We start from the raw sequence: 57,671 nt of genomic DNA on the forward strand, positions 1-57,671 counted from the left end.
GCAAGGTTGCGGCAGCCAGCGGCCTACTTTGCGTCGTAGGCCTCGGTGTCCCACCAGTCGAGCTGGGCGATGTTGTCGCGGATGTGCTGGCAGCTCTTGTGGAAGCCCTCGAGCTCGTACTCGGACAGGTCGAGCGTGTAGACCTCCTCGACGCCCTCGGCGCCGATCACGCACGGCAGGGAGGTGAAGATGCCCTCCTCGCCATACTGGCCGGTCATGAGCGTGGAGGCGGAAAGCACGGCGTGCTCGTTGTGCAGCACGGCGGCGCAGACGCGCGCGGCGGAGTTGGCGACGGCGTACTCGGTGCACTGCTTGCCCTGGTAGGTCACATAGCCGCCCTTGCGCGCGAGCTCCTCGATCTCCATGTGGTCGAAGGCGTACCTGTCGGGGTTTTCGGCCTGAAGCTCGTTAAGGCTCTTGCCGGCGATGGTCGCGGACTTAAAGGCGGCCAGCTGGCTAAAGCCGTGCTCGCCGATCATGTAGGCGTCGATGGACTTGGGGCTCACGCCGACCTTCTTGGAGATCTCGGTGCGCAGGCGGGCGGAGTCCAGGCCGCAGCCCGAGCCGATGATCTTCTTGGGATCGTAGCCGGTCAGGTGCCACAGCTCGGTGCACACGACGTCGCAGGGGTTGGAGATGCTCACGAAGATGCCGTCAAAGCCGGCGTCGACGATGCGCTTGGCAAAGGTGCGGGCGGCGTCGGTGGTAAAGAACAGCTCACCGTCGCGGTTGCCGGCGGCCAGCGCGACCTTGCCGGCAGCGTTGACGATGACGTCGCAGCAGGCCAGCTCCTCGTAGTGGTCGTAGCAGTTGACGATCTTGGTGTTGTACGGGACAAACGAAAGGGAGTCGCGCAGGTCCTGGACCTCGGATGTCACCTTGGTCTCGTTGATATCGCACAGGTACAGCTCATCGGCAATGCCCTGCATGAGCAGGCTGTTGGCGACATGTGCTCCTACGTGGCCCTGGCCGACCACACCGATCTTACGCGTCTGGTACATATATGTATCCTTTCGGCCGAGTTTCTCGCGTCGAACCATTGTAGCCTTCTGCCGTCACTTTGCTAGGCTAAAGCGAAGTAGATTTTTGGGACATGCTTTAATCTCTACTTTTGGAGTGATTTGGGCCGCTGGCGACATCGCCGGGCGATGTGCTCGCGCGGATGGGGCCGCTCGTTGTACCATAGCTGCAACTGACTCGTAAGGAGCATCCATGCCCATTCGCATCCCCGACGCCCTCCCTGCCGCCGCGCAGCTCGAGAGCGAGAACATCTTTGTCATGACCGAGTACCGCGCGCTGCACCAGGACATCCGTCCGCTGCGCGTGCTCATCCTCAACCTCATGCCCACCAAGATCGCCACCGAGACGCAGATCATGCGCAAACTCTCCAACACGCCGCTGCAGGTGGAGGTGGACCTGCTGCGCACCAAAACGCACGAGGCCACGCACGTGAGCGCCGGCCACCTGGAGACGTTCTACCGCACGTTCGACGACATCCGCGACATCCACTACGACGGCCTGATTATCACGGGCGCGCCCGTGGAGCAGATGCCGTTCGAGGAGGTCGACTACTGGCCCGAGCTCTGCCAGATCATGGATTGGTCCACCACGCACGTGCACTCCACGCTGCACATTTGTTGGGGCGCGCAGGCGGGGCTCTACCATCATTACGGTATCCAGAAGTACGACCTGCCGGCAAAGGCGAGCGGCGTATTTGAGCATTATCTGGTGAAGCCGCAAAGCCCGCTGGTCCGCGGCTTTGACGACCGCTTCTATGCCGTGCATTCGCGCAACACCGATGTGCGCCGCGAGGACGTGGAGGCCGAGCCGCAGCTTGAAGTCGTGGCCGTGTCCGACGAGGTAGGCCTGTATATCGTCAAGTCGACCGACAGCCGCCGCTTTTTTGTCTTTGGCCATCCCGAGTACGATACCGACACGCTGCGCCTGGAGTACGAGCGCGACGTGAAGCGCGGGCTCAACCCTCAGGTGCCGGCGCATTACTTCCCGGGCGACGATCCCACCGCCGAGCCGCGCAACGTCTGGCGCAGCCAGGCTCAGCTGCTCTACACCAACTGGCTCAACTACTACGTCTACCAGACCACGCCCTACGACCTGGCCCGCGCCGGCGAGGAGCACTAGACTGCGATGGTGCTGCTGTAGCCGTGGCTGATGTGGCGGCGATTAGGCGCTGATGATGTTGGGCAGCGGCAGGTCGTGGGCATCGGTGGGGATGTGGTCGACGTGCTGTTCGTCAAAGGCGATGCCGACGATTTGACATACGGGCGAGAGCATGGGCAGGTAGCGGTCATAGCAGCCGCCGCCGTAGCCTAGGCGCATGCCGGTGCGGTCGAATGCTACGAGCGGCACGACGATCATGTCGAGAGCTTCGGCAGGCACGATAGGGAAGCGGCTGCTGTCGATGTCCGTGGCCGCAAAGGCCCGCGTGGGGTGGGCGATAAACGGAGCCGCGTCCGCGTCGCCGGCAGCAACTGCCCGCATACACATGCGCTGGCCACAAGCTGCGGCGTCTGTTGCCGAGAGCATGCACGGATAGGCCACGCGCCAGCCACGTTTGGCGGCAGCTGCGGCAAACGCGGCTGAGTCGACTTCGGAACCCATCGCGGCATAGACGGCAACGGTGTGCGGCGCCGCGGCATCCAAGCGGCCCAGCAGCTCAACCAGCCGCGCACAGATATCAGCAGACTTCGCCGCCCGCAAGTCCAAATCAAGAGCATCACGCCGAGCAATCACCGCCCGCCGCAACTCAGCCTTGTCCATCCCGGCTTCCTCTCCCAAACCTACCAAAAAGGGACAGGTTTATTTTGGCAGGTTTTATCTGGGCAAATGTCGAAACCACCACAAAGGTGCCTGTCCCCTTTGTGGTGGTTTTGGCCCATGCGTTAACGCTATAACGCCGCGGCGATTGCTTCGGTCACAAACTTATTGAGTGACTCGCCCTTCTTTGCCGCCGCCAGTGCTGCCTGCTTGTGAAGCTCGGAGCCTGTTCTCACATTGAACGAGCCCTTAAAAGCCCGCTCTGGTTCCTTGCCCTTTTCGGCACAAAACTCAAGGTAATCGTCGACGGCGTCGTGGAAGCATTGCTCCACTTCTTCAGCCTTGGAGCCTTCAAATACAATTGCGTCCCTAATGCCGGCGACCATACCTGTTAGTACATGCTGCTCGGCATCGAACTCGACTGGGGCGAAATAGCCCTTGTATGCCAAAACGTTACTCATGACTGCCTCCGACATCCTGCAGAAATCGAACGATGTTTCGAATTGTCCCCGCTGTCAATTCGTCAGATGGATGAGGCGCGTGCATCACGAACATCCTGCCATCTGAGGGCCTGTAGAAGCGAATGCGCGATCCGGATGTCTTGCCTTTGCTGTCCATTTCAAAGCCATATGAGGCCATGACTTTTAAAAAATCGGCATACCGATACGTCGAAGGGCAGCTAAACAGTTGGGCGATGAGTTTATCGGCTCGAGTCATCCCGCCTCACATTCTGCAACTATATTCTAGTTGCAATTTAAGTCCGATGCAAACACTCATAATATAGAACATGTGTACGTATAGAACAAGTGTTCGAATCACCACTGAGAAAGGGGACAGGCACCTTTGTGGTGGTCTGTGCTGTGGAGTGGGCGTCTGCGGCAGTTCGTCTCGATCTGTAACAGTAACTCGGCAAAAATGGGCCTAGCTGTTACAGATCGAGACAAAGAGCCGGCGACATTCGGAAACGTCTCGATCTGTAACATCTGGAGCCGATATTGCCGTCTAGATGTTACAGATTGAGACAAACCGCCGCGGTGGGCTGCGCCGCCCCGCCCAAGCCGCAGAAAAAAGGTAGATTTTCAGGCATGTCCCAAAAATCTACCTTTGCTGTGCGTTAGCCCAGCAGGTCGATGACGTTAAAGCCGGCGTTGCTCTTGGCGATGACGTCTCGGCCGCCAAAGACGCAGGTGGGCGACGCGGCTGCGATGCGCGTCACATCGGCGCCAAGCGAGCGCAGCTCACCGGGTGTGGCCGCAAGCATCTGGGCGCGGCGCTCCTCGCGGGCGTGCGGATCGAGTCCAGCCAGGTAGGTCGTGTTGCGGCGTTTGGTGAGCGCGTACGGCTTCACGGGCGCGTCCATGCCGCTCACGCAGCTCACGATAAAGCCCTCAAAGGCGGCCTCGTCGGGCTCAAAGCTGCCGAGCCATTCGCCCGCGCGCGCCACGCGCTCAATCGAGGGGTCGATTGCCGGGTCGCGGTAGGTGTAGAACGCCGCCTGACGCTCGCCGGCCGCGCGGAATCCGCAGCCGTACGCGCCACCCTTAACGCGGATCTCGTTCCACAGGTAGTCGTAGGAGAGCGCGTTGGCGGCAACCGCCCAGGCGCCCGTCACGTCGAGCCCCAAGCGACGTGGGTCGCACGCGCTTGCCGCAAAGCAGATGTCGCTGGGGATGACAAAAGCCTCGTGGCGGTCGCACGGCGTCGGCACCACGAGCGCGTTGCGGCCGGCATCGGCGCCGTCGCCTGCGCCAAGCCCCAGGTCGCCCGCGGCATCCCAGTACGCGTCAAAGTCCTCATCGCTGCCGGTAAAGCTCGCCATACAGCCGTCGGCCACAAAGATGCGGTCTGCCAGCTCGGCAAGCTTGGCACGCAGGCCGTCCAGGCGCTCGTCAAAGTGCTCGAGCAAATCGCGCAGGAACAGGTAGAAGTCCACGCCCGAGAGCTGTTCGCGCACCACGGCCGAAGGCGAGGTGTAGCTCATCGCGCGGCCGAGTGCCGCCGAGTGTCCGTTGTTGATAAAGCCTTGCTCAAGCCCAATGCGAATCTGCGTGAGCACGTCGCGCACGCGGTCGGCGTCAGCATCGAGCAACAGCGTGCTCGACCACACCTCGCGCGGCAGGCTCGCCAGCGCATCGATCTTCTCGGACAGGGCGCCGGCGCTCACCAGCAGATAAGGGCGCACGCCGTCCACGTCGGGCTGGGTCATGACCTCGGTCGTAAAGCTCAAAAAGCCCAGCTTGCCGGCGAGCAGATTGTCGAGTTCCTCGGCCGAGTGCTCGCTCGTGGGCAGCTGTTTGAGCAGGCGGCAGAGCAGCGTCACATAGGGCAGGTCCTCAAATGCGACGCAGCTCAGGTCGAAATACTGCATGGCGTAGGCCAGGCGGTTGGTGGGGATGCCGTGGCGCAGGCAGGGGATGGGCGCGGTCGTGTCTACGACCAGCGGCGGCTCGGGGCGCGCCTCGCCAATGTCGGACACGCGCAGGCGCGGCAGCGTGGCCTTGTCCTCGGGCGTGTCCTCGGCCTCCTGCGCGGCACGCAGCGCAGCCGTGCGCTCGACCACGTCGGCCAGCTCGGCATCGGTCATGGCGTCGCGCTTGGCTGCCAGCTCGGCAGCTTCGGCGCCCTCCGAACCCTCAGCGGCGTCCACCGGAACCAGCTCGACCAGCGCCATGTGGTCGTTCTCCAGCACGAGCTCGCGCAGAAGGTCCTCAAAGTAGCTGCCTTCCAGCTCGCCGCGCAGCTCCTTGTACACCGGGCCATACTTGAGTGCCAGCGTCGCGGCGTCGTCATCGTAGAGCCACGTGCTCAGCGCGTCGCACGCAATGGCCACGCCGTCGGCGATACCGTAGTCGCGCTGGCGCAGGTCGTATTCGTTGCTGCTGATGATGGCTTCCAGGCGCTCGCGCGGAACGCCGTGCTCACACAGGTCGCGGCAGGCGTCCTGGAACACGCGGCGCAGCTCGCGCGCCACGCCGGGCTGCGCGTTTTGCAGCATGATGAGCTCGTAGGGCTGCAGGCACTCGGCCGCGGTGTAGCTCACCACGTTGCCGCCCAGGCCGGCGGCCAGAATGGCCTTCTTAACCGGTGCTTCGTTGGAGCCCAGCAGTGCCTCGAACAGGATATCCGCCGCGATCGTGCGCTTGCGGTCGAGTGCGCTGCCCAGCACAAGGCCCAGGCCCACCAGGGCGTTCTCGGGCGTGGTGGCCATCTCGACGCGCTTGTACTCGCAGGTCACGGGCGTCTGCACGCCCAGCGGATTGGGTGCCAGCGCGGACGGGTCCTCGCCGGCGGCAACGGCAGCGTCCATGCGGCGGCTCGCAGCGCTCGGCTGCGACAGATAACGCTCGTCCAAAAACGCCAGCGCGCGGTCCACATCTAGGTCGCCGTAGAGCGTTATATAAGAGTTGGAAGGATTGTAGTGGCGCGCGTGCGTATCCAGGAACTGCTCGTAGGTGAGCGCGGGAATCGCGCGCGGATCGCCGCCGCTCTCGTGCGCATAGGCGGTGTCGGGATAGAGCGCGGCGTTGACGGCGTCGTCCAGCACGCTCATGGGGTCGGACAGCGCGCCCTTCATCTCGTTGAACACTACACCGTTATAGCGCAGCGTGCCCTCGCGCAGGCTGGCGGCGCTGCCGTCGCCGCCAGCGCCCTCCGGCAGGTCCAGCTCGTAGTGCCAGCCCTCCTGCTCAAAAATGGTGGGCTTGGTGTAGATCGCCGGGTTGAACACCGCGTCCAGGTACACGTCCATCAGGTTGTACAGGTCCTGCTCGTTGGTGGTGGCAACGGGGTAGATAGTCTTGTCGGGGTAGGTCATGGCGTTGAGGAACGTCTGCATGGAGCTCTTGATCAGGTCCACGAACGGCTCCTTGACGGGGAACTTGGCCGATCCGCACAGCACCGAGTGCTCAAGAATATGGAACACGCCGGTGGAATCGGCCGGCGGCGTCTTAAAGCCAATGGCAAAGGCCTTGTTCTCGTCGTCGCACGCCAGGTACAGCAGGCGAGCGCCCGAAGCGGTGTGGCGCAGCACGTAGGCGTCCGAGTCGAGCTCGGGCACGGTCTCGCAGCGCTCGACGGCAAAGCCGTGGCAGGTGGTGCCGGGTACCAGCAGCGCGGCGGCAGCGGCGCGCGGGTCGGTTGAGGTGGTAGGCATATGCAGTCTCCTTTGACGCCCCAGCGGGGGCGAATCGAGTCGAATCCACGAGAGTATACCCATATGGGACCCTCGACCAATCTGCCGGATGAGCATGGATTTTCGGACACACGAGCGTGGAAATTCGGACGCAAATTGAACGAGAGTGGATTTTCGGACGAAATCGGCCGCCAAAAGCCCAAAAACCGTCCAAATATCCACTCTCGATTCCCGCTCGTCCATCACTCACGTATCTCTCATCTCTCATTCGTCACTAATATGAGAGATAACTGAAAGACGAGAGATAAATATGAGAGATAACTGAGCGGCAAAGAGACAGGCAATCATGGTATTGTCTCAATACTTATTGTTCTACCAGTAAAAACATGTTTAAATGAAACAGATGGCAGAGATCTTATCTTTCATCTCTCACTTATCTCTAATATGAGAGATAGCAGTAAAATGAGAGATAATTACGAGAGATAGCTGAGAGACGAGAGAAATCCATCCGCGGCACACCCGCAGGACCGAGCGAAAGGACATGCAGATGAACGAAAGCGAGCTGGCCGGCCTGCTCGAGTCATTAAAGCGCATGGGCTCGGATGACCTTAGCGTCGAAGTGAAAGAGAGCGCTACGGCGCTTTCCCGCGACGTATGGGAAACGGTCAGCGCTTTCGCAAACACTGCTGGCGGCATTATCGTGCTCGGAGTGAGCGAGCGCGCGGGTTTTGTCCCAGTCGCAAACTTTGAGACCGAGAAAGTGCTCAACCAATTCGTGGCGGGCATGGGCGATGCCGGCGGTCGCGGAAAACTGGCCAATCCGCCCAAATACACTATTGAGCGCGTGGAGCTTCGGGGCACCGTGGTTCTCGTTATCACGATTGAGGAGCTCGACCCGTCGAGCAAGCCATGCTATGTGATAGAGCGCGGCGCCCAGGGCGGCAGCTACAAACGCATCGATGACAAAGATGTTCCGCTCTCGTCGACCGAGGTCCTGTCCTTGTCATCGTATGAACGGACGAGCCCCAGTGATCGCGATGCAGTGCCCGGCGCGGTCGCAGGCGATCTTGACGAGGCCCTGGTCGACCGCACGATAGAGCGTGCTTTCTCACTGACACCCCGTGCGATGCGCGGCGCGCCGGACAAGAAAACGAAACTGGAGCGCCTGAATTTCCTCGACTCCCAGGGCAATGTCACTAAAGCCGGGCTCCTGGCTGCGGGTGCCTATCCTCAGCAGTTCTATCCCAAGCTCTTTATCGATGTGGCGGTCTATGCCGGAACGCAGAAGGGCGCGGCGGGGTCGTTGAGGTTCATGGACCGTACGATCTGCGAGGGAACGTTGGGCGAGATGATTTCGGATGCTGTCGCGGCTGTCGCCAAAAACCTGCGCCGCACCGCGACCGTCCAAGGCATTTCGCGTATCGACTCGCTGGAGATTCCCGAGGAGGTCCTGCGTGAGGCAATCGCCAACGCGGTTATCCACAGGGAATACGGGGATCGGTTCTGTGGGCAATCGATCGCCGTCGACGTATTTGACGATCGTATCGAGGTGGTGAACCCCGGCGGCCTATACGGAGGAAAGACTCGCGAGAACCTGTTTGACGGCAGCTCCCGATGTCGCAATGCGACGCTTGTGAAGCTCATGTCGCTTGTTCCATTGCCCGACGGTGCGGGCTCTCCTGCCGAAGGCAACGGATCGGGCATTCCAATGATGCTCGATGCCATGCGTGCGCACGGTCTGGCCGAGCCATTGTTTTGCCCGGGTTTCGACCGGTTTAAGGTTGTCCTCTACCGAGCGAAGGTTGAGCAAATCGATCATGGCGGGGACTTAATTGTGGCGGCACTCAAGCGCAACGGCGAACTGGGAACACGTGAACTGGCGGAATGCACGGGGCTCACCGTCTCCCAGGTTAGGGTACGCGTCAATGCGCTTATCGCGCAGGGCAAGCTAGAGCCTACGGCCGCGACGACGAGCCGTAACCGCAAGTATCGACTAACAGGGCGTGCAGGGCAGATGCGCTAGCGGCTGCCGCGCCTCACATCCGCGCCATTTCACGCGCTGCACATCGAAACCTGCGGCAAAGCAGTTACAATAGCCCAATGTGCATCGCGCACGACGATGATATCGGCGCCCGCGACTGGGGGAGAAAACATGGCAGAGCAACAGATAACGCCGGGGACCAAGCTTCAGGTGGCATTCGACGTGCCCATGGGCCAAAAAACCGACTTCAACATGCTCGCCACGTACAAAGAGAACCTGGACGAGGCGTACTTCCTTATGAGCGCGCCCATGCTCGCCGGCAAGCCGCTCATCATGGACGAAAACCAAAAGCTGCTGCTGCAGTACAAAGTGGGCGAGGAGACGTTCGTGCTCGCCGGCTATCCCGAGTCGGTCGAGAAAAAAGGCATCCGCACCTACTGGAAAATGCGCAAAGTCGCCGAGCAGCGCACCTTCGTCAGGCGCCGCGACGAGCGTTTTAAGGTCGCCATGCGCCTGACCTACCAGCGCGACAACGCGCTGACCCCTGAGCCCGAGGACGCTATGACCATCGACGTTTCGGCCGGTGGTCTGGCCATCTACCTTAACGATTACCCCGACGTGGGCGAGGCCCTGGCCGTGCAAATGCCCACGATCCGCCTGCAGGGCGAGCGCCACGAGCTGCCCGGGCAGCTGGGCATCGTGTGCTGGGTGCGCCGCGCGCCCAAGGGCAGCCTGTACCGCAACGTCTGCGGCCTGCAGTTCCGCTACGCCGACGACATGGAGCGCGAGCTCGTCAAAGAATATGTCGGCTACATTCGCACCAAATATAAGATCTGATCGCCATGGCTCTGTTCAAGCGTAACGACAACAAAGATCAAGCTGCCGAGGACGTGGCTGAGCGCCAGTCCGAGCCCAAACCCAAACGCAAGCCCAAGCCCAAGCGCGACCTCCGCGGCGTCGTACGCATCGAGGAGCTGGAGCAGGCACTGGCCGACCAGGACCTCGACGACATCGACCCCGACGCGGTCGTGTCCATGTACATGCCCAAGCGCCGCATGGAGCGCATCGGCGCGGCGCTGCTGCGCATGGACAAGCTGCAAAAGGCCCTCGTGGTGCTGGCGCTTGCCTTTGGCGTGTTGTTCGCCCTGTCGTTTATGCAGGAAAACATGGGCAACTTCACCATCAACCTCAACCGCCTGGAGCTGTTCCGCCGCGGCGTGGCCATTGCCGACAACGGCGACTTTAACAACGCCACCGCACGCTTGGCGGCCGACGCCGTGGACAACGGCACCAATATCGCCGCCGAGGACCTACCCGACAACTTGGACGACGTCGACGGCAGCCACAACGGCAAGAACTACGTGGCGTACACCTTCTATATCCGCAACGCCGGCAAGATCGATCTGGGCTACAGCGCCAAGCTCAAGGTGGTCAGCGCCAGCAAGGGCGTGGAGAAGGCGGCGCGCGTGCGGGTGTATCGCAACGGCAAGCCCACCACCTACGCGGCTGCCGCGGCCGACGGCAATCCCGAGCCCAACACCGAGCCGTTTGCGTCCAAAGACGTGGTGACGACCATTAGCCACGCGAACTTCCGCGTGGGCGACGTGGACAAGTACACCGTGGTCATTTGGCTGGACGGCGACGACCCGGAGTGCGTGGACAAGATCATCGGCGGCGCGGTGGAGTTCGGTTTCGATTTCGATTCGTCTGAGACCGACGATTCGAGCCTGTTCGTTAAGTTCGTGCAGGATATTGCCGACACCCTGACCGGCAACGACCCCATTAGCGCGAGCGGCAACGAGGCGCCCGATTACTACAAGGAGCACAACGTGACGTGGAGCAACCGCCGCAACCAAAAGAACTCGCCCGCAGGGGACGGGGACAAGTAGAACGAACAAGCGCCGGGCCGGGATTGAATTCCCGGCCCGGCGCTTTTGCTATACAGAGTCGTTGTCGTTAGAGGTGCCGCCGTTGCCCGCGGCGGCATCCAGCAGGAACAGTCGCAGCGCGAGATTGATCGCGTAGCCCGGTTTGACCTGCGCGGCGTCACCCATGCGTTCGCCCAGGTCGCCACAGTAGGCGTAAACATCGCGGATGAGGTCCGCGCCCGAGAGGGTAAACATGTAGCCCGCGTCCGAAAGCGCGTTGGGTGCTGCGGGCAGTCCCGCGGCCGCACAAAAGCTCGCAAGGTCGGGACCCATGACGGCCTTGTAGTCGATTGCGGCGCCACGGTCCTGAGCGGCCTGCTCCTGCTCGCGGGTGTACGAAAGCGCTGCCGCCAGCACAAAGCTGGGCGTGGGCGCGTTGACGTCGTCGGTGGTGGCGACGAGCTTACCGGCCGCTTGCGTGACCAGCCAGGCGACTTCGCGCTGACAGCGAACGGCCTTGCGCGTCACCGGCTTGATCGATCCGGTAGAAACGCTTCCCTTGGGTTGATTGGCGGCAGGCATGGGCCCTCCCAACAAATAGCCCGTTTAGCAGGCAAAAAATACACGGTCTGCACCAGTATAGCGAGTGGGGAAGAGCTAGGGCGAAGCTCGGCGGAGGGCGTATGCATGCGTTGACATGGCGCTGCGGTCGCAAGCCTTAAGAGGGACTTATGACTGCGCGGGAGAGAGATCAAATAAGGTAAACGATGTTCACATAGCACCACAAATAACCCGAGGTAGACCCATGAATCTGCCGGAATGTAGGCTGTCGAAAACTCATAAGGAAATCGTAAGAATTGTGGTATTCTCAATTCCATGTCTAAAGGATGGGCAAGCAACATCCAACACGAAAGCGCGGGCTCCCCTTCCGGGCTTCTCGAGGGTCATCTGGGATGAATGGGGAAAGAAAGGGGTCCGTATGGATACCAAGGCATTAAAGAAGCAGATGGGCGCTGCCATCGCTATGGTCCTCGTGGCAGCCGTAGCCCTCGGCTCCGCCACCTTCGCATGGTTTGTGAGCAACAACGAGGTTACCGCTAAAACGACGGGCGTGAAGGCGCAGTCCAATACGGCATTCATGAGCATCGAATACAAGAAGACTGCAATCGGCACTACGACGACCAATAACGTTGACTGGACCGATTCTGAGGTTGCTCTTTACCCTGCCGAGGTTCAATCCGATGGCGCCACAGCTCCGGCCCCGAAGTTCGTGACTGCATATGGCACCACGACGACCAATGGCGCCAGGAAAGGTGACTACACCGAAGTTGGCGATGCCGCTAAGGCTGTGACGGATAAATATGCTGTAGGCGAAGCGAATAATTACAGCATCAGCTCTGCTGGCGTCGATCTTAGCGACCTTAAGATTGATAAGATTGATGTTACTACGGGTGCCGATAAGGGCTTGAAGGATGCAATTCGCGTTCTTGTCGTTGGCCCTGATAACTGGCAAGTTTGGGGTCCTGACGGAAAGAAGCTCGAGGGCACTACCGATAAGGCTCTTGCCGCCAAGGTTGCCAAAGATGCCGATACCCATGTGAGCGTGTACGTCTACTACGATGGCAATGATGTCGCCGTGACCACTGCTAATCTGGAAAAGATTCTCGACTCCGTTGGCGTTACGATTCAGTTCAGCGCCACTCAGCCTACGACGGTTTCTGCCGGGGCATAAGCCATATTGAAGCATTTGCTTAATAACGGGGTTCGGCGCAAGGCGCTGCGCCCCGTTAGTCTTATCGACCGAATTGCAACAAGGAAACAACTTCGTATGTCATCGCGCGTGAAGCAACTCAAAAAACAGTTAGCCGTTTCCGCCATTTCGGTGGTCATGGCGTGCGTTGCTTTAGGCTCGGCAACATATGCGTGGTTCGCATTCAATAACACCGTCTTCGCCAGAACGGCAGCCGTGACGGCTATGGCCAATGGCATGACGCTGCAAATTGTTGCGGGCACAACGCCCGACCACGGCAAGGACAACGATACGGTTGCGTTCGATAGTACGACCGCCCATGAAATCAGCCCTTCTTCGACCGATGATGCCAAAACGTGGTTCGTTCCCGCGTCGTGGGGCGATGGAGCCTTGGTTACGTCGTACCAACTCGCCAATGGGCTCGACGCGGCAACGGGCAAATATACCGTAGGCGGCAAGACCTTTTACGCGTATAACGTAAGCACCTATACGGTTTACACCGTGCGTGACACGGGCATTGCCGATGTCTATTTGGACGGTTCGGCCGATGAGGGTGCTATTTCTGTAACCTCGAATGGGCAGCCGCTGAACGATAAGGTTGCGCGCAGCATGCGCATCGGCATCTCGACGGTTGACGCTCAGGGCAACGAGACGTTGAAAGTTGTCTATGCTCCAAGCGAGCCCGCCGGATCGGGCAACGATGCGTACTCGAGGCAGAATGGCATTGCGGGCTGGACGGCGGTTGCCGACGCTTCGAGTACAAAGGTCGCAACGTATAAGCATTTGTTCGGTACGACGTATGTTGATCAAAATGGCGGTAACTGGGCTGCGACAAAAAGCGGCAAAAACTTCGATGCGCCCGTGGAAAATCCAGCGGCGCTTGCCACACATGTTGACTACAATGGCGTAATTTTGAAGGTCTATATTTGGCTCGAGGGCACCGACGCCGATTGCGTTAATACGGCTGCGAGTGCTGTCGATGAGGGTCTTTCCTACGACGTAACCCTGCGAATGGTTGGCACGAATTCGCAATAAAGCTACGGCTTTCGCTAACGGCACGAACATGAAGGTTGCCGTTTGGATAGAAGGCGCCGACAACGATTGCCAGAATATGTCTGGCCTCGACGTTGGCGAAGGAAGCCCGACCTTTGATGTAACGGTTAGCCTGGTCGGCATCGTGCCTGATTCCAAGTAGACTTAAGCCGCCAGCTAAATATGCCTAAAAGGGGCCGCTTCAATCGAAGCGGCCCCTTTTGTGTGGCTGTCTGGTGCAAACACTTTGTCGCATATCGCTCGGGATCGGCGATAATGTGGGGAACTGTTCTTTCTGGAGGTTCCTTATGGACGGCATTGCTTCTAGTGTTCCGCTGATTGCTCAGCCGAGTTATGACCGCGCTTGTAGCCTTGTGCCGTCTGAGTATGTTTTGGCTTGGGAGTGGTTCTTGCGCGAGGAACAGCGTGGCGAGATTTGGGAAAAACTACCTCATAACATTAAAGCTGATAGCCCCCAGTATCCTTATCGCATGACGATTGGCTCTGAGACCTTTTGCGTTTCTCGTCAATCAGGTATTTATTGGCCGGGTCGTGGACGCATCAAGCACCCTGTGGAAAAGACCTTTGCGCTTTCGGTGCATAGCTCTATAAGTGGGAGCTATTCCGATGTTCCCCCGCTCTATCTTGAGGACGGCACGTGGGTGTTCAAGTATTCATTGCAAAGTGCTTCGGTCGAAAGCTGGCGCAACCAGCGCTACAACGAAAAAATGATCAACTGCATGGAGTGTGGCGTTCCCGTTGGCGTGTTCTTTGCAACAAGCGCTGGCTACAAGGTGCTAGGCCTAGCATTCGTTGAACGCTACGAGCCGGAGAACAACTGGTTTGTGTTGCATGGCCCCGTCCATAAGGGTGGACCCGATGCGCGGTTCTTCCCCGATATGAGCTACATGAAGGAGGCTCCGGTCGCGGCGGAGTTTTCTGGCGCTCCGGCGAGCGACGATGAAAAGGTTCGCTACGCGCTGCGTCGTGAACGAATCGGCCAGCAGCGTTTCCGCAATCAGCTCTTTGAGGCCTATACCGGTCGATGTGCCGTCTCGGGTTGCAATGTCGGCGAGGCGCTCGAAGCCGTGCATATCGAGAATTACTCGGGTCCCAAGTCGCAGGTTGTCAGCAATGGCATCCTGCTGCGCCGCGATTTACACGCGCTGTTCGATGCTCATCTGATTTCGTTCGAACTGGTGCGCGGTGACTATCAACTTTGCGGGTCGTACCTTCTGCAGCATACGGACTATGCAGCATTTGCAGGGTCGGCATTGCGCGAGCCGGACGAGCATCGCTTGCGACCCAACGCTCGATTCCTCGAAGCCCACCGCGCCGAGTTCGATTTCTCGGAATCGCGACGTCGGGCGGAAGCTGTTGCTCCGTATTAAGCGGGTGCTGCCTGTCGCAGTCCAATCATGTCGATTGATCGGATCGCATCGCGCCGCATCGAGAGCTGCGCGATCCTGTCATCCTCTCCTCAACAGCTAAAACGGGAAAGGGGAGACCATGGGATGGCGAAGTGATATCGCACGAGGCGTGTACGGAAACCTACCGCGAGCGTTAATGGACCGGAGTCTGTTTCCACTCGTCGAGGCCACCTGCGGCCAAATCTGTCTGTCCTGCCCTCGCTGTGGCGCAGACCTCCCATGCCTAGACATCAGTTTCATCGACACCCGCGACAAACATGCTGTCGACCCGCGGGCTCGAACAGGCCTGCGTCTTCTAGTCTATCCTCAGCAATGCCCAACTTGCGGATGTGCCATTGCCTATGACGATGCGGAGTCATAGCTTCGAAGACTGAATATCTAGTCGGGCAAACCCGGTGATTCGACATTTTCTGCGTTATACCAACAACTCAGCTACCTGCGCATACTCGATTTTCGAGGAATTCCACACTCGATTTCCGAGGATAACTGGACTCGATTTTCGAGTTTTGCCCTACAGGTAAATTCCCTCGCACAGGGTCTTGTGGAACTGGGTGTGGTGGTCGCGTGCCCAGGTGAAGAGCGCCTGGTCGTAGTTGTCGTGACTGTCGGGGATGCCATAGACGCCGGCGACTTCAACGCGCACGAACTCCAGCGCGGGTAGCTTGTTGATGGCCGTGAGCGCAAACGGCGACGTGGGCTCCTCGAACAGGTAATGGCTGCCTTGCAGCGCGCCGCAGCCGGTGCAGGTGCTGGCGAGCGATACGGTCTTGGTGGTGCGCGACGTTGTGGGCTTGTAGCCACAGCGCTCGCGCAGGTAGTCGCGGATCTCGGCCGGCACGCAACCCAGCGCGGGGACGATGGCAACGGCGTTGGCGCGAGTGGTGTCGATCGCGATGTGGCCCGCGTCGTCCATGGCGGGCGCGCCGCCGGGCGCGGCCTTGCTGCCCGAGTCCTCGGCCGCCCAATACGGAATGCCAAAGGCCGCGACCGTTGTCTGCTCGTGGCACTTCCAACACTCGCGCTTGCCCAGCACCAGGTAGATGTAGGGCGCGCTGGAGTCGGAGCGATCCACGCCGGGCAGCCACGCGGCAAAGGGCTCGGGGTTGACGCCATCGGGCACGTACCAGATCTTCTTGGCCCGGTCCCACTTGGCGCCCAGGGCCTTGGCCTTGTCTTTGTGCGAAAAGGGAACATCGAGCTCGGTGCGCATGGCGGCTCCTTTGTGCGGCTTGCGGTGCATGTGCTCCAAGGATACCCCAGCGGCGGGTGCGTGGTCGCTAAACGAGCACTTCGACCGCCCGAGAAGCCGCGGAGCATTTTGGCGAGGGTGCACCGTCAAGTAAATGGGCAAGCAAATGGTCAGCTTTTGGTCAGTTGAGCGGCAACCTTGCCAAAAGCTTGACGGATTTGCATATAGACGTCGACGAATGAACACTTTGGTTGCGCCGCGGCAAAAAACTGCTGGTCGTTTGCCGAAAACTCGCCAGGACCGCCAGCGGCCGCCGATGCGCGTGCTATCTTCGCGCCATGGGTTACTTTATCGTTTCACATAACGCTGCGTTGGCGCTTTTGGCGCACCTGCCGAACCCTCGTTTTGGGGATTCGGAACCAGAGGTCGTGTCGATTGCAGGTGCCTGTGCGCTGTTGGACCAAGAGGCGCAGGATTTTATCGATCGCTATGATCTGGGGATCCAAACGCTGGATTTGCTGGTGCCATCGCGTGCCGACCGTCGGCAGAGCAAGCATGTTAAGACGCACCTGTGCACCAACGAGCTCCCGGCGGGCTCGTTTATCTCGCTGGGCCACTGGATGGGCGGCCTGGATGCGTATGTGTGCTCCCCCGAGCTGGCGTTTGTGCAGGTTGCGCACGACGGCTCTGTGGCCGAGGCCATCTATGCCGGCTATGCCATGACATCGAACTACCGGTTGGATAACCTTGCTCCCGGCGGGGTGACAAGCAGGGATGGGGGCATGCGCGATGGCAGGCTCACGACGAAGGAGCTCATTGCGGCGTATATCGAGGCGTCCCCAAAGGTAAGGGGTCTCGCGAAGGCAAAGGCGCTGCTTGCGTATGTGATCGAGGGATCGCGCTCTCCGAGGGAGTCGGGGCTGTGCATGTTTATGTCGCTGCCTGCGCGCTGCGGCGGGTATGCATTGGGCAAGGCCGAACTCAACAAGAAGGCTTTCATTCGCGATGGACTCAACGATGGGCGCGAGCGCAAACTGCGCGTGTTGGAGCGCACGCCCGACATTACGCTTACGGCTAAAGTCGAGGTGGGCAGGGATAAAGTAAAGGCCGGGCTGCTGCCAGAGGTGCTGACCGCGATGGTCGACTACGACAGCGATGCCATTCATGACGGCCGCGAGAAGATCCACAAGGATGCCGAGCGCCGCAACGAGTTGGAACTGCTTGAGGGAGTAGCGTATTTTACTGTGACAACCGACCAAGCAAATGACTACGACAAGCTCGTTCGGCTGTGCGAACGCATCCGACGGAAGCTGCATCGGAATAAGCGCCCCATCTTTAACAAGGCGATGAGTGCAGAGCAGCGATATTTTGCCCATGCGCGTGCCGAAACGAAGCGATTTTGGCTCTGGCAAGCCGTTATCGATGCGCATCAGTATTGGTAGGGGGCGGTAACAGGGGGTTAGAATTAGCGGCCATATATCCAGATCTAATACTTTTCCCGAGAAGTGAACGAGCCAGAATGGACCCCCGAAATATCGACACTTTTAGGGGCCCGTTTCCTGCGGTTTTGCTGCTGGAATCCTGCGGTTTTGACGTCAAAAAGTGTGGATGCTCCAGGGGTCCAAATAAGCTCGTTCACTTCTCGGGAAAAGTATTAGACCTCAATTTAAAGAGGGTTACTTATATGTGACTGCGAGACCCATTCGGGTTTGATCGTGGCGATTGCTGGGGCTGTTTGGGCGCTTTGGGCTCGGTCGCCGTAAAACAAAACAGCTCAGAGGCGAAGCCTCTGAGCTGCGAACATTTGGTGGGCGTTAGAAGATTTGAACTTCTGACCTCTTCCGTGTCAGGGAAGCGCTCTCCCCCTGAGCTAAACGCCCGATCAAGGGTGCGCGAGTGCGCACGGAATAATATAACGGAGCTCCCACCCAGTGGCAAGAACTATTTTTTAAAAAGCGGCGATTTGCGACCCTATCCGCCCCGATGCAGCGCGAACAGCACGTGGAAAGTTGCGTTTGTACCCCCGATGAACTGCACATTCGCGTAAAATAACTCCATTATGGGCAAATGGTGTCCAGGTAGTTTACAACGCGGCAAATGGGGGAGGGGCATGTCGGACGCGCGTTCGCTGCAAAAACAGTTCAATCGCATGCTCGCCATGTTGCTGGTGGCCCTTGCTGCTGCCGGAGCCGTAACATATGCCTGGTACATCTACAACGCCAACCGCCACATCACCGACGTCAAGATGGCCGCCGGCACGGGCGTGACCTTCCTCATCTCCAACGAGTACGACGGCGAATACAAAACCAACGCCGGCCTGAGCTTTTCGGGCCTGCTCGATCCCGTCTCGACCGACAACGTGCTCAACGGCTTCCAAAAGGTAACGGGCTTTACCGGCGAAACCACCCAGGACTCGCTCTTTGCCAGCATGTTTGGCGCCGCCGAGCATTCCGACTACTACAAGACTTCCCTGTACCTGGCCACCAACTCGGCCGCGACCGACGTGTACCTGTCGGGCATCGACTTTACCGAGCAGGACACGGCAAACCCCATCTCTACCGCTCTGCGGGTGGGCCTGGTTACCTATGCGCCGGGGCAGGGCGATACCGTTACGGGCCAGTACATCTTTGAGGTCTCGGGCGAGCGCAATCCCCAGGCGCGCTACAACACGCTCGACGGCAAGGATGCCGGCGAGAACGAGCAGAATCACCTGGTGCTCGACAGCACCCGCTCCGATGGAACAACGGTTCATTTTGTCCAGCTGACCAGCGCAAGCTTCTGCGACTACAACGAAGACACCGGCATCGTGAGCCTCAAGGAGGCCACGACCAAGATCTGCAGCCTGCCCGCCGCTGCCGAGGGCGCCAACCGCAGCACGCCCGTGCGCGTGGATGTGTACGTGTGGCTGGAAGGCTGCGACCCCGACTGCACCAACAACCTGGCCGCCACCAGCCTGCAATCTCTGGCGCTGCGCTTTGCCGGCAAGCGTTCGTAAGGGGGCTGGACATGAGTGCATCGAACATCAAAGACATCCTGGGTTCGCGCCGTCGCATGGTTGCCGCGGCCGCATGGATGTTGGTGCTGGTGGCAGCCCTGAGCGCGGCCACTTACGCTTGGTTTAGCAACTCGCGCTATACCAACGTGACGCCCGTGGCGCACACGGTAAGCGACGAGGGCTCCGACCTGCAGATTGGCCTTTCGGCCAACGGGCCCTGGGACACGACGGCAACGCTTGCCGCCGCCGACAAGACACTCTATCCCATCTCGACGGCAGACCTTTCCCGCTTTTGGCGCGGCACGTTCCAAAACGCCGCCGGCGTTACGACCGACTACGCCGACTGCACCGCGCAGCTGGACGACTACGCCCTTTCGGGCACGCTGTACCTTAAGGGCAGCGATAGCGCGCTCAACGTGTACCTGTATCAGGGCCAGATGAGCGTGACGAGCGACCCGCAGCTGCTGGCCGCGCTGCGCCTGGGTCTGGTCATTACAACCCAGTCGGGCACGCAAACGCATATCTTTACCTGCGACGATCTGGGCAATACCGCGGGCGCCACCAGTAGGCGCACCACCGCGCAAGACGGCGTGGTCGTGGCAGCTGGCGCCTCGGGCTGGACCTACACCGCCGATCCCGCACGCGCCATAAGCGCCTACAGCATGGACGGCACCGGCGACACGCCCACGGCGCGCGCAGCCGCCACGCCCATCTGCACGCTGGCCGCCAACGAGGTGGCAAGCGTTCGCTACGTTGTGTACATGGAAGGCTGCGACGCCAATTGCATCGACGAGGCCCAGGCCCGCGATGTGGTGCTGCAGCTTGCCTTTGCCGCGGCCAAGGCATAAGGGGGCGAGTGGCATGCAAGATAAGAAGCAGGTGCAGCTAGACGGCAGCGAGGCAGAGACGGCGCGCGTCAACACGGCGGCAACCGCCGCCTTCGAGCCCACCGAGCCCGCAACCACCACCCGCCGCCACACCCGCCGCGCGTGTGCTTACATTGCACTCGTTATGGTGGCTCTCGCCGCCACTTTGGGCGCCGCCACCTACGCGTGGTTCACGAGCAACATGAAGGTCAATACCAACTCGGTGAGCGTGCACAGCGACACGTCCAAGCTGGTGCTGGAGCTGGGCGACGCCGATCGCGGCAGCTGGTCGCAGCAGGGCGATGTTTCCCTGACTTCCAATGCGGCTGGCGCCGTGACGCTCTACCCGGTCTCGACCTTCGATCTCAACGGCTTTGCTGCCTGCGCGCAAAACAACTCCGCCGGCGATGCCACGGTGTTTGAGCAGGCAAAAGACAACGGCTCCGCGTTCTACCACGGCTGGATCAATCTGCGCCCCACCATTACCGGAACGGGCGCCAGCAAAGTAAAGGGTAAGGTCAGCTTGTATCTGGCCGAGTCGTTGGTTCCCCAGGGTGCCGATGCCGAGCTGCTGCGCGCGGCCCGCGTGGGCATAAAGATCTCGAGCGGCAACCAGGTGCTTGCCACCAACATCTTTGAACTCGACGGCTCCGATAGTGGTCACCGCGCCGAGCACCCGGCGACTGCCCCTGCAGGCCTGGCGGGCTACACCGAGGGCATGCTCCTGGGCTGGCAAAACGGCCAGCTCGCTTGCGGCACCAACGTGACGCAGGACCCTGCCGCCTTTACGTTGGACACGAGCGAGACGGCCACGCGCCCGCAAAACGCGCTCGCCACGCTGGGGCTTGGCCAGACCTATCGTTTGGACATCTATTACTACATCGAGGGCACCGACCCCGATAGCGCCGACTATCTGTATCAGGATCCGGGCACCTTGCACCTGGCGCTCTTTGCGACCTTGGACGGTGAGTAGCCATGACGCGTAAGCAACCCGCCGCCAACTGCACGCCCGCCACCGGCAAGCCCGACGCCGCCGCGCCCGCCGACACCGACCTGCGCCGCAAGCTCGCCACCACCGTGGTGCTGGTCCTGTTTGCCCTGGTGGCGATAGCCATGGCAACGTTCGCCTGGTTCTCCATCGCCGATAGCGCCAAGACCCGCATGCTCATGATCGACGCCAACGCCGACGGTTCGCTGCGCTTTGACCTGGACGAGCATGCCACCTTCGAAGAGTACGTCCACAGTCTGAGCTTCGACCAGATCTCGGTGCGCATCGCCAGCGAAAAGGGCGTGGACATCGACGCGTCCAAGCTCAAACCCGTCACCACGAGCGACTACCAGACCTTTACCTTCGAGGACGGCTCCACCGCCGATCCCGCCACCGGCGCCTACCTGGAGTTTACGCTGCACTTTATGAGCAGTACGGACCTGCGCGTTCGCCTGACCGGGCAGGATGGCGACGGCGGCGTGTCCGGCACGCGGTTTAGCTCCGACACGCAGGGCATGGCCAGCGCCATGCGTATGAGCTTTACCGCCGATGGTCGAACGTGGGTCTACAACCCTAACGGGGGCGGCGGTTCATCTGGCTCGGCCACCGTCTTTGGGCTCGACTCGGGCGAGGCGACCGCGGCCAGCGACATGTTCGACCTGATAACAGAAACGGACAAGCCGGTAACCGTTCGCATATGGCTCGAGGGAACGGACCCAAATTGCACTAATATGCTAAAGGGAGCTAACTATTCGGTTTCGATGCGCTTCGAGGGCATCGAGGAACAGTAGATATGCACGGCGGCCACCGGGCCGCGCACGACCTAGACAGACACGGTAGTAAGGGACATCATGCAATCTGTTAAAAAAGTCGCATCCATCGCGCTGAGCGTCGTCATGTGGATCATCATCCTGGTGGCGGCCCTGTATGCGTTTACCACGCTCGCCACGCGCGAGGACGGCAGCGTCTCTGACATCGCCGGCTTCACCCCGCTCGCCGTGCAGTCCGACTCCATGGCGCCCACGTTTAACAAGGGCGACCTCATTTTCATCAAAAAGTGCGACACCTCCAAGCTCGAGGTGGGCGACATCGTGACGTTCCATACCATCATCGACAACGAGTACGCGCTCAACACGCACCGCATCGCCGCCATCGACGAGGTCAACGGCATGCGCAGCTTTACCACCAAGGGCGATAACAACGACGTGGCCGATACGCACATCATCAGCGACGGCGACATCGTGGGCAAGTACGTGTTTGCGTTGCCGCAGATGGGCAAGGTCATGGACTTCCTGTCCAGCTCCATGGGCTTCCTCATTGTGATTGTGCTGCCCATGCTGTTGTTCTTTATCTACCAGGTGTATCACCTCATCGTGGTGGGCATGAACCTCAAGCGCGCTATGGCCGAGGAGGACCGCCTGGCCGCCGCGGCTGCCATCGTGGACGCCGAGGGCAAGGGTGACACTACCGTCACGGCCGATAACGCCGCCGAGCAGCTTGCCCAGGCCGAGGCCAAGCTCGAGGAAGCCCGTCGTCTGAAGGCCGAGGCCGAGGCGGCGATGAACGCGACCAAGCAGGAGGGTACCGACGGTGAGTGAGTTTCTGGGATTTGCCTGGGAGCTGCTGGCAAAGGTCGTCTACAACGTCGTTGCCGTCGTGAGCTCCATCCTTAACCTGCTGGTGTTTGGCTGGGTTGAGTACTTCAACATCTTTATGACCTACTTCACCACGTTTGACCTGGTGGGCAAGATCGGCGCGGTCATTCTGTTTGCCATGCTCATCGCAGTTCCCGTGCTGATTGTGGCCATTCTGATCCACCACTACCGCATCAACCGTCGCCTGCATCGCGACGACACGTCCAACAAGGCGCTCTATCGCGAGATCGGCCGCCTGAACAAGCAGGTGCTCGACCTCATGGACGAGAAGAACAAGTTGCTGGCGCTCAAGGTCAATGCCATGGGCGGCACCAAGCAGATTCCGTACGTGGGCGCCTCGGCCTTGGCCGACGACCACCTGCCCACGGTGGGCAACGTGGTGGGCGCCGCTGCGGGCGCGGGCACGGTCGCAGGCGCGGCACCGGGCGAGGCCGTCACGGCCGCCGTGGTGTCGGGCAACGCATCGCTCGCGCTTGACGGCGCGGGCGTCAAGGACGCCGCAGCCGCCATGGCCAAGGCAACCGTTGAGGCCAAGACCCTCGCCGAGGAAAAAGAGATTGCGCAGGCCAACCGCTTCCCCAAGTTGTCCCTTGTGGACCTTAAGTACCGCGACTGGGAATCGCCGGTCTACGACGATGCCATCTCGCTGGAGGACTTTGTCGACAGCTTCCGCGCGTTCGCCTGCAGCCAGATGAAGCTCTACTACACGCCCGAGATCATCCGCCGCTTTGTGGCCGGCATGGCCGCCTCCAAGCTGCTGATCCTGGAAGGCATCTCGGGTACCGGTAAGACATCGCTGCCCTACAGCTTTAGCCGCTACCTGGACAACCCCGCGACCATCGTGTCGGTGCAGCCGAGTTTTCGCGATCGTACCGAGGTGCTCGGCTACTTTAACGAGTTTTCCAAGCGCTTTAACGAGACCGAGTTCCTCCGCGCCGTGTACGAGGCGGGGCTTCGCCAAGACCCGTCCATGATCGTGCTCGACGAGATGAACCTCGCCCGCGTGGAGTACTACTTTGCCGAGATCCTGTCGGTGCTCGAGATGCCCAGCCATGACGAGTGGGTGCTCGATCTGGTGCCCACCCAGTGGGCCGCCGACCCCAAGGGCCTGCACGACGGCAAGCTCACCATCCCCGACAGCCTGTGGTTTATCGGCACGGCCAACAACGACGACTCCACCTTTACCATCACGGACAAGGTGTACGACCGTGCGATCCCCATCGAGCTCAACGAGCGCGCCGACGCGTTTGAGTGCGAGCCGCACGAGCGCGTGCACGTGACGGCCGACCACCTGCAGTATCTGTTCCAAAAGGCCAAGGTCGAGTATGTGATCGACGAGGAGCTGCTCCAGAAGATGCACAAGCTGGACCAGTACCTGCAGACCCGCTTTAAGCTGGCCTTTGGTAACCGTATCATCAAGCAGATGTACGACTTTATCCCCGTGTACGTGGCGTGCGGCGGCACTGAGCTGGGCGGCATGGACTACATCATCGCCCGCAAGGTGCTCAAGAAGTTTGAGTCCATGAACGTGAGCTTTGTGCGCGACGAGATGAAGGGCCTGATCGAGTACATTGAGAAGACCTTTGGCGAGGGCGGTCTGCCCGATTCCGTCATGTACCTGCAGCGGATCCAGAATTTCTACTAATGTCGTAAGCGCGGGGCGACGTGATGTCGCCCCGCCCCTTTCCGATCGATCCAATCTATGGAGTAACCCATGTCCGAGACCATTCAGGACCTCTATACCAGCTTCTCCGAGCAGATGGAGCCCATCCAGGAGGACAGCCGCTACTTCCGCTATCTGTTTGAGATGGCGCAGGCCTCGGGCACCACGATCGAACAGCAGCGCGAGGAGCTCGTCAAGGTGGTGGACGAGGAATGGATCAGCATGATCGAGGACTCGCTCGACGCCATCAACACCATCATCGAAAAGCCGCGCCGCTTTATCACCACCGAGGAAGAGGTGGTGCCGGTCTCGCTCGCTAAAAAGATCAGCGCCGACAGCGTCCGTCATCTGAGCCAGAACACGCAGTTTTTGGCGCCGAGTGAGGACGGCGGCGTTCACCCTACGCGCATCCTCAACGTCAATACCGTCGAGACGTACGACCTGTACGAGAACCGCTTTATCTACCATCTGATTCAGCGCTTGCTGACGTTTGTGGATAAGCGTACCGACGTGATCTTTTGGTCGACGGGCAACGAGATCCGCAACCGCTTTAAGATGCACAGTAAGATCGACGACGCGTACGAAGAGATCGAGTACAGCGTGGAGATGACGGTCAAAAACCGTCAGAGCTTCGCCGAGAACGACGCTGACAACATGGACGTCTTTATGCGCATCGACCGCGTGCGCCGCCTGGTCATGGCGCTGCGCGGCGCGTCGTTCTGCCAGATCATGAACGGCTGCAGTGCGGTTCGCAGCCCCATTCAGCGCACCAACCTCATCATGAAAGACCCCAACTACCGCAAGTGCTACCAGCTGTGGCAGTTTATGGAGCGCTACGACAAGGTGGGTTACAACATCGACGTGCAGCAGCAGGCGCTGGCGTTCGACGACGAGTACATGGTGCAGATGTACACCAACCTCATCAACAACTACACCGTCTTTAAGAGCCTGACCGACGACGAGCGCAACCTGCAGGAGCTTGAGAGCGTGCAACACGCGCCGGTGGCGCCCAAGTTTATTAAAGAGATCAAGGAGGTGCAGGTCGATAGTCCCGACCTGACCGATGTTGAGGTTCGTCGTGTGTTTGTGGAGGAGGTCACGCAGGCCCAGCTCGATGCCGAGCAGGCGCTGGCCGAGGCCCGCGAGCAGATTGAGGAGCTCCAGGGGCAGCTGAAGTCCTGGAAAGTGCAGGCGCACGCGCTGACCGATGAGCGCGACGATCTGGTAGATGAACTGGACGAGGCCAAGACACGCGAGCTGGCGTTGACGCAGCGCGCACAGATTGCCGAGGCCGATGTCGAGGAACTGCGCGCCTCGCTGGAGGATGTCGAGGCCGGTAAAAAGGCTGCCGAGGATGCCGCTGCAGAAGCACGTGAGACCGCGGCGGCTCAGCTTGAGCGGATGCGCGCCGAGGCCGATGCCGAGGTCTCAGTCGCCCGCGCCGACGCAGATGCTAGGGTCGCGGCTGCCGAGCAGACTGCTGCCGAGCAAGTCGCGCGGGTCAAGAGTGAGTCTGCCGCAGCCTTGGCTGCCAAGACGGCTGCCGACGCTGCCGAGCTGCAGGCCGCCAAGGACGCCGCCGCAGCCGAGCTTGCCGGCGTGCGCGAGGCGTCTGCCAAGGAGCTCGCCGAGGTGCATGCCAAGCTGGATGCCGCCAAGTTGCAGATTGAGGAAGTGCGGCTGGCGGCCGAGCGCGATGCCCGTGCCGCGCAGGAGACTGCCGACGTCGCCGCGGCCGAGGCGGAGCAGAAGCTCGCCGACACCGTTGCCGCGGCCGAGGAGAAGGTTGCTGCCGCCCAGCAGGCCGCCGATGCTGCGATCGACGCCGCCCGTGCTGCCGCCGATTCTGCCGTTGAGCAGGCTACGGTGGATGCCAGCGAGAAGGTCGCCGCTGCCGCTGCCGAGCGCGATGCCACCGCGCGTGCCGCCGAGGAGGCTCGTGCCGACGCCGACGCGCGTATCGCTGCAGCTGAGCTCGAGGCAGGGGAGCGTATTGAGCAGGAACTCGCCGCCGCCAAGGCCGCGCACGAGCGCGAGCTCGAGGCCGCCCGCGCGGAGATGCAGCAGCGCTTGGCCTCGTTGGCGCACGAGCTGGAACAGGCCGAGCGCGATCGCGCCCGCGCCGAGCGCCGTGCCGAGGGCAACAGCCTGTCGCGCTATCTGCTGGCTCGCTTGCGCGGAGAGGCCGCCGAGGGCGATGTCGCCACGACCGTTGAGGGAGATGAGACCGACGTTTCGGCATCTGACGCCACTGACGTCGAGCCTTCCGCAAAGGACGCCGACAAGTGATGAAGCACGTGCTCCGCGTGATCAACGTGCTGGCGACCGTGGTGATCCTGGTCGCCTTTGTGGTGCTGCTGCGCACGGTGTTCACGCCCGCCGGCGAGATCCCCACCATCATGGGCTATGGCTTTATGCGCACGCTGACCGGCTCTATGGAGCCGGCGATTCCCGTGCACTCGTTTATCGTCGTCGATACCGACAACAGTCAGGCCTACCAGGTGGGTGACATCATCACCTTCCATTCGTCCGATGACGCGCTGGAGGGTTCACTCAACACGCACCGCATCGTTGCCGTGGAGGCCGCGGCCGACGGCACGCCGGTCTACCGCACCAAGGGCGATGCCAATCCGGTCGAGGACGCCGCGCCCGTGCCCGCCGCCGACGTGGTGGGCCGCGTGGTCTTTGTCTCGGCGGGGCTGGGCGTGGTGGTCTCGTTGCTCACCAATCCGCTGCTGTTCTTTCCGCTTATCGTGGTGCCGCTGATCGTGCTGCTGGTGCTCGAGATTCGCCATATGGTCAAGACAACGCAAGAGGTGGCACGCGCCGAGGACGAGGCCGCCCTGCGCGCAGCCGTGGAGCAGATTCGCGAAAAGCGCCGTCGCGAGCAGGAGGAGCAGGGCGACGCCGGTGACGAGGGCGATGCCGACGGTGGCCATACCGATGAAAGTGCGGAAGCCGATCCCGGCGCCCCAGGCGATTCCAACCGCTCGGCATAGCTCTTCGGTGCCTTTCGTCCCTGCAATTTGGATGCTCGTAGATGTTCCGAATCGCCCGCATTTCCGTATCAATATTCGTGCTACAGTTTGAGCGCTTTGTTGCCAATTGATTTCTGGGGAGTGGGATGGAACAGAAGCGCTCGGCGCAGTGTGCACGTGAAAGGGCTTCGGTACCGATGACGGCGGCGTCTGATTTTATCGTGCCCGAGGGGACTGACGAGCTGAGCCGCAGCACCCGCCGCGCATGGCGCGACCGCCTCAACGACGCCCAGGCGCGCAAGATGGCCCTGGGTACGCTCGCCGCGTTTGCCGGCGGTACGTTTTGGGGTTTTTCTGGCACCAGCGCCAGCTACCTCTTTGACGTGTGCCATATCGAGACGTTTTGGCTGATGAGCGTGCGCCAAGTTATCGCTGGCCTGCTCTTTATGTTCGTTGTGCTCAGAAAAGACCGCGACCGCTTGATCGAGCTGTGGACTACCCCCGCCGATCGCAAGCAGCTTATTCTGTTTACGATCTTTGGCCTGCTGTTCAACCAGCTTTGCTATCTGTCAGCCGTGCGCCTGACCAACGCGGGCACCGCGACTGTCTTCCAGTGCCTGCAGCTGGTGGTCGTCATGGGGTATGCCTGCGTCACCGCGCATCGACTGCCGCGCACGCGCGAGGCTCTTGGCATTTTGCTCGCATTGGGCGGAACGTTTTTGATCGCCACGGGCGGCGACCCCAGTACGCTCAACATCTCGCCGATGGGCCTGCTCTCGGGCCTTTTGTGCGCAGTGGGCGGTGCCTGCATAGCAATCATCCCTGCCGGAATCCTCAACAAATACGGTAGCCCGGTCGTCACGGGCTCGGCCATGCTTTCGGCGGGAATCGTGATGAGTATCTTTACCCAGCCGTGGGCGCATATGCCGGCGCTCGGCCCCTCGGGTGTCGGCGCGCTCGCGATATTTATTGTGGTGGGGTCGTTCTTCGCCTATATGTTCTACATGCAGGGCGTTAAGGAGATTGGCTCGGTGCGCGCGAGCCTCCTTGGAACCATGGAGCCGGTTTCGGCCACCATCACCAGCGCCCTTATGCTGGGAACGGTGTTTTTGCCCACCGACCTGGCGGGCTTTGCCATGATTATCGCGATGGTGTTTTTGACGGTGTAGCTGGCGCCAAGACGGAAAAGGCGTTGTGCCACATTTTCGCCAATTGATGTCCGTGTCTGGAGTTTAGCTGTCGATGCTCAAAATGCCATAAACTAGTAACGTTATGGACTTTTTCATTGCGACTCAATTGCGAGGATTTCTTTATGGCTGGTAATCACTTTAAGGGCAGCGATAGCGGCCGTCCTGCAGTTCCGCCGCGTCCGAACGGGGCTGGTAAGGCCGGCACGCCGGGCGGCGCTGGACGGGGCGGTTCCGGTAAGCGCGTGTCCCCGGGCGAGACGGCGATGTTTACCGCTCTGTACGAGCAGTCTCAAAAGGCAAAAAAGACCGGCCGTGCAAGAGGGAATGTCTTTGCGGGCGGTGCAACCTCCACGTCGCAGCCGAGCGGGGCTCCTTCGGCACCTGAGAACAATGCAGGTGCTGCCAACGCCGCGAATGCCGCCGGCAACGTTAATGCCGGCAAGGCCGCCAACAATACTCCCTCTGCCGGTGGCGCGGGGCTTACGGGTAACCTTGGCACGATTTACACCGGCGCCTCCGAGACTGGCACGTTCGCCCGCCTGGATGATAGCGGTGCTGAGTTTGCGGGCTCGGGTTCCAAGGAAGATTATTACGATTTTGGCTTGAACTACGGTAGCGACGCTTCGTCGAGTTCGACCTCTGACGGCCTGGTCCGTCATCGCCATCGCAAGGGCGAGCGCGAAAAGCGTCACACCGGCGCCATTATTGCCGCTGTGGTCGCGGTGCTTCTCGTTGCGCTTGGCGCAAGCGGCTTTATGCTGCTTAACTCGGCAAAGACCGTAAAGAGTGAAGCGAAGGAGGCCGTCGAGATTGTTGGTGGCCTTAAGGACAAGGTCACGTCGGGCGATTTTTCGACGCTGCCTGACGACGCGAAGAAGATCGATGAGCTCTGCGACAGCATGAAGGCGGAGACCTCGAGCCCGCTGTGGACGGCGGCTTCGTTTATTCCGGTGTATGGCAGCGACATCAACGCGGCCCGCACCATGATTGATGCCCTGTCCGATGTCTCGAGCAATGCGCTGGTTCCCATGGCCGATAACCTTTCCCAGGCCACGCCCGGCAAGCTGTTCCAGGACGGCATGATTAACGTGTCCGCGCTGCAGGCGGTCGCCGATTCGCTTTCCAGCAGCTCGAAGGTGTTCAAGAGCGCCAACGAGAAGATCCAGGGCATTGGCGATACTCATATTTCCCAGGTGACCGAGCTGGTCGATAAGGCCAAGGACGGCTTTGCCACCCTCAACGGCGCGGTTGACGCGGCGGAGAAGGTCGCCCCCGTCCTTCCCCAGATGCTCGGCGCCAACGGCCAGACGCGCAACTACCTTGTGTACGCCATGAACAACGTCGAGATTCGTGCCTGCGGCGGCTTTGGCGGTTCGCAGGGCCTGATTTCGGTCACCGACGGCCAGATGTCGATTGGCGAGTTTGTTCCCCGCATTGGACTCAGCGAGGATGAGGCGGTCGAGAGCGTCGACGAAGAGGATGAGGCGCTGTTCGGCAACCACAGTAACCTGTACAACTCGGGCAATACCTATTCGCCCGATTGGCCCCGCAACTCGCAGCGTGTAGCCGCGCTGTGGAAGTCCCAATATGGGCAGGACGTTGATGGCGTCGTCGGCATCGATCCTGTGTTCTTGCAGTACCTGCTGGGCCTTGTCGGCAATGTCTCGCTGCCCGATGGTACGGTCGTCGACGGTACCAACGCGGCGAAGGTTCTCATGCACGATGTGTATTGGAACTATCCGGTCGAGGAATCGGACGGCATCTTTGCGGCTGTTGCCAGCGCCGCCTTCGACAAGATTCTCGGTGGCATCGGTGACGTCGACGTTACAAAGCTTGTCGGTGCATTCGAGCGCGGTGCCGAAGAGGGCCGTCTGATTGCTTGGATGAGAAACGATGATGAGCAGAATGCCGTCAAAGAGACGGGCATTGACGCTTCGCTGCCCGATCCGGATGATCCGAGTGAAGATCCCGTTGCCGGCGTTTACTTTAACAACCTGAGCTTCTCCAAACTCGACTGGTACCTGAACGCCGATACGCAGATTGGTCAGGGCGTGAAGAACGGCGACGGCACGTGCTCGTATCGCATCACCGTTACCCTGACGAACATCATGACGCAGGAGGAGGCAGGCAAGCTGCCCGATTACGTCGCGGCGAGCGCGCCCGATGCCGCGCGCGACGACGAGCGTCTGAATGTCTCGTTGTTTGCCCCGACGGGCGGCAACATCAGTGACCTTACGGTTGAGGGCACCCAGTTTGGTCTTGGCGCCGCTACGTGGCATGGAATTCCCTTCTATTCGGGCACCGTTGACCTGCATGCTGGCGAGACGACGACGATCACGTATACGCTGACCACGTCGGCCGAGGCGGGGGACAAGCCGCTTACGCTGCGTCAGACTCCTACATGCCAGGCGGCTCGCGACAGCGCGTCGGCGTAGGGTTTTTCTGGTAGCGCAGATAATCGAGTACCATTTTGGGGCGGACAGGCAATCTGTTCGCCCCTATTTTGTAAGGAGAGCGCATGAAGTACTTTGGCACCGATGGCTTTCGCGGTGAGGCCAACGTTGGGCTGACGGTAGAGCACGCTTATAAGATTGGCCGTTTTGTGGGCTGGTATTACGGCGCTAACCGCGAGCGCAAGGCGCGCGTCATCGTGGGTAAGGACACACGCCGCTCGAGTTATATGTTCGAGGCGGCGCTGGTGAGTGGCCTGGTCGCGAGCGGTGCGGACGCCTATATGCTGCACGTGATCCCCACGCCGGGCGTAGCGCATCAGACCGTGGAAGGCTGCTTCGATTGCGGCATCATGATCAGCGCGAGCCACAACCCGTTTTGCGATAACGGCATTAAGCTCGTCAACAGCGACGGTTTTAAGATGGACGAGGACGTGCTGGAGCTCATCGAGGACTACATCGATGGCAAGAGCGAGGTGCCGCTGGCCACGGGCAACCACATCGGCGCCACGGTGGACTACATGCAGGGGCGCAACCGCTATATCGCCTCGCTCATTGCGAGTTCGAATTTTTCGCTACAGGGCGTCAAGATCGGTCTCGACTGCGCCAACGGCTCGGCGTCCTCGGTGGCCAAGCCGGTGTTCGACGCGCTGGGCGCCGACGTGCGCGTGATCAACGCCGCGCCCGATGGCTTTAACATCAACGTCGACTGCGGCTCCACGCATATGGAGCGCCTGCAGCGCCACGTGGTGGAGCAAGGCCTGGACGTGGGTTTTGCCTATGACGGCGATGCCGACCGCTGCCTGGCCGTGGATGAGCGCGGTCGCGTGGTAGACGGCGACCAGATCCTGTACGTGTGCGGCGTGTATCTGAACAAGCACGGTCGCCTTTCGGGCGGTACCGTGGTGCCGACGATCGCCAGCAACTTTGGTCTGGTCAAGTCGCTGGAGCTTGCCGGACTGAGCGCCGTGACCAGCGGCGTGGGCGACCGTCACGTGTATGCCAAGATGCGCGAGGGCGGCTACAGCCTGGGCGGCGAGCAGACGGGCCATACGATCTTTGGCGATATCGAGCGCACGGGCGACGGCATTATGACCTCGCTGCGCGTGATGGAAGTGATTCGTGCCGAGCGCGAGACGCTCTCGCAGCTCACGGCTCCGTGCAAGCTGCTGCCGCAGGCGCAGGTTGCCGTGCGCGTAGCGGATAAGGACGCCGCGCTCGAGAACATGGGCGTGCAGAACGCCATCGCCGAGGCCGAGACTGCGCTGGCAGGCGAGGGCCGCGTGCTCGTGCGCAAAAGTGGAACCGAGTCGGTGATTCGCGTTTTGGCCGAAGCGCCCGACCAAGCATCCGCCGATGCTGCCATGAAGCGCATCGCCAACGCGCTCGAGGCTCTGTAGTTACGCGGTTTTACCAAACCGCGTAACTGCTCGACGCTGCAAACGCCCCCAAGTGCCGGGTCTCTGGCTTAGATGAAAAAGGGGCGCCGCGGAACCAACCCGCGGCGCCCCCTTTGCGTTGGCGTGTCGCCTAAGCTTTACAGCTGATACAGCGTGGTGAACTTGTCCTGCAGGTAGCTGCAGTAGTAGCGGGCATCGAACGCCATGCCGCAGGCGCCCTTGATGAGCTCCGGCGCGTCCTTGGCGCGGCCCCACTGCCAAATGCGCTCACCCAGCCAGGCGCGGACGGGCGCCAGGTCGCCGCTCGCACAGGCGCCGTTAAGGTCGACACCGTCGCGGCACATGGCCGGCACAAACATGGCGTCGTAGGCGCTACCCAGCGCATAGGTGGGGAAGTAGCCAAACGAGCCGCCGCTCCAGTGCGTATCCTGCAGGCAGCCGTGCGTGTCGTCGGGAACGGGAATGCCCAGGTACTCGTTCATAAAGCGGTTCCAAAGCGCGGGGATGTCCTTGGCCGCAGCCTCGCCGGCAAACAGCATACGCTCAATCTGGTAGCGCACCATAATATGCAGCGGATAGGTGAGCTCGTCGGCCTCGGTGCGGATCAACGACGGCTGCGCGATGTTCACGGCGCGGTAGAGCGTGTCTTCGTCGACGTCGCCGTAGACCTCGGGCGCGTGACGACGCAGCACCTCGAGCAGCGGGCCCATAAAGGCGCGGCTGCGACCCACGGTGTTCTCGAAAAAGCGGCTCTGGCTCTCGTGGATGCCCATGGAGGTGCCGCCCTCCAGGCAGGTGCGCGCGTAGGCGGGATTGACGCCCAGCTCGTACATGGTGTGCCCCGCCTCGTGGATGATGCTGTAGACGTTGGAGATGCAGTCGTCCTCGTAGATGTGCGTCGCGATGCGCGCATCACCCACGGCAAAGCCCTCGCTAAACGGATGCTCGGTAAAGGCAAGCGTGGTGTCGTCCAGGTCCAGGCCGACAAGCTTCATAAGGTCGAAGCTCATGGCGCGCTGGGCAGCCTCGGGCACGTGGGCGTGCAAAAAGTCGGCAGCCGGCTGCTGGCCGCGCTCGCCGATGGCGTGCACGAGCGGCACGACCGTGGCCTTGACCTCGTCGCAAAACGCGTCGAAGCTCTTGGCGGAAAGGCCGCGCTCGTACTGGTCGAGCCAAACGTCGTATGGATCGCGCTTGGGGTCCATGAGCTCGGCCTGATGCTTAAGTTGGGCGACGATTCTATCCACATAGGTCTCAAAGCTCGCCCAGTCGTTGGCTGCCTTGGCCTTGCGCCACACGGCGTCCGCCTCGCAGGTGAGCCTGGTCCAGGCCTCGGCTTCTTCGGTGGGGATGGCACTGGCCTCACGTTGATCGCGGCCGAGCACACGGATCTCGTCGAGCAGCTGAGGGTCGTCGATTTTGCCGCCGGCGACGGTCTCGCGCGCTAACGAGCGTACGAGCTCAACGGACTTCTCGCTGGTCAGCAGCTTGTGATGCTCGCCGGCAAGCGTGCCCATGGCGTCGGCACGCGCTGCTGCGCCGTTGGCGGGGGCAATGGTCGCGCCGTCAAACTCGGCAATCTTGAGCAGGTACTCACGAGTCCACAGCTTGCCTTCGAGCTTGCGGAATTTTTTGACGGCCTTATCGACCTTCATGCCTTTGGATGTCTTGCCCGCTGCAGGCTCGGCCTTCTTATCGAGTTTCTTTCCCATACCATATCCTTGATCTCGTGAGCCGAGCGCTTCGGGTGGGCGCGCGGCCAGTTTGCACAGCTACCTGCCTTGTACCCAGTGCGAACAAAACGGAACGCGGCGATGCACACGCAGAATGTGTTATCCTATAGCCCAATGCGTTGACGGAGAGGGTTTTGCCCGCCGCGTCGCCGGCAAGAGAGGGAAGGTCATGGGCTGCGAGCCTTCCTGCGGTGACAAGGGCCAAGCGTTCACTCCCGAGCAGCGACCTCAACGGGCACGCGGCCAGCGGCGGCGAAGCCCCAGTAGGGAAGCCGTGAGCCTCGCGACAAGGGGCACAGAGTGGGCGCGGCGGGCCAGACATCCGCCGGGTCAAACAAGGTGGTACCGCGGAATTCAACCGTCCTTGGGCAATGCACATGCCCGAGGGCGGTTTTTTTGTTACCGAACCGGGCCGCACATCCGCAGCTCCGGGTGGCTCCAGCCGCCGCGGCAAGTGGATGCGCGAGAGACGAAAGGGAAGACATGAGTCTGATTGATGATCTGGTCAAACTCGAGGAAGAGGCCAAGGAGCTCGTCGCAGGCGCCGATGACGCCGCCAAGCTCGAGGCTGCGCGTGTTGAGCTGCTCGGTCGCAAGGGTCGTATCACCGGCTTGATGCGCATGATGGGCAAGCTCGCCCCCGAGGATCGTCCCGTGATGGGCAAGCGCGCCAACGAGATGCGCCAGCTGATCGAGGGCATGCTCGACGAGCGAAACACCGAGATGAAGGCCGCCGCCCTCAAGCGCGCACTCGAGCACGACGCCGTCGACATCACGCTGCCGGGCATCCGTCCGCAGATCGGCCACCAGCACCTGATCAAGCAAATCATCGAGGAGGCCGAGGACATCTTCTGCGGCATCGGCTACACCGTCGAGTCCGGCCCCATGGTCGACACCTCTTACTACAACTTCACCGCGCTCAACGCTCCCATGGATCACCCGAGCCGCTCGGCCCGCGATACCTTCTACGTGGTCGACAACAACCCCGGCAGCGTCGCGCACCCCGAGGCTCACGCCCACGGCGAGTCCGACGTGCTGCTGCGCACCCAGACTTCGGGCGTGCAGATCCACACTATGGAGTCGCAGAAGCCGCCCATCTACATGATCTGCCCGGGCACCGTCTACCGTCCCGACACGGCCGATGCCTGCCACCTGCCGCAGTTCAACCAGATCGAGGGCCTGGTCGTCGACGAGGGCATCACCTTTGGCGACCTGAAGGGCACGCTCGACTACTTTGTTAAGTGCATGTTTGGCGAGGATCGCAAGACGCGTTACCGCCCGCACTTCTTCCCCTTCACCGAGCCCAGCTGCGAGGTGGACGTGAGCTGCCACGTGTGCGGCGGCAAGGGCTGCAACTTCTGCAAGCACAGCGGCTGGATCGAGATCTTGGGCTGCGGCATGGTCGACCCCAACGTCCTGATCAACTGCGGCATCGATCCCGAGAAGTACACCGGCTTCGCCTTTGGCATTGGCGCCGAGCGCGTCGCGGCCCTGCGCTACGACCTGCCGGACCTCAGAACGCTCATGACAGGCGATATGCGTTTCTTGAATCAGTTCTAGGCTGCGGCTTGCCCAAGCACGGCACCTCGGCGCTCATTCGTCGCTTGCGTACCAAAGTACGCGGCACTCCTCTTTCGGGCCGATCTGCCGCACTTGGACAACCCTCGCTTTGTAAGGAATGTTCACAAAGTTGAAGTTTCCACCTGCATCTCTTCGCAGGCTTTCAGTATGAAAGGAGAGCTAGATGCGTGTTTCTTACGACTGGCTCAAGACCATGATCGATATTCCGGAGGATCCCAAGACCCTTTCGGACGAATATATCCGTACCGGCACCGAGGTCGAGGCGATCGACACCGTGGGCGAGTCCTTCGACTACGTGGTGACCGCCAAGGTGCTCACCAAGACCCCGCACCCCGATAGCGACCACATGTATGTGTGCTCGGTCGATGTGGGCGACAAGAACCTCGATGCCGACGGCAATCCCGCTCCGCTGCAGATCGTCTGCGGCGCGCAGAACTTCGAGGCCGGCGACCACATCGTCACGGCCATGATCGGCGCTGTCCTGCCCGGCGACGTCAAGATCAAGAAGAGCAAGCTTCGCGGCGTCGTGTCCATGGGCATGAACTGCTCTGCGCGCGAGCTCGGCCTGGGTGGCGACCACTCCGGCATCATGATTCTGCCCGAGGACACGCCCTGCGGTATGCCGTTTGCCGAGTACGTGGGCTCGAGTGATACTGTGCTCGACTGCGAGATCACGCCCAACCGTCCCGATTGCCTGTCCATGATCGGCATGGCCCGCGAGACCGGTGCCATTTTCGACCGCGATTTCCACGTGGAGCTGCCCGCCATCAAGGCGGAGACTGGCCGCGCGACCGACGACGGGCTTTCCGTCGAGATTGCCGACGAGGGCCTGTGCGACCGCTATGTCGCCCGCATCGTGCGCAACGTGAAGGTCGGCCCGTCGCCCGACTGGATGGTCAAGCGCCTTAACGCCCTGGGCGTGCGTCCGCACAACAACATCGTCGACATCACCAACTACGTGATGATGCTCACCGGTCAGCCGCTGCACGCCTTTGACCTGGACACCTTTGCCGAGCGCGATGGCCACCGTCGCGTGGTGGTTCGCGCCGCCCAGCAGGATGAGAAATTCACGACGCTCGATGGCGAAGAGCGCGTGCTCGACGCCGGCATGGGCCTTATCACCGACGGCGAGCGCCCCGTGGCGTTGGCCGGCGTTATGGGCGGCATGGATTCCGAGATCGAGGACGACACCGTCGACGTGATGGTCGAGAGCGCTTGCTTCAACGCCGGTCGCACCTCGCACACCAGCCGCGATCTGTCGCTGATCTCCGACGCCTCCATTCGCTTTGAGCGCCAGGTTGACGAGACTGGCTGCGTGGATGTCGCCAACGTTACCTGCGCGCTCATCGAGGAGATCGCCGGCGGCGAGGTTGCTCCCGGCTATGTCGATGTTTTCCCCGCGCCCAAGACCATCGACAGCATCAAGCTGCGCCTGGCCCGCGTGCATGCCATCTGCGGTGCCGACATCGAGCCCGATTTTATCGAGCGTTCGCTTACCCGTCTGGGCTGCACCGTCGAGCGCGACGGCGAGGACTTTATGGTTACCCCGCCGAGCTTCCGTCCCGACCTGCCGCGCGAGATTGACCTGATCGAGGAGGTCCTGCGCCTATGGGGCATGGGCCGTGTGACGGCGACCATCCCGGCTGCCAAGAACCACATCGGCGGCCTGACCCGCGAGCAGAAGCTCACCCGCAAGGTCGGCGAGATCCTGCGCGCCTGCGGCCTCAACGAGACCACGACCTTTGGCTTTGCCGCCCCGGGCGACCTGGAGAAGATCGGCATGCCCACCGAGGGTCGCGGCTGCCCCGTGGTGCTCATGAACCCGCTGGTGGCCGAGCAGACCGAGATGCGTCGTTCGCTGCTGCCGGGCCTGCTGCAGTCCGTGGCCTACAACGAGGCGCACGGTACGCCCAACGTGCACCTGTACGAGGTCGGCAGCCTGTTCCACGGTCGCGAGAACGCCAGCCTGCCCAAGGAGACCAAGTCCGTCGCGGGTGTGCTCTCGGGCCAGTGGAGCGAGCAGTCTTGGAACATGAAGTACCGTAAACTGCGTTTCTTCTTTGGCAAGGGTATCGTCGAGGAGCTGCTCGCCCAGCTGCGCATCGAGAAGGTTCGCTTCCGTCCCGTCGAGGGCGAGGGCTATGCCTTTTTGCAGCCGGGTCGTGCGGCCGAGGTTCTGTCCGGCGGCACCGTGCTGGGTTGGGTCGGCGAGATCCACCCCGAGGCGCGCGAGGCCTGCGGCATCGACGAGGTTGTCGTTGCCTTTGAGCTTGACCTGGACAAGCTGATCAAGGGCGCCCGCAACCAGGAGAACTACCGCGAGTTCTCGCAGTACCCGGCCGTTGAGCACGACCTTGCCATTGTGGTCGACAATGCCGTGACCTGCGAGGATCTTGAGCGCCGCATTACGAGCGCCGGCGGTAGGTTGCTCGAGGGCGTGCGCCTGTTCGACGTCTACCGCGATCCCATCCGCATCGGAGCGGGCAAAAAGTCCATGGCCTTTGCGCTTACGTATCGCTCCGACGACCACACGCTTACCAGCGAAGAGGTCGAGAAAGCGCACCAGAAGATTGTCACCAAGGTGTGCAAGGGCGTAAACGGCGAGGTCCGCGGCTAGGGCTTGCGATGGGGGGCGTAGGGCCTGATGGCGGTTGCTGCGGAGCTCTGCGCGACCGCGGTGTTCGGAATAAGGCATCGCTGACCCTGCATATATGACACGCGCATTACAAAACGGCGTGCTGCTTTTGTGGCGGCGCGCCGTTTTGCTATCATAGCCTGCGGCGTGTTACGAATCATCTAGCTCGTAACACTGATGAAATGGTTCAAGCGGCGCTGCAATCCCATGTGCCGGCAACCGGGAGGCGTATATGCACATTCCAGATAACTACCTGTCCCCGCAGACCGATGCCGTTATGGCGGTGGCGATGGTGCCCGTATGGGTTCACTGCATCAAGAAAGTGCGCGCCACGCTCGATCGCGAGCATATGGCCTTTCTGGGTATTTGCGCTGCGTTCTCCTTTTTGCTCATGATGTTCAACGTGCCGCTGCCCGGCGGCACCACTGGTCACGCCGTCGGCGGCGCGCTCATCGCGCTGCTGCTGGGCCCCGAGGCCGCGGCCATCGCGGTTTCGGTCGCGCTGGCGTTGCAGGCGCTGCTGTTTGGCGACGGCGGTATCCTGTCCTTTGGCGCCAACTGCTTTAACATGGCCTTCGTGCTGCCGTTTGCCGCTGCTATCGTGTTCCGTGCGCTCAACAGCCGTTTGCACGACAAGAGCTGGGGCACCTCGGTTTCGGCCATCGTAAGCGGCTGGGTCGGCCTGTGCCTGGCGGCCCTGTGCGCGGCGGTCGAGTTTGGTATTCAGCCCATGCTCTTTACTAACGCTTCGGGCGCGCCGCTGTACTGCCCCTTCCCGCTGTCCATTGCCATTCCGGCCATGATGATTCCGCATATGTTGGTTGCCGGCGTGGTCGAGGGCGTGGCGACTGCCGCGATCTACGGCTTTATCAAGAAGACGGCGCCGAGCGTTATCGTCGGGCCCGAGGCCGTCGATGGCCAGCTTGCTGCCGAGGGCACAACCGCCAAGAAGACCTCGCTGGTCCCCACGCTCATCCTGGTCGCCGTGCTTGTCGTGGCTACGCCGCTCGGCTTGCTTGCCACCGGTGACGCCTGGGGTGAGTGGGACGCCGAGGGCGCCGCGATCGCCGTTCAGGAGGCTGGTGACGACAGTCTGCAGGCTTCGGTCGGTCTCGACACTCCGACCTTTGCCGATGCCCTGCCCACGGGCGATTATCTGCAGGCCTATTCCGAGGAGCAGGGCCTTGGCTTTGCCGGCCAGGCCGCGATGTATATTCTTTCGGGCGTGATTGGCGTGGCGGTGCTCACCATCGCATTCCGCCTGGTCTCGCTGACGGTCAAGGAAAGCGGTGCTCATGGCAATAGCCGGGCTGCCTAGTTGGCTTGCGGCCGAGGAGCGATACGAGCCCGCGGGGGCTCGGCATCGTGTGATGCAAAAGAACGTCCTGCACCTGGCGAGCCTGCTTGAGCGGGTTCGCCTGGGTGGAGGCGCGAACAAGGGCGGGTCGATGGTCGACCGCGCCCTTTCTTGCGTTTCGGCTCCGGTGCGCCTGTTAGGGATGTTCGTTTGCGTCCTGTGCGTGTGTCTGACGCAAAGCCCGCTGTACCTGATGTTGATGGCGGCGATCGCGTTGGTGCTCGTTGCCGTGCGCCCCGTACGCGGGCTGCGCGCTACCTTTGTGCCGGCGTTGGCTGCCGCGGGGTTTGCCGTGGTTCTGGCGCTGCCTGCCCTGCTGCTGGGTGCTTCTGCCTCGGGCGCCATGCTCAAGATTGCACTCAAGACGTTCATTAACGTGTCGCTGGTGCTGGGTGTTTCGTGGACGCTCACCTGGAGCCGCATGTCGGCGGCGCTTAAGATGCTGCACCTGCCCGACGAGGTCATCTTTACTTTCGATATGGCGCTCAAGCATATCGAGGTGCTGGGACGCACAGCGCACGATCTGTGCGAATCGGTCATGCTGCGCAGCGTCGGTTCCGCGCCTGCGGGTTTTTCGCGCACCGACTCGCTGGCGGGTATCATGGGCATGACGTTTATCAAGGCGATGGAGTGCAGTCGCGCGATGGACGAGGCTATGCTTTGCCGCGGCTTTGCCGGCGTGTACCCGGCGCCTGCACGCGCCGGGTTTGGCTGGCGCGATGCGGTCTATGCGGCCGGCGTGGTTCTGCTCGCCGTGTTGTGCGCGGTGCTGTAGGCGCTGCTGGTTCCGGCTGGGGATGCAACTAGGGAAGGGCGACGTTTTGACGATCGATATGAATAGTGCGGCGGGCACGAACGGTGCGGGCGGCGCCGAGGCCACGCCGCTCATCGAGCTGCGCGACGTGGTGTTCTCCTATGCGGGCCATACGGTTGTCGATGGTGTGTCGCTGCAGGTCGATCGTGGTGAACTCGTTGCCCTGCTCGGTCCCAACGGCTGCGGTAAGACGACGATTATGCGCCTTATTAACGGCCTTGAACTCGCGGACGCAGGGGCATACCTGTTTGACGGGCACGCGATCGACGCGGCGTTTCTAAAGGATTCCGCGGCCGCTCAGCGTTTTCATCAGCGCGTAGGTTTTGTGTTTCAAAATGCCGACGCCCAGCTGTTCTGCGCTACGGTGGGCGAGGAAGTTGCTTTTGGTCCCGCGCAGATGGGGCTGCCGGCAGACGAGCTCGAGCGCCGCGTGCGCGATGCCATGGAGCTGTTCCAGGTTGCCGATCTGGTCGATGCCTCGCCCTATCAGCTCTCGGGCGGGCAAAAGAAGCGCGTGGCGCTGGCTGCCGTCGTGTCGATGAACCCCGATATCCTGGTGCTCGACGAGCCTACCAACGGACTTGACGAGGACTCGTGCGACATCGTGGTCAACTTTCTACTGGCCTATGTTGCTGCCGGTAAGACGGTCTTGATGAGCACGCACCATCAGGAATTGGTACGACGCCTGGGTGCCCGCGCCATCTATATCGATCGATATCACCATGTGGTCGAGGCGCCGGTGTCTTCGTATGGAACCGAGAGCGGCGCTGCGGAATAGTTGCTGCGTAGAGCGTGCGTAGCGGCCCGCGCGGCTTTGCCGTGATGGTATAGTTATCCAGGTTTTTATGGGGGTGGCTATGCCAAGCTGGAACATTCATATCGCTCAGACGGAGCGTTTGCTGGAGTGCACCGGCGCGCTTGCCAATAGCGTGCGCGACCGCAATGCCTTTTTGTTTGGCTGCGTGGTTCCGGATATCTTCGTGGGCTATATGGTCCCTGGTATCGCTGATCCCATTCCGTATCGCATTACGCACTTTGCCAAGCCCGAGCCTATCCCTAAGCCTCGTGAGCATGAGTTCTGGGATACCTATGTGGCACCGTTGCTTAAAAGTTCGCCCACCGGTGCGCCGGCCGCGGCGACCTCGATTATCGAGGAACGCGAGCGACTGAATCGCGTGCACTATCCCCAGCGCTACAGGGATGCCGAGCCGGTTGTCGGTCCCGGCGCCTGTGAGTTCTCGCTTGCGTCCGAAGATGTGGCGCAGTCGTTGCTCGATTTAACGCTGGGCGTCTGGTCGCATCTGGTGGCCGATACCGTATGGAATACGCGCGTGAATCAGTACCTGGAGGCGCACGGCGGCAAGCCGTGCGAGGAATTCCGCATTAAAAAGCAAGGTGACTTTGACTGGTTTGGTAAGACGCTCGGCATTGTTTCCATCCCGCGTGCGACCGATCGTCTGTATACTGCGGCGATGCGTTTTGGGCAGTATCCCATCCATAAGGAGTATGTGCTCAAGACCATCGGCGTTATGCACGAGATTGTGCGCGAAAACCCCGGTGAGCCCGATCATCCGCCATACCGCCTGCTAACTGAGGAGTTTTTCGATGCAACGTTTACCGAGGTCATCGAGCTGACCGAGGTGGGCTTTGCGACTCGCGTTGCCGCTTCTGACGTCCCCGCAGTCCCTCTGATCACTAGCTGCTAGCTGGCCGGCTTGACGGCGAACAGCTCATCCCAATCGACCAATAGCTCCCGCCGCAGGGCATCTTCGGTGGTGCGTTCCTGATCGGTCTTTGGGATGTAGGGGAGCCCTGCCTTTTTATGGATGAGTTCGGCGATGTTGTTAAAGCTCTTCGTGTCTTTGATTTGCTCATAGGTTATCTGGATAACGTCATAGCCCATGCTTGTGAGGGCGGTGGTGCGCTCGGCATCGGAGAGACTTGCGGCTTCGCCATCGTGGGCGGAGCGGCCTTGGCATTCCAGGATGACGCCCATGCTGTCGGTGTTGCTCTCGATGAGGATATCGGCGTAGCAGCAGGTTTTGTCATACAGTGAGCGCGCGGCGTCGCTGAGTGGGATGCGCACGTTGTTTGCGATGTTGATACCCATGCCGCCCTCGTTGCGGGGGAGCGAGACAAGTATGGAGGTCTGTACTTCGAAGGGCGAGGCGGTCTGCCCCGTCATGTGCTCGGCCGCCCAGCGCAGTTGTTTAACGCCGCGCAGGCCTGCAGCCTGCTTGGCGAACGCGGCGATATCCGCCGCGCTGAGGAGCGGCGGGCGCTTCCACAAATTGGTGTCATTGCCCTTGGTGTCGACAACACGCTCCCAACCGCAGTTGGGTGGAATGAGCTTAAGCGAAATGGCTTCATCGAGTTGTTGTTGCGTTCGCTCGCAGGGCGTAAACACTGCAAAGGAGCCGCACATCTCGTAGCAAGCCATGAGTAACTGGTTGCGTGAGACCTGCGTGGCAAGGCTGAGCAACGTAAACTCGGGCGACGTGACATCAAATCCATGTTCAGTTTGCCTAAACGACCCGGGAGGCGGCTCTTGGGTCAGGAGGTGCGATTTAAACAGGCTTCGCGACCCGGATTGTACTCGAGTGAATACAAGCCTGTGAAGCGGTGCGTGAAGCAGGTCTTTTACAACTGCATGACTTCCGAGGCCGCAACATCTGCGATCCATATTGCCAAGGCTAATGGCGGGGTAAAGCCCTAATACCTGCGGCGGGATACGGTGATAGTAAAAAGCGGATTGACCGCATAGCGTCAGGTCCATGATATCCTCCTGGTCGAAATGTGCTTTTGGACCGTGCGATGCCAGCGTCAATTCGGAAGTATGCGGCAAAATCTGAACCCTGTGAGCAGACCTGGCTTTTGAGGCCAGTTTATCAGGCATTTTGTTGCGAAAAAACGGGGTGTGCTCGGAGGTCTCAGAATTTGCCGCATACTTCCGAAAACGCGGTCGATCTGGCTCTTGCTAAAACGATTTAGCAGCGTCGGGTAAGGTGTGGTTTCGCCATCGGGCGAACACTTTTAGCGCTTGGGACTTTATTTTTGGGCCTCGAAAGGTGGATTTCGCGCTTTTGGTAAAGAAATGGGTGCGTGTTTTGCCGTGTGCCGGCATTGACACAGAAAAAGGGCCCGGAAGGCAATGCCTTCCGGGCCCTTTGCAATGCAAATCTGCTTGCAAGTACGATTTAGCGGACCTGAGCGACGTAAGCGACGTTGGTCGAGGAGACCTTGTCCTCGAGCTGGACGCTCATGCGGGGATCGCCGGCGGTAGCGACGGTCAAATCGCCAGCCTCGACGTAGCCGAGCTCCTTAGCGGTCTCGATCGCCTTGACGATCGTGCCGTTGACGGTGCCCTGGGTAATCTCGGCCTGGTGCGGGATAACGCCCCAGTACATGATCATCTGCTGGACGGCCCACTCGTGGCGGGAGAACGCGCAGATCGGCATGTTGGGACGGAAGTGCGAGATCAGGCGTGCGGTACGACCGGTTGTCGTCGGCACGGTGATGCACTTGGCGCCAACGGTGGTGGCCATGTTCACAGCGGACATACCCACAACGTTGTTGACGACGCGGGTGCCGTGAGCGTCGGCCGGAACCTCGAGCGGAGCGTGGGCCGGGAGGTACTTCTCGGTCTCGAGAGCAATGCTGGCCTGCATCTTAACGGCCTCGACCGGGTACTTACCGGCAGCGGACTCGCCAGAGAGCATAACGGCGTCGGTGCCGTCGTAGATGGCGTTAGCAACGTCGGCAACCTCGGCGCGCGTCGGGCGCGGGTTCTGCTGCATGGAGTCGAGCATCTGCGTAGCGGTGATAACGGGCTTGTAGGCCGCGTTGCACTTGGCGATGATCTCCTTCTGGATGTGCGGAACGAGCTCGGGCTTGATCTCGATACCCAGGTCGCCACGGGCGACCATGATGCCGTCGGAAGCCTCGAGGATCTCGTCGAAGTTCTCGACGCCCAGGGCGCACTCGATCTTCGGGAAGATCGTCACGTGCTCGCCGCCGTTCTCGCGGCAAAGCTTGCGGATGCCACGGACGGACTCGCCGTCACGGATGAAGGAAGCGGCGATGTAGTCGATGTTCTCGGTCAGGCCAAAGAGGATGTCCTGACGATCGCGCTCGGTGATGGCGGGCAGCGAGATGTTGACGTTGGGCATGTTGACGCCCTTGCGCTCGCCGATCAGGCCGTCGTTCTTAACGACACAGGTCATGTCCTGGCCACTGACGGACTCGACCTCGAGGGCAACCAGGCCGTCATCGATCAGGATGAGGGAGCCCTTCTCGACCTCGGAAGGCAGAGCCAGGTAGTCGAGGGAGATGTGCTCAGCGGTGCCGTGGAAATCCTCGGACGTGGGCTGAGCGGTGACGACGATCTTATCGCCGGTCTTGACGGCAACCTTCTTGCCGTCGACCAGAAGGCCGGTGCGGACCTCGGGGCCCTTGGTGTCGAGCAGGATGCCGACGGGCAGACCGAGCTCCTTGGAAATACGGCGGACGCGCTCGATGCGACCGTGGTGCTCGTCGTAGGAGCCGTGCGAGAAGTTAAAACGGGCGACGTTCATGCCCGCCTTGATCATCTCGCGGATGGTCTCGTCGCTATCGCAGGCGGGACCCATGGTGCATACAATCTTAGTGCGCTTGTACATTCAGACCTCCATCTGACATCGTCTTGCGCTGATAGATAAACCATAAGAAATAAAACCGTGTTGATTATAACGAAATGCTGACCGAATACCCCATAAAATCGACCGTATGCCGAATTAGAAGTTCATTTTTTGCGGGATAAACGGTATATGAGAAAATTTACCAACCGCTCTAACCGCTGCTATCTGGGCGATATGTCAGTTTGGCGATGTGCCGAAGAAAAAACGTTTTACCAATGTTGAGCATCACACGGTCTGCACCGTTGCGTGCGGACCATATTTCCAAACCGATTGTTTTGGCTAGACGCGTCGCTTTGGGGTACCATAGCTCCACTATCAACTGCCGCTCAGCACGGCAGCCTTGATGAGCCCTTGCCCTTCTCCTGGGAATTATGATCGGGCATCAATCTGCTGAGTGGCCCGAATCCCAGGAGGGGACTCTATATGCAAAAGGAATACCTGTCCGCCGCGGCGGAGGTGCTCAGCGACCAAGGTGTCGATGAGAACCTCGGCCTGAGCAACGACGAGGCGTCTTCGCGCCTCGCCAAGACAGGCCCTAACAAGCTCGAGGAAGCTGAGAAGACGCCGCTGTGGAAGCGTTTCTTTGAGCAGATGGCCGACCCCATGGTCATCATGCTGATCGTTGCCGCCGTCATCAGTGCGCTCACGGGCATGGTCAAGGGCGAGCCCGACTTTGCCGATGTTGCCATCATCATGTTCGTCGTTATCGTCAACTCGGTGCTGGGCGTGGTCCAGGAAGCCAAGAGCGAGGAGGCCCTCGAGGCCCTGCAGGAGATGAGTGCGGCGCAGTCCAAGGTGCTGCGCGACGGCAAGCTCGTGCACCTGCCGAGCGCCGAGCTCGTGCCCGGCGACGTGATCATGCTCGAGGCGGGCGACTCCGTTCCGGCCGACTGCCGCGTGCTCGAGAGCGCCACGATGAAGATCGAAGAGGCCGCGCTCACCGGCGAGTCCGTGCCCGTCGAGAAGCATGCCAACGTGATCGAGCTCGCCGCCGGCACCGACGACGTGCCGCTCGGCGACCGTAAGAACATGTGCTATATGGGCTCCACCGTCGTGTACGGCCGTGGTCGCGCCGTCGTGGTCGGCACCGGCATGAACACCGAGATGGGCAAGATCGCCGGCGCCCTGGCCGAGGCCAAGGAAGAGCTCACGCCGCTGCAGGTGAAGCTCGCCGAGCTCAGCCGCATCCTCACCATCATGGTGATCGTCATCTGCGTCGTCATCTTTGGCGTTGACATCCTCCGCCACGGCGTGGGCAACGTCCTTACCGATCCGACTGCCCTGCTCGACACCTTTATGGTTGCCGTCTCGCTCGCCGTCGCCGCCATCCCCGAGGGCCTTGTTGCCGTCGTGACCATCGTCCTTTCGCTTGGCGTGACCAAGATGGCCAAGCGCCAGGCGATTATCCGCAAGCTCTCTGCTGTCGAGACCCTTGGCTGCACACAGACCATCTGCTCCGACAAGACCGGTACCCTTACCCAGAACAAGATGACCGTCGTCAAGCACGAGCTCGCTGCGCCCAAGGAGAAGTTCCTGGCCGGCATGGCGCTGTGCTCCGATGCTCAGTGGGACGAGGAGCTGGGCGAGGCCGTGGGCGAGCCGACCGAGTGCGCGCTCGTCAACGACGCCGGCAAGGCTGGCCTCACCGGCCTGACTGCCGAGCATCCGCGCGTGGGCGAGGCCCCGTTCGACTCGGGCCGCAAGATGATGTCCGTGATCGTCGAGACCTTGGATGGCGAGTACGAGCAGTACACCAAGGGCGCGCCCGACGTGGTGATCGGCCTGTGCACCCATATCTACGAGGGCGAAAAGGTCGTCCCGCTGACCGAGGAGCGTCGCGCCGAGCTCGTGGCCGCCAACAAGGCCATGGCCGACGAGGCTCTGCGCGTGCTGGCGCTGGCAAGCCGCACCTACACCGAGGTCCCGAGCGACTGCAGCCCCGCTGCGCTCGAGCACGACCTGGTCTTCTGCGGCCTGTCCGGCATGATCGACCCGGTCCGCCCCGAGGTCGCCGAAGCCATCCGCGAGGCCCACGACGCTGGCATTCGCACCGTCATGATCACGGGCGACCACATCGACACCGCCGTGGCCATCGCCAAGCAGCTGGGCATCGTCACCGATCGCAGCCATGCCATCACCGGTGCCGACCTCGATCGCATGAGCGACGAGGAACTCGACGCGCACATCGAGGACTACGGCGTGTACGCCCGCGTCCAGCCCGAGCACAAGACACGCATCGTCGAGGCTTGGAAGTCGCGCGACCAGATCGTGGCCATGACGGGCGACGGCGTCAACGACGCCCCGTCCATCAAGCGCGCCGACATCGGCGTTGGCATGGGCATCACCGGTACCGATGTCACCAAGAACGTCGCCGACATGGTGCTTGCCGACGACAATTTCGCCACCATCATCGGTGCCTGCGAAGAGGGCCGTCGCATCTACGACAACATCCGCAAGGTCATCCAGTTCCTGCTTTCGGCCAACCTTGCCGAGGTCTTCTCGGTGTTTATCGCCACGCTCATCGGCTTTACCATCTTCCAGCCGGTGCAGCTGCTGTGGGTGAACCTGGTTACCGACTGCTTCCCTGCGCTCGCGCTGGGCATGGAGGACGCCGAGGGCGACATCATGAAGCGCAAGCCGCGCAACGCCAAGGATGGTGTCTTTGCCGGACATATGGGTCTGGACTGCGTGGTCCAGGGCCTAATCATCACCGTGCTGGTGCTGGCGAGCTTCTTTGTGGGCGTGTACTTTGACATGGGCTACATCCACATCGCCGATATGATCGCCGGCAATGCCGACGAGGAAGGCGTGATGATGGCGTTCATCACGCTCAACATGGTCGAGATTTTCCACTGCTTCAATATGCGCAGCCGTCGTGCGTCGCTGTTCACCATGAAGAAGCAGAACAAGTGGCTGTGGGCTTCCGCCGCTCTGGCACTGGTGCTGACGGTGATCGTGACCGTGCAGCCGACGCTTGCCGAGATGTTCTTTGGCCCTGTGACGCTTGAGCTCAAGGGCGTTCTTGCCGCGCTGGGCCTGGCCTTCCTGATCATCCCGTTGATGGAGATCTACAAGGCGATCATGCGCGCGGTGGAGAAAGAGTAACGTACCTGTCCGGGCCCGCCCGCCTGCGGGGTTTCTTCTTCGCTGGTCCTCGCGCTTCGCGCTGCGGGATCACTCAGAAGAAACCCCTCCCGGCGGGCGGGCCTTCGGATAACCTCTCGGGACCGTAAGCTGAGGGAAAGTGTGTGAGTCGGTCGAGCATTTGCTCGACCGACTCTTTTTTGTGGGAAAATACCTGCTCAGTTGTGATTTATGGTGCTGGGAGGCGCTTGTGGGCAAGGCTAAGGCTAAAGCGAAGAAAAAGACGACGGGGGCGCGGGCTAAGCGTGACCGTCGTCGGAAGCTTGCGACCGAAGCCCCCGCGTCTGCCGAGGAGTTGTTGACGAGCGTACCGGGGCTCGATGCGTTGCAGGATGTTCCGGCGTTTGACGATCTGCCGGTTGATGCCGCCCAACGGGCAGCCTTCGATGATTTTTGCGCGCAAGCCGAGGAACCCGAGCAGATGCAGTTGGGCGCCGTGGTGCGCCTGGACCGCGGGTTTCCGCTGGTGGCGACTGCCGATGACACGTTTCGTGCCGAGCATGCCGTGGGGTTTGCCAAGTCGCGCGGCGAGGACGAGGTCCTGCTGCCTGCCGTGGGCGACCGTGTGGCGGTGCGCCGCGCTCCCGGGCACGATATGGGCGTGATTGAGTGCGTGCTGCCGCGCCGTACGAGCTTTGAGCGTTGGCGTGGCCGTGCCCGCGGTGAGCGCCAAGTGCTCTGCTCCAACGTTGACAGCGTGCTGATCGTGCAGGCGCTCGGCGCCGGCGAGGTGCTGCTCGATCGCGTGGCGCGCTCACTGGTGTTGGCGCTCGATTGCGATGCCGAGCCGGTGGTGGTGCTCACCAAGGCCGACCGCTGCGATGCCGAGGAGCTCGAGCGCGATCTGGACCGCGTGCGCCGCCTGGTGGGTCCGGACGTGCGCGTGATCGTGACGTCCTCTGCCGAGGGCCGCGGCCTGGACGAGGTCCGTGCCTGCGTGCCTGCCGGGAGCTGCGCCATGATTCTGGGCGAGTCGGGTGCCGGCAAGTCGACGCTGCTCAATGCGCTGCTGGGCCACGATACGTTGGCGACCGGCGGTGTGCGCGAACGCGACGACCAGGGCCGTCACACTACCGTCGCGCGCGTGATGGTGACGCTGCCGGGCGACGCCGGCGTGATCGCCGATGCCCCGGGCCTGCGCAGCCTACCGCTCGTGGGTCACGAGCGGGGTCTGGCGCGCGCCTTTCCCGAGATTGTCGAGGCATCGCGTGCGTGCCGGTTTGGCGATTGCACGCATGTCCATGAGCCGGGTTGCGCCGTTCGCGAGGCCGAGGACGCCGGGCAGATCGACAGCCTGCGTCTGGAAACGTTCCAAAACCTGGCGTCATCCATGCGCGTGAGCGCTCAAATGCTCGATCCCGATGTCCATCTGTAATTGATTTTTCCTATGACAGCCGTCTCCCAACTGTTCGGGAGGCGGCTTTTTTGCTGCGGAAAAGCCTCGAAACATGCAGTTTGCTGACGTGCTGACCAAAACCTTGCCACGAGCTTGACGGGCTGGTCAGCTTTTGGTCAGCGATTGGTTTGACATCGAAAACCAAGATTGCGATTGCGCCGCTTTGCACTCTGGCCGCCCAGACAATGGTGGTACGGGCATTCGCCCGGCACTGCCATGAGAGGAGCGGCCGTGAACAAGAGCAAGCGCATCGCCATCAGTTTGGTCGCGGGCGTGCTCGCTGCTCTGCTCTGCATGGTTTACGGCTCGTCGATCCGCTCGCAAGCCGAACAGGTCCAGGCTGAGACCTTGGCCAAGTACGGTGGCGATCGCGTCGAGGTATGCGTCGCGGCGCGCGATATCGATGTGGGTGAGACCCTCGATGAGACCAATGTCATAACCCAGGAGTGGCTGACGAGTCTGCTGCCGCGTGACGCGGCGACCGAGCTACGCCAGGTGCGCGGCGACGTGACGACTTCGCGTATTCCCAAAAACGCCGTGATCTGCAATGTCTACACCAAGGCCGAGAGCCACATGCTCGAGGTGCCTAAGGGCAAGGTCGCCGTTTCGGTGGCGGTCGATGCCGAGCACTCGGTCGGCGGTGCTGCGGGCGTGGGCAGCTACGTGGACGTGTACGTGCAAAAAGACGGCGTAACCGATCGGCTGTGCGGCGCGTACGTGATCGATACCAGTGAGGATTCCGGTTTCACGCGCGAGGGCAAGATCGAATGGGTGACGCTGGCGGCTGACCCCGAAGACGTCAAGGAACTGCTGGGAGCCTCGGGCAAGGGAACGGTCAGCTTGACGATTCCCGCCACGGCGCGCGGCAAAAAGAGCGGAGGCGACGAGTGATGAAGGCGATCTGGCTTGCGTGCTGCGCGTGCGGCGATTACGGGCTGTTGCAGCGGGAAGTCGAGGGCCGTGATGTGGGTGCACAGGTGCTTCGCGTGGGTGACCTGGACGGGCTGGTTTCCATGGCGCGGGCGTTTCCGTCGCGCCGCGGGGCTGCCATCATCGCGGCGTCTCTGTTTGATACCGAAGATGTGCGCAAGACTGTTGCGCGCCTGACGGCCGAAGGCCGCGTGAGTCGCGTGGTCGTGTTGATAGAAGCGCTCGATCCGTCGGATATCGAGGGGCTGTTTCGCGCGGGGGCGACCGAGGTCATCGCTGCGCACAGTGTATGCGGCAACGGGCGCGCGGGCGAGGGAGCGGTTGATTCCGATCGGCACATGACGATTGAGCCCGATGCTTTTGTTGATAGGGAACCCGGGGCGCCTCGCGCTACAAGAGGCCCGCGTGTTGATGATTATGGAAAAGCGGAAGCCGAGCATGGTCGGCGCCCCCGGAACCCCCTTGTAGACGATGACGCTGGAGGGCCGGCGCAGCATGCTGGCGACTCCCCGGCTGTAGATATGGGATACGTGCACGGCGTGAATCTGGCGGATGAACTCGACGAAGTTGAGGGCTTTGCCGGGTGCGGCGAGTTGTCGCTAATGCAGCATGAGCAGATTGCGCAGAACGAGCCTGCCTCGCAGACCGAACAAGCTGCTATGCCGGCTTGGACGCAGCGTGTGGTTGCGGCGGGGGAGACGGGGGCGCTGCCACCGACGCCCGCCCCGCCGCCTCCGATGCCGCCGGCAGACGCTGCCGCTCCGCCGCATCGAGCTCCGGTCATCTGCGCTATTTCGGGTTCGGGCGGTTGTGGCAAGTCGACGATCGTTGCCACCATGGCACACACATCGTCGCTGTTGGGCTTGCGTGCCGCCGTGCTCGACCTGGACCTGATGTTTGGAAACCTTTACGACTTGTTAGGCGTCGATGCTCCGCGCGATATGGCGGCACTTATCGAGCCGTCGGCGGCGGGCACGCTCACCGAGCCGGATATCGTAGCCACATCGATGCGCGTGGCGCCGGGCGTTACGCTCTGGGGTCCCGTCGCGGCGCCCGAGCAAGCCGAGCTCATGGCGCGTCCGGTGGAGCTACTGCTTGATGTTCTGCGTCGCGAATCCGACGTGGTCTTTATCGATACCTCGGTCTTTTGGGGCGACGCCGTGGCGGCTGCGGTGGCGGCGAGCGACCGTTGCCTGGTCGTTGGCGATGCGGCGGTGTCGTCCGCGACATCGGCGTCGCGCGTCATCGAACTGGCAAGTCGAGTAGGTGTGCCGCGCACGCGCATGAGCGCCGTGTTCAACCGGTTCGGTGCGCGCGGGGCAGACGAGGACGTCGCCATGCGCTTTGAGATTGCCTGTGCGTTGAGCTCCAAGATTCGTATCGCCGATGGCGGGCAGGATCTCGCCGCGCTCATGGCGTTTGGGCGCGCTGACGAGGCGGTGGGGCAGACCAGCGCTTTTGCGACTAGCATGCGCGAGGCCACGCGCGAGATGCTCGTGGAACTGGGGTGCGCCGTCGGCCCTTGGAGCGATATGGTCGCCGACCGTGCAACGCGTACCGAACGCCCGCGTATCCGCCTTCCCTGGTCGCGCGAGGGTGATCAGCGATGAGCCTGCAAACGAGGATTAAGGCTGCCGGCGCTGCAGCGGCGGCAGCGCCTGTAGATGCGGGGCGTCGCCGCGCGGTGAAACGACGCACCAAGCGCGCCGTGATGGACCGCATGGGTTACGACGAAGTGGCGCGTATCAGCGCCTATATCGACCCGGCACTTGCCCGCTCGGAATTGCGTCCTGCGGTGGAGGCGGCGCTCAATGTTGAGGAGCCGACCGATCTCGCGACGCCCGAGCGCGAAACCATCATCGACGAGATTTTGGATGACGTGGTGGGCTTGGGGCCGTTGCAGCCGCTCATCGAGGACGACACCGTTACCGAGATCATGATCAACGGCTGCCGCTCGGCTTTCTTTGAACGCGGCGGCGTTTTGTACCCCATCGAGCATGCGTTTGAGGATGATGAACAGATCCGTGTGCTTATCGACCGCATCATCTCGCCACTTGGCCGCCGTATCGACGAGCGCAGCCCCATCGTCAACGCCCGCCTCAAAACGGGCTATCGCGTCAACGCGGTGATTCCGCCTGTGGCGATTGACGGACCGATTCTCACCATCCGAAAGTTCTCGGACCGTATCTGCTCGCTGGACGAGCTTGTGGGGCTGGGGTCGCTGCCGCTTTGGTATGCGCAGCTGCTGTCGTGCGCGGTGTCGCTGCGACAGGACCTGGCGGTTGCGGGAGGCACGGGATCTGGTAAGACCACCCTGCTCAACGCGTTGTCATGTGAGATTTCCACCGGCGAGCGCATCGTGACGATCGAGGACTCTGCCGAGCTCAAGTTTGCGCATCATCCGCACGTGGTGCGCCTAGAGGCGCGCGAGGCTTCAATTGAGGGTGAGGGCGCGGTGACGATCCGCGACCTGGTAACTAATGCCCTGCGCATGCGCCCCGACCGCATCGTGGTGGGCGAGGTGCGCGGTGCCGAGTGCTGCGACATGTTGCAGGCCATGAACACGGGCCACGACGGGTCGCTCACCACACTTCATGCGGGTTCAGAACAGGAGACCGTGGTGCGTCTGACGTTGCTTGCACGTTATGGCATCGATCTGCCGAGCGAGCTCATCGAGGAGCAGATTGCCATGGCGCTCGACGGCATCGTGATGTCCGAGCGCCACGCCGATGGCAGGCGCTTCGTCTCCTCGTATTCGGGGGTGCGACGCGCCGCATCGGGCGGCGTAGAGCTCGAGCGCTATGTGACGTTCGATGCCGCCGAGTGCACCTGGACGCTTGATCGCGAGCCGCCGTTTATTGCAGAAGGCCTGCGGTCGGGGACGCTCACACAAGAGGAGGTGGACGAATGGAGATCACTGTGCCCTTCGTCGTAGGGGGCTTGGCAGGGCTTTCTGTCGCGACGGCGTGCGGGGCGGAACCTCGTGTGCCGCAGGTATCGCTGGCGGAGCTGGCGCGTCAGGCGCTCGAGACGGTGGCAGAGAAGCTGCCGCGTGAGCTGGTGGAAAACGGTCTGCTGAAAAAGATCGCCCGTTCGTGGGCATCGCTGGCTCCGGCGCATCGCCTTGGCCTCGTGATCGAAGATGCTTCGGGGCGTTTGGCGTTTCTGCTGCTATCGAGCGGTGTCTGCTGCGTTTTACTAACGATGGTGTCGTTATCGCCCCTCGGATTTGCCTTGGGACTTGTTGCTCCGTTTGCCGTTGGCGCCGCCCGGGATGGCTTTGAGAGCCGGCGCGAACAACACGATGCAGAAGAGGCCATGCCCGAGGCGTTTACCGCACTTTCCATGTCGCTTGCCTCGGGACATTCGCTGGCCCAGGGCATGCGCTTTGTGGGCGCTCATGCGCAAGAGCCGGTGCATACCGAGTTTTTGCGGGTGGCGGCGGCGATCGATTGCGGCATCTCGGCGACCGACGCGCTCGATGACTTGCTCGTGCGCATCGAAGCCCCCGGCCTTTCGCTTGTGACCTTGGCGCTTAAGGTGTCTCAGCGCACCGGCGCTCCGCTTGCCGACTTACTGTCCGAGGCGTCGAGCATGGTGGGGGAGCGCATTGAGCTCAAGCGCCGCCTGGATGTTAAGACGTCGCAGGCTCGCATGTCTGCGCATATGGTCGCGGCGATGCCGGTGGGCATGTGCGCGGTGTTGGCGCTGCTTTCGGCAGATTTTCGTCGCGGTCTTGCGACGCCTGCCGGCGCGGGCGCTGTGGTGCTGGGTCTTGCCCTCAACGCCGTTGCCCTGGTGGCTATCCGACGCATTATGCGGGTGGAGCTATGAGCGCCCCGGTTGCAGTTGCGGCTTGCCTGTGCGCCCTGAGTGTATTTGTCGCGACGGGTTTGGATCGGGCGGATGCGCGCAAGATCGCAGGGGCCTGCAAGCGCGAGGCGGTGCTGGTCGCTGCTGCGGGCTGCTTGGTGGTCGATGCCCTGACCGCGCGAGTGAGGGGCGCAGTTGGAGCGGGCGGCCCGGCGCGAGTGTCGCTCGGCGAAGTGTCCGAGATGATCGATGTTGTGCGCTTGGGCCTTTCGGCCGGTCTTTCGTTTGATGCGGCGCTTGAGATTTTCTGCGCCAACCGCCGGTCAGTGCTGGCTCTTCGCTTTGAGCGAGCCTGCATGGCGTGGCAGGTGGGCGTGGGCACGCGTGAGGACGAGTTGTTGGCCGCCGCGCGCGACCTGGACGTGCGAGCGCTCGAGACCTTTGCCATCACGGTGGGGCAGGCGCTCGCCCTGGGTGCCCCACTTGCCGAGACGCTGGCCGCTCAAAGTCGCGAGATCCGTGCAGCTCATCGCGCCGCGGTCGAGCGCGAGATCGAGCGTGCGCCCGTCAAGCTGCTGATTCCCACCGGCACGCTCATCTTGCCGGCGTTACTTCTGTCCATATTGGGCCCGCTGCTGGGAGCAGGCGGGATGATGTAGGGAGGTATACATGAATACGATGACTGACGCTGCTGGCAAGGTCCAGGGCTGGGCGTTTTGCCGGGCGGCACGTGTTCGTCAGCGCGCCAAGGAGCTACTGCAGGAGGAGAGTGCACAGGGTACCACCGAGTATGCCATCTTGGTCGGCGTGCTCGTGGTGATCGCGATTATTGCCATCGTTGCATTTAAAGGCAAGGTCCAAGATCTATGGAACGCTATCAGCGAGGGCATCAACAGCCTGTAGAGGGCGAGCGCCCCATCGGGGTGCTGCTGGTGGTTGCTTGCCTGACCGTGGCGATAGCGGCGGTGCTTTGGGGGCTTAACGTCGCGCGGCAGCAGCGTCCTGGGACCGCCTCCGATTTGGGCTCAGATTCGGCGGTGGCGTCTCAAGAAGATGAGATGCGAGATGCGGACGATTCGGATGTCGCTATCACGGCGCAAACCTTTCTGCGGACGCTCGACAAGCGGTCTGGCACTGCGACGGATTCGCCTGAGGGCAACGCGATTGCGGTCCGGCTTGCATGGTCCGAGGACCGACCGATGACCGAAGCGGCGGAGGATATGCTGCGTGCCTATCGCGAGGTACCCACGGCACAACTTGCTCTGAGCGGCTATCTCGACATCAAGGGAAACGTGTGGGGCGCTATCGTGCGTGACGGACGCGGCTGGGTCGATATGGTGACGGTTGCCGCGGATACTGGCGATGCTTCGTGTCGTCTGCGCGCCGTGCGCCTGGTCCCGCAAACAATAAGCTCAAAGGAGGGATCGTGAAATGCATGGCGTTCTGCGTGAAGAGGTTGCCCAAGCGACTGTGGAATACGCCATCGTCACGGTGGCGCTGTTATCGATCGTGCTGGCGATCGCGGGGCTTTGGCGCGCTGGCACCGATGGGCGCTTGGCGGCGCTGGTTGAGCGGGCGGCATCCCATGGCGTTGCCTCGACATCGGTTATCGACGCCGCTGCGGGCGCTAAGGACATCGCGTTGTATTGATATCGCGCGTGAGGACCGGGCGCAGTCAACGGTCGAGGCCGCTTTTTTGCTGCCGACGTTTCTGACGCTCATCCTTCTCGCACTGCAACCGGTGTGCCTGCTCTATACGCGCGCGGTCATGGAGTCTGCCGCCGCCGAGACCGCGCGGCTCATGACCACGACGACGGCGGAGGACGACGATCTTAAGGAGTTTACCCGCCGCCGGCTTGCCGCAGTGCCCAACGTTTCGATCTTTCATGCCGGCGGGCCGTTGTCGTGGGATATCGAGCTTGGCCGGGCAGATGCGGGTAGCGTCTCGTCCGTGTCCGTTTCCGGCGAGGTCAAGCCGTTGCCTGTGATCGGTGCGTTTGCGCAGGCTATGGGTGGTACCGCCGAGGGCGGCTACGTTGAGCTCAAAGTCGATGTCTCGTATCAATCGCGTCCCGAATGGCTGGAGGGAGACTATGATTCGTGGATTGCTACATGGGATTAAGCGTTTCTGGTCTAGACGCGTTTTGACGTGCCGTCCGAGCTGCCATCGCAAGCGAGGCGGCTTTATGGGTCGAGCCGGTGTCGATCTGTTTATCGAAGACGGTGCCTACACCACGCTCTCCTCTGCGGTGGTCATCTTGGTGGTGCTCACGCTGCTGTTTTCGTCGACGGCGGCGATATGGAGCATGTCGCGTGCCGGGGATACCCAGGTGGCGGCCGATAGCGGCGCGCTGGCGGGTGCCAACGTAGTGTCGTCCTATCACACGGCTGCCACGGTGGTTGATGCGAGCATCTTGAGTCTGGGGCTGGCGGGGTTTGCCACGATCGGGACGGGCCTGGTCGCCATCCTCATCCCGGGTGCCGAACCAGTTGCCGGCAATATGGTCGACACCGGGATTGAGATCATTAAAACGCGCAACAAGTTTGCAAAAAGCGCATCGGAAGGCTTACAGAAAATCGAGACGGCTCTGCCGTATCTGATCGCCGCGCGTGCCACGCAGGCGGTGTCGGCGCAGGATACCGATAGTGTGACCTATACCGGTACGGCGCTTGCCGTGCCCAGGACATCCGAGTCGGACTTTGCTGCGCTCAAAGGGTCAGAGATCTCGACCGATACCATTAAAGACACATCAGATGATTTAGAGCGTGCGGCCGAGGAGCTGCGGAAGGCCTCGGAGGAGACGGCGAAGGCAAAGGAGCGCGCTTGGCTGGCGGATTGTGGTGGGTCTGACAAGGGCTCGGTCGGCAGCTGTTCTTGTATGTGGGAGCGCGCAAAAAGCCTAACGGATCTCTCCGGTGTTCAAAATCCGCATTACTCATCGAGCGTTACGTGGGAGCCTCAAGTTGCCCTTGATCGCGCGAAGGACTACTACCATTGGCGTCTGACAAATGAGAAGCCCCAGGGCTCGAGTGTCGAGATGAAGGCAGAGTCTGCGGCGCGTAAGGCGTTTTATACCTATGCGAACGCGGAGGTCGATCGGGCATATATAACCGAGAACGGAGACAGGGTTTCCTCCTATATTCCGCTGCTGCCGCGCAACTCTGATGAGGTTCGGGCGACGGAACTCTATACCGATGCGGTGTGGCCGACTAGCGTGAACGATGACAAGGCGTATCTGCATTACGGGAC

The 57,671-nt window shown here is 61.5% G+C and carries 48 protein-coding genes and 1 tRNA gene (1 of these 49 only partly in view); 38 read left to right on the top strand and 11 right to left on the bottom strand.

Annotated features, from left to right (window positions below; all coding sequences use genetic code 11):
* Window positions 1–23: 23 nt before the first annotated feature.
* A complete protein-coding gene (locus tag DW037_RS05935) occupies window positions 24–1,001 on the bottom strand; it encodes an L-lactate dehydrogenase (protein WP_117629030.1) in 978 nt (325 codons plus the stop codon).
* Window positions 1,002–1,212: 211 nt separating this feature from the next.
* On the opposite strand from DW037_RS05935, the gene metA reads away from it, so the two are divergent.
* Entirely contained in the window at window positions 1,213–2,139 is a 927-nt protein-coding gene (metA, locus tag DW037_RS05940) for a homoserine O-succinyltransferase (RefSeq protein WP_117629029.1), read from the top strand.
* 42 nt (window positions 2,140–2,181) lie between these two features.
* Here the strand turns inward: metA and DW037_RS05945 are convergent, their stop codons facing one another.
* The 4 genes from DW037_RS05945 to DW037_RS05960 form a co-directional block, all read right to left on the bottom strand.
* Window positions 2,182–2,778, bottom strand: a complete 597-nt coding sequence (locus DW037_RS05945; protein WP_117629028.1) for a 5-formyltetrahydrofolate cyclo-ligase — start codon at window positions 2,776–2,778, stop codon at window positions 2,182–2,184.
* A gap of 128 nt (window positions 2,779–2,906) precedes the next feature.
* A complete protein-coding gene (locus DW037_RS05950) occupies window positions 2,907–3,236 on the bottom strand; it encodes a type II toxin-antitoxin system HicB family antitoxin (protein WP_117629027.1) in 330 nt (109 codons plus the stop codon).
* On the bottom strand, window positions 3,229–3,492 hold the full coding sequence (locus DW037_RS10885; RefSeq protein ID WP_117629026.1) for a type II toxin-antitoxin system HicA family toxin: 264 nt from the start codon (window positions 3,490–3,492) through the stop codon (window positions 3,229–3,231). Before DW037_RS10885 ends, DW037_RS05950 begins: the two co-directional genes overlap by 8 nt.
* A 397-nt stretch (window positions 3,493–3,889) precedes the next feature.
* The gene (locus tag DW037_RS05960) at window positions 3,890–6,928 is read right to left on the bottom strand and encodes an insulinase family protein (protein ID WP_118372982.1); all 3,039 of its coding nucleotides are present in this window, start codon (window positions 6,926–6,928) and stop codon (window positions 3,890–3,892) included.
* Between the two features lie 526 nt (window positions 6,929–7,454).
* Between DW037_RS05960 and DW037_RS05965 the strand changes: the two genes are divergently transcribed.
* From DW037_RS05965 to DW037_RS05975, 3 genes are all read left to right on the top strand, one after another.
* Window positions 7,455–8,930 (top strand): ATP-binding protein, encoded by a 1,476-nt coding sequence (locus DW037_RS05965; RefSeq protein WP_118372983.1) that lies wholly within the window; start codon window positions 7,455–7,457, stop codon window positions 8,928–8,930.
* A 129-nt stretch (window positions 8,931–9,059) separates the two neighbouring features.
* Entirely contained in the window at window positions 9,060–9,725 is a 666-nt protein-coding gene (locus tag DW037_RS05970; RefSeq protein WP_158571950.1) for a PilZ domain-containing protein, read from the top strand.
* Window positions 9,726–9,730: 5 nt separating this feature from the next.
* Window positions 9,731–10,777: a hypothetical protein gene (locus DW037_RS05975; RefSeq protein ID WP_118372985.1), complete on the top strand. Its 1,047-nt coding sequence runs from the start codon at window positions 9,731–9,733 to the stop codon at window positions 10,775–10,777.
* 48 nt (window positions 10,778–10,825) lie between these two features.
* Here DW037_RS05975 and DW037_RS05980 read toward each other — a convergent pair whose 3' ends face one another.
* Window positions 10,826–11,338 (bottom strand): hypothetical protein, encoded by a 513-nt coding sequence (locus tag DW037_RS05980; protein WP_118372986.1) that lies wholly within the window; start codon window positions 11,336–11,338, stop codon window positions 10,826–10,828.
* Between the two features lie 397 nt (window positions 11,339–11,735).
* Here DW037_RS05980 and DW037_RS05985 point away from each other — a divergent pair, with 397 nt between their 5' ends.
* The 4 genes from DW037_RS05985 (at window position 11,736) to DW037_RS05995 (ending at window position 14,929) form a co-directional block, all read left to right on the top strand.
* Window positions 11,736–12,488, top strand: a complete 753-nt coding sequence (locus DW037_RS05985) for a hypothetical protein (protein WP_118372987.1) — start codon at window positions 11,736–11,738, stop codon at window positions 12,486–12,488.
* A 96-nt stretch (window positions 12,489–12,584) separates the two neighbouring features.
* A complete protein-coding gene (locus DW037_RS05990; RefSeq protein WP_118372988.1) occupies window positions 12,585–13,541 on the top strand; it encodes a hypothetical protein in 957 nt (318 codons plus the stop codon).
* 28 nt (window positions 13,542–13,569) lie between these two features.
* Complete coding sequence (locus tag DW037_RS10845) at window positions 13,570–13,701, top strand: hypothetical protein (RefSeq protein WP_255413691.1); 132 nt, start codon at window positions 13,570–13,572, stop codon at window positions 13,699–13,701.
* A gap of 145 nt (window positions 13,702–13,846) precedes the next feature.
* Entirely contained in the window at window positions 13,847–14,929 is a 1,083-nt protein-coding gene (locus tag DW037_RS05995) for an HNH endonuclease (protein ID WP_118372989.1), read from the top strand.
* A gap of 550 nt (window positions 14,930–15,479) precedes the next feature.
* Here DW037_RS05995 and DW037_RS06000 read toward each other — a convergent pair.
* A complete protein-coding gene (locus tag DW037_RS06000) occupies window positions 15,480–16,178 on the bottom strand; it encodes a DUF5710 domain-containing protein (RefSeq protein ID WP_118372990.1) in 699 nt (232 codons plus the stop codon).
* 407 nt (window positions 16,179–16,585) lie between these two features.
* Between DW037_RS06000 and DW037_RS06005 the strand changes: the two genes are divergently transcribed.
* Entirely contained in the window at window positions 16,586–17,599 is a 1,014-nt protein-coding gene (locus tag DW037_RS06005; protein WP_147352012.1) for a hypothetical protein, read from the top strand.
* 363 nt (window positions 17,600–17,962) lie between these two features.
* Here the strand turns inward: DW037_RS06005 and DW037_RS06010 are convergent.
* Window positions 17,963–18,037 (bottom strand) — tRNA-Val (locus tag DW037_RS06010).
* Window positions 18,038–18,267: 230 nt separating this feature from the next.
* Between DW037_RS06010 and DW037_RS06015 the strand changes: the two genes are divergently transcribed.
* From DW037_RS06015 to glmM, 11 genes are all read left to right on the top strand, one after another.
* Window positions 18,268–19,152, top strand: a complete 885-nt coding sequence (locus DW037_RS06015; RefSeq protein ID WP_118372992.1) for a hypothetical protein — start codon at window positions 18,268–18,270, stop codon at window positions 19,150–19,152.
* An 11-nt stretch (window positions 19,153–19,163) separates the two neighbouring features.
* A complete protein-coding gene (locus DW037_RS06020; protein WP_118238356.1) occupies window positions 19,164–20,000 on the top strand; it encodes a hypothetical protein in 837 nt (278 codons plus the stop codon).
* A 13-nt stretch (window positions 20,001–20,013) separates the two neighbouring features.
* Window positions 20,014–20,991, top strand: coding sequence for a hypothetical protein (locus tag DW037_RS06025; RefSeq protein ID WP_118372993.1), 978 nt, complete (start codon window positions 20,014–20,016; stop codon window positions 20,989–20,991).
* A gap of 2 nt (window positions 20,992–20,993) precedes the next feature.
* On the top strand, window positions 20,994–21,797 hold the full coding sequence (locus DW037_RS06030; RefSeq protein WP_118372994.1) for a hypothetical protein: 804 nt from the start codon (window positions 20,994–20,996) through the stop codon (window positions 21,795–21,797).
* A gap of 60 nt (window positions 21,798–21,857) precedes the next feature.
* Entirely contained in the window at window positions 21,858–22,604 is a 747-nt protein-coding gene (locus DW037_RS06035; protein ID WP_118372995.1) for a signal peptidase I, read from the top strand.
* Window positions 22,597–24,306, top strand: coding sequence for a hypothetical protein (locus DW037_RS06040; RefSeq protein WP_118372996.1), 1,710 nt, complete (start codon window positions 22,597–22,599; stop codon window positions 24,304–24,306). Before DW037_RS06035 ends, DW037_RS06040 begins: the two co-directional genes overlap by 8 nt.
* A gap of 69 nt (window positions 24,307–24,375) precedes the next feature.
* Window positions 24,376–26,613: a DUF2357 domain-containing protein gene (locus DW037_RS06045; RefSeq protein WP_118372997.1), complete on the top strand. Its 2,238-nt coding sequence runs from the start codon at window positions 24,376–24,378 to the stop codon at window positions 26,611–26,613.
* Complete coding sequence (locus tag DW037_RS06050; protein WP_117629006.1) at window positions 26,613–27,323, top strand: signal peptidase I; 711 nt, start codon at window positions 26,613–26,615, stop codon at window positions 27,321–27,323. Before DW037_RS06045 ends, DW037_RS06050 begins: the two co-directional genes overlap by 1 nt.
* 125 nt (window positions 27,324–27,448) lie before the next feature.
* Window positions 27,449–28,471: a DMT family transporter gene (locus DW037_RS06055; protein WP_199576951.1), complete on the top strand. Its 1,023-nt coding sequence runs from the start codon at window positions 27,449–27,451 to the stop codon at window positions 28,469–28,471.
* A 143-nt stretch (window positions 28,472–28,614) separates the two neighbouring features.
* Window positions 28,615–30,927, top strand: coding sequence for a DUF4012 domain-containing protein (locus DW037_RS06060; protein WP_118372998.1), 2,313 nt, complete (start codon window positions 28,615–28,617; stop codon window positions 30,925–30,927).
* A gap of 83 nt (window positions 30,928–31,010) precedes the next feature.
* On the top strand, window positions 31,011–32,342 hold the full coding sequence (gene glmM / locus DW037_RS06065; protein WP_117759782.1) for a phosphoglucosamine mutase: 1,332 nt from the start codon (window positions 31,011–31,013) through the stop codon (window positions 32,340–32,342).
* 137 nt (window positions 32,343–32,479) lie between these two features.
* Here glmM and DW037_RS06070 read toward each other — a convergent pair whose 3' ends face one another.
* Complete coding sequence (locus DW037_RS06070; protein ID WP_118372999.1) at window positions 32,480–34,054, bottom strand: carboxypeptidase M32; 1,575 nt, start codon at window positions 34,052–34,054, stop codon at window positions 32,480–32,482.
* A 504-nt stretch (window positions 34,055–34,558) separates the two neighbouring features.
* Here DW037_RS06070 and pheS point away from each other — a divergent pair.
* The 6 genes from pheS (at window position 34,559) to DW037_RS06100 (ending at window position 42,168) form a co-directional block, all read left to right on the top strand.
* Window positions 34,559–35,635 carry a phenylalanine--tRNA ligase subunit alpha gene (pheS, locus tag DW037_RS06075; protein WP_055250566.1) on the top strand — a complete coding sequence of 359 codons (1,077 nt, stop codon included), beginning with the start codon at window positions 34,559–34,561 and terminating at the stop codon, window positions 35,633–35,635.
* A 184-nt stretch (window positions 35,636–35,819) separates the two neighbouring features.
* A complete protein-coding gene (gene pheT / locus DW037_RS06080) occupies window positions 35,820–38,273 on the top strand; it encodes a phenylalanine--tRNA ligase subunit beta (RefSeq protein WP_118373000.1) in 2,454 nt (817 codons plus the stop codon).
* 250 nt (window positions 38,274–38,523) lie between these two features.
* Window positions 38,524–39,609, top strand: coding sequence for a cobalt transporter CbiM (gene cbiM, locus DW037_RS06085; RefSeq protein WP_117790189.1), 1,086 nt, complete (start codon window positions 38,524–38,526; stop codon window positions 39,607–39,609).
* Window positions 39,587–40,423: an energy-coupling factor transporter transmembrane protein EcfT gene (locus DW037_RS06090; RefSeq protein ID WP_117716610.1), complete on the top strand. Its 837-nt coding sequence runs from the start codon at window positions 39,587–39,589 to the stop codon at window positions 40,421–40,423. Before cbiM ends, DW037_RS06090 begins: the two co-directional genes overlap by 23 nt.
* 46 nt (window positions 40,424–40,469) lie before the next feature.
* Entirely contained in the window at window positions 40,470–41,240 is a 771-nt protein-coding gene (locus tag DW037_RS06095) for an energy-coupling factor ABC transporter ATP-binding protein (protein ID WP_233542283.1), read from the top strand.
* A 79-nt stretch (window positions 41,241–41,319) separates the two neighbouring features.
* Entirely contained in the window at window positions 41,320–42,168 is an 849-nt protein-coding gene (locus tag DW037_RS06100; protein WP_117716612.1) for a hypothetical protein, read from the top strand.
* On the opposite strand, the gene DW037_RS06105 is transcribed toward DW037_RS06100, so the two are convergent.
* On the bottom strand, window positions 42,165–43,238 hold the full coding sequence (locus tag DW037_RS06105) for a hypothetical protein (protein ID WP_124785840.1): 1,074 nt from the start codon (window positions 43,236–43,238) through the stop codon (window positions 42,165–42,167). The genes DW037_RS06100 and DW037_RS06105 overlap by 4 nt on opposite strands.
* Before the next feature lie 421 nt (window positions 43,239–43,659).
* Window positions 43,660–45,120 (bottom strand): pyruvate kinase, encoded by a 1,461-nt coding sequence (pyk, locus tag DW037_RS06110; protein ID WP_117637393.1) that lies wholly within the window; start codon window positions 45,118–45,120, stop codon window positions 43,660–43,662.
* Between the two features lie 441 nt (window positions 45,121–45,561).
* On the opposite strand from pyk, the gene DW037_RS06115 reads away from it, so the two are divergent.
* From DW037_RS06115 to DW037_RS06165, 12 genes are all read left to right on the top strand, one after another.
* Entirely contained in the window at window positions 45,562–48,243 is a 2,682-nt protein-coding gene (locus DW037_RS06115; protein WP_117637392.1) for a cation-translocating P-type ATPase, read from the top strand.
* Between the two features lie 460 nt (window positions 48,244–48,703).
* Window positions 48,704–49,657 carry a ribosome small subunit-dependent GTPase A gene (gene rsgA / locus DW037_RS06120; protein WP_199575496.1) on the top strand — a complete coding sequence of 318 codons (954 nt, stop codon included), beginning with the start codon at window positions 48,704–48,706 and terminating at the stop codon, window positions 49,655–49,657.
* Window positions 49,658–49,909: 252 nt separating this feature from the next.
* The gene (gene cpaB / locus DW037_RS06125) at window positions 49,910–50,569 is read left to right on the top strand and encodes a Flp pilus assembly protein CpaB (RefSeq protein WP_233540586.1); all 660 of its coding nucleotides are present in this window, start codon (window positions 49,910–49,912) and stop codon (window positions 50,567–50,569) included.
* Window positions 50,569–52,218 (top strand): P-loop NTPase, encoded by a 1,650-nt coding sequence (locus DW037_RS06130; protein WP_118373002.1) that lies wholly within the window; start codon window positions 50,569–50,571, stop codon window positions 52,216–52,218. The genes cpaB and DW037_RS06130 overlap by 1 nt, the downstream gene beginning before the upstream one ends.
* Window positions 52,215–53,543 (top strand): CpaF family protein, encoded by a 1,329-nt coding sequence (locus DW037_RS06135; RefSeq protein WP_118373003.1) that lies wholly within the window; start codon window positions 52,215–52,217, stop codon window positions 53,541–53,543. The genes DW037_RS06130 and DW037_RS06135 overlap by 4 nt, the downstream gene beginning before the upstream one ends.
* Window positions 53,516–54,442 carry a type II secretion system F family protein gene (locus tag DW037_RS06140; protein WP_118373004.1) on the top strand — a complete coding sequence of 309 codons (927 nt, stop codon included), beginning with the start codon at window positions 53,516–53,518 and terminating at the stop codon, window positions 54,440–54,442. Before DW037_RS06135 ends, DW037_RS06140 begins: the two co-directional genes overlap by 28 nt.
* Window positions 54,439–55,080 carry a type II secretion system F family protein gene (locus DW037_RS06145; protein ID WP_118373005.1) on the top strand — a complete coding sequence of 214 codons (642 nt, stop codon included), beginning with the start codon at window positions 54,439–54,441 and terminating at the stop codon, window positions 55,078–55,080. The genes DW037_RS06140 and DW037_RS06145 overlap by 4 nt, the downstream gene beginning before the upstream one ends.
* A gap of 10 nt (window positions 55,081–55,090) precedes the next feature.
* A complete protein-coding gene (locus tag DW037_RS06150; RefSeq protein ID WP_195404069.1) occupies window positions 55,091–55,324 on the top strand; it encodes a hypothetical protein in 234 nt (77 codons plus the stop codon).
* A complete protein-coding gene (locus DW037_RS06155) occupies window positions 55,288–55,851 on the top strand; it encodes a hypothetical protein (RefSeq protein ID WP_147352013.1) in 564 nt (187 codons plus the stop codon). The genes DW037_RS06150 and DW037_RS06155 overlap by 37 nt, the downstream gene beginning before the upstream one ends.
* 1 nt (window position 55,852) lies before the next feature.
* Window positions 55,853–56,071: a hypothetical protein gene (locus DW037_RS10510; RefSeq protein WP_022094024.1), complete on the top strand. Its 219-nt coding sequence runs from the start codon at window positions 55,853–55,855 to the stop codon at window positions 56,069–56,071.
* Window positions 56,007–56,543 carry a TadE/TadG family type IV pilus assembly protein gene (locus DW037_RS06160; RefSeq protein ID WP_118066126.1) on the top strand — a complete coding sequence of 179 codons (537 nt, stop codon included), beginning with the start codon at window positions 56,007–56,009 and terminating at the stop codon, window positions 56,541–56,543. Before DW037_RS10510 ends, DW037_RS06160 begins: the two co-directional genes overlap by 65 nt.
* A 64-nt stretch (window positions 56,544–56,607) precedes the next feature.
* Window positions 56,608–57,671: the 5' portion of a hypothetical protein gene (locus tag DW037_RS06165; RefSeq protein ID WP_118373006.1), read on the top strand. 997 nt of this gene lie beyond the right edge of the window; only the first 1,064 of its 2,061 coding nucleotides appear in the window; it begins with the start codon at window positions 56,608–56,610; its stop codon lies off the right edge, out of view.

Origin of the sequence: Collinsella sp. AF39-11AT (assembly GCF_003474585.1) — a bacterium.
In the GTDB taxonomy this organism is placed as follows: domain Bacteria; phylum Actinomycetota; class Coriobacteriia; order Coriobacteriales; family Coriobacteriaceae; genus Collinsella.

What these genes read in the sequence shown, in the direction of transcription:
- DW037_RS05935 (WP_117629030.1), bottom strand. Translation starts at nt 1,001, where the DNA reads ATGTACCAGACGCGTAAGATCGGTGTGGTCGGCCAGGGCCACGTAGGA.
- metA (WP_117629029.1), top strand. Translation starts at nt 1,213, where the DNA reads ATGCCCATTCGCATCCCCGACGCCCTCCCTGCCGCCGCGCAGCTCGAG.
- DW037_RS05945 (WP_117629028.1), bottom strand. Translation starts at nt 2,778, where the DNA reads ATGGACAAGGCTGAGTTGCGGCGGGCGGTGATTGCTCGGCGTGATGCT.
- DW037_RS05950 (WP_117629027.1), bottom strand. Translation starts at nt 3,236, where the DNA reads ATGAGTAACGTTTTGGCATACAAGGGCTATTTCGCCCCAGTCGAGTTC.
- DW037_RS10885 (WP_117629026.1), bottom strand. Translation starts at nt 3,492, where the DNA reads ATGACTCGAGCCGATAAACTCATCGCCCAACTGTTTAGCTGCCCTTCG.
- DW037_RS05960 (WP_118372982.1), bottom strand. Translation starts at nt 6,928, where the DNA reads ATGCCTACCACCTCAACCGACCCGCGCGCCGCTGCCGCCGCGCTGCTG.
- DW037_RS05965 (WP_118372983.1), top strand. Translation starts at nt 7,455, where the DNA reads ATGAACGAAAGCGAGCTGGCCGGCCTGCTCGAGTCATTAAAGCGCATG.
- DW037_RS05970 (WP_158571950.1), top strand. Translation starts at nt 9,060, where the DNA reads ATGGCAGAGCAACAGATAACGCCGGGGACCAAGCTTCAGGTGGCATTC.
- DW037_RS05975 (WP_118372985.1), top strand. Translation starts at nt 9,731, where the DNA reads ATGGCTCTGTTCAAGCGTAACGACAACAAAGATCAAGCTGCCGAGGAC.
- DW037_RS05980 (WP_118372986.1), bottom strand. Translation starts at nt 11,338, where the DNA reads ATGCCTGCCGCCAATCAACCCAAGGGAAGCGTTTCTACCGGATCGATC.
- DW037_RS05985 (WP_118372987.1), top strand. Translation starts at nt 11,736, where the DNA reads ATGGATACCAAGGCATTAAAGAAGCAGATGGGCGCTGCCATCGCTATG.
- DW037_RS05990 (WP_118372988.1), top strand. Translation starts at nt 12,585, where the DNA reads ATGTCATCGCGCGTGAAGCAACTCAAAAAACAGTTAGCCGTTTCCGCC.
- DW037_RS10845 (WP_255413691.1), top strand. Translation starts at nt 13,570, where the DNA reads ATGAAGGTTGCCGTTTGGATAGAAGGCGCCGACAACGATTGCCAGAAT.
- DW037_RS05995 (WP_118372989.1), top strand. Translation starts at nt 13,847, where the DNA reads ATGGACGGCATTGCTTCTAGTGTTCCGCTGATTGCTCAGCCGAGTTAT.
- DW037_RS06000 (WP_118372990.1), bottom strand. Translation starts at nt 16,178, where the DNA reads ATGCGCACCGAGCTCGATGTTCCCTTTTCGCACAAAGACAAGGCCAAG.
- DW037_RS06015 (WP_118372992.1), top strand. Translation starts at nt 18,268, where the DNA reads ATGTCGGACGCGCGTTCGCTGCAAAAACAGTTCAATCGCATGCTCGCC.
- DW037_RS06020 (WP_118238356.1), top strand. Translation starts at nt 19,164, where the DNA reads ATGAGTGCATCGAACATCAAAGACATCCTGGGTTCGCGCCGTCGCATG.
- DW037_RS06025 (WP_118372993.1), top strand. Translation starts at nt 20,014, where the DNA reads ATGCAAGATAAGAAGCAGGTGCAGCTAGACGGCAGCGAGGCAGAGACG.
- DW037_RS06030 (WP_118372994.1), top strand. Translation starts at nt 20,994, where the DNA reads ATGACGCGTAAGCAACCCGCCGCCAACTGCACGCCCGCCACCGGCAAG.
- DW037_RS06035 (WP_118372995.1), top strand. Translation starts at nt 21,858, where the DNA reads ATGCAATCTGTTAAAAAAGTCGCATCCATCGCGCTGAGCGTCGTCATG.
- DW037_RS06045 (WP_118372997.1), top strand. Translation starts at nt 24,376, where the DNA reads ATGTCCGAGACCATTCAGGACCTCTATACCAGCTTCTCCGAGCAGATG.
- DW037_RS06050 (WP_117629006.1), top strand. Translation starts at nt 26,613, where the DNA reads ATGAAGCACGTGCTCCGCGTGATCAACGTGCTGGCGACCGTGGTGATC.
- DW037_RS06055 (WP_199576951.1), top strand. Translation starts at nt 27,449, where the DNA reads ATGGAACAGAAGCGCTCGGCGCAGTGTGCACGTGAAAGGGCTTCGGTA.
- DW037_RS06060 (WP_118372998.1), top strand. Translation starts at nt 28,615, where the DNA reads ATGGCTGGTAATCACTTTAAGGGCAGCGATAGCGGCCGTCCTGCAGTT.
- glmM (WP_117759782.1), top strand. Translation starts at nt 31,011, where the DNA reads ATGAAGTACTTTGGCACCGATGGCTTTCGCGGTGAGGCCAACGTTGGG.
- DW037_RS06070 (WP_118372999.1), bottom strand. Translation starts at nt 34,054, where the DNA reads ATGGGAAAGAAACTCGATAAGAAGGCCGAGCCTGCAGCGGGCAAGACA.
- pheS (WP_055250566.1), top strand. Translation starts at nt 34,559, where the DNA reads ATGAGTCTGATTGATGATCTGGTCAAACTCGAGGAAGAGGCCAAGGAG.
- pheT (WP_118373000.1), top strand. Translation starts at nt 35,820, where the DNA reads ATGCGTGTTTCTTACGACTGGCTCAAGACCATGATCGATATTCCGGAG.
- cbiM (WP_117790189.1), top strand. Translation starts at nt 38,524, where the DNA reads ATGCACATTCCAGATAACTACCTGTCCCCGCAGACCGATGCCGTTATG.
- DW037_RS06090 (WP_117716610.1), top strand. Translation starts at nt 39,587, where the DNA reads ATGGCAATAGCCGGGCTGCCTAGTTGGCTTGCGGCCGAGGAGCGATAC.
- DW037_RS06100 (WP_117716612.1), top strand. Translation starts at nt 41,320, where the DNA reads ATGCCAAGCTGGAACATTCATATCGCTCAGACGGAGCGTTTGCTGGAG.
- DW037_RS06105 (WP_124785840.1), bottom strand. Translation starts at nt 43,238, where the DNA reads ATGGACCTGACGCTATGCGGTCAATCCGCTTTTTACTATCACCGTATC.
- pyk (WP_117637393.1), bottom strand. Translation starts at nt 45,120, where the DNA reads ATGTACAAGCGCACTAAGATTGTATGCACCATGGGTCCCGCCTGCGAT.
- DW037_RS06115 (WP_117637392.1), top strand. Translation starts at nt 45,562, where the DNA reads ATGCAAAAGGAATACCTGTCCGCCGCGGCGGAGGTGCTCAGCGACCAA.
- rsgA (WP_199575496.1), top strand. Translation starts at nt 48,704, where the DNA reads ATGCAGTTGGGCGCCGTGGTGCGCCTGGACCGCGGGTTTCCGCTGGTG.
- DW037_RS06130 (WP_118373002.1), top strand. Translation starts at nt 50,569, where the DNA reads ATGAAGGCGATCTGGCTTGCGTGCTGCGCGTGCGGCGATTACGGGCTG.
- DW037_RS06135 (WP_118373003.1), top strand. Translation starts at nt 52,215, where the DNA reads ATGAGCCTGCAAACGAGGATTAAGGCTGCCGGCGCTGCAGCGGCGGCA.
- DW037_RS06140 (WP_118373004.1), top strand. Translation starts at nt 53,516, where the DNA reads ATGGAGATCACTGTGCCCTTCGTCGTAGGGGGCTTGGCAGGGCTTTCT.
- DW037_RS06145 (WP_118373005.1), top strand. Translation starts at nt 54,439, where the DNA reads ATGAGCGCCCCGGTTGCAGTTGCGGCTTGCCTGTGCGCCCTGAGTGTA.
- DW037_RS06150 (WP_195404069.1), top strand. Translation starts at nt 55,091, where the DNA reads ATGAATACGATGACTGACGCTGCTGGCAAGGTCCAGGGCTGGGCGTTT.
- DW037_RS06155 (WP_147352013.1), top strand. Translation starts at nt 55,288, where the DNA reads ATGGAACGCTATCAGCGAGGGCATCAACAGCCTGTAGAGGGCGAGCGC.
- DW037_RS10510 (WP_022094024.1), top strand. Translation starts at nt 55,853, where the DNA reads ATGCATGGCGTTCTGCGTGAAGAGGTTGCCCAAGCGACTGTGGAATAC.
- DW037_RS06160 (WP_118066126.1), top strand. Translation starts at nt 56,007, where the DNA reads ATGGCGTTGCCTCGACATCGGTTATCGACGCCGCTGCGGGCGCTAAGG.